Origin of the sequence: Myxococcus sp. AM011 (genome assembly GCF_013372595.1) — a bacterium.
In the GTDB taxonomy this organism is placed as follows: domain Bacteria; phylum Myxococcota; class Myxococcia; order Myxococcales; family Myxococcaceae; genus Myxococcus; species Myxococcus eversor.
Genome location: NZ_JABXEM010000041.1, coordinates 1 through 53494, shown reverse-complemented (window position 1 = coordinate 53494; position 53494 = coordinate 1). Strand labels below are relative to the sequence as shown.

The following is a 53494-nucleotide window of genomic DNA, read 5'->3' as shown; positions in this document are numbered from 1 at the left end:
CGCTGGGGGGCCTGGTGGGCATCCCCGTCGTCGCGGTGCCCACGTCGGTGGGCTACGGCGCCAACTTCAAGGGCCTGTCCGCGCTGTTGGCGATGGTGAACTCGTGCGCCTCCAACGTGGCGACGATGAACATCGACAACGGCTTCGGCGGAGGCTTCTACGCGGCGCTCGTCTCCCGCACCAAGGGGCGGCGGTGAGCGGCGTGCGACGCATCCTCTACCTGGAGCCGGTGGGCGGCATCGCCGGGGACATGTTCCTGGCGGCGGGCATCGACCTGGGGCTCAAGCCCGAGGCGATTGAAGCCGCGCTGCGCGGCCTGAGTGTCCCGGGGTGGAAGCTGGCGGTGAGTCGCGCCGTGCGCCACGCCATCAGCGGCACCCACCTGGATGTGGTGCTGGACACGCGCGAGGCGCACCCGCACCGCGCCTACGCGGACATCCGCCGCCTCATCGAGTCCGCGTCCACGCTGTCGCCTCGGGTGAAGGAGCGCGCGCTCGCGGTGTTTCGCGCCATCGGCGAGGCCGAGGCGAAGGTGCACGGCGTCTCCATCGACGACATCCACTTCCACGAGGTGGGCGCGGTGGACTCCATCGTCGACATCTGCGGCGCGGCGGTGGTGCTGGAGTTGTTGGGAGACCCGGAGGTCCACGCGGCGCCGCCCCCGCTGGGCAGCGGCTCCATCCGCGTGGCGCACGGCACCATGCCCATTCCGGTGCCGGCCACGCTGGAACTCTTGCGCGACGTGCCCGTGCGCTTCGAGGGCGTGGGCGAGCTGACGACGCCCACCGGCGCCGCGCTGCTCAAGGTGCTCGCGCACATTGGCCACCCACCCGACTTCATCGTGGAGAAGGTGGGCTACGGCGTGGGCACCAAGGACTTCAAGGACCGGCCCAACGTGCTGCGGGCGTCCCTGGGTCGCATGGAGGCTGCGCGCTCGGAGGGCCTGTGGGTGGTGGAGGCCAACCTGGACGACGCCACGCCGCAGTTGCTGGGGCACCTGGTGGAGCGGCTGCTCGCCGTTGACGCGCTGGATGCGTGGATTACGCCCGTGGTGATGAAGAAGAGCCGCCCCGGGCACCTGTTGAGCGCGCTGGTGGAAGGCGGCTTGCGCGACAAGGTGGTGGACACGCTGCTGCGCGAGTCCACCACGCTGGGCGTGCGCTACCACCGCGTGGAGCGACAGGCGCTGGAGCGCGACTGGGTGGAGGTGGAGACGCCGTGGGGCCGGGTGCGCGTGAAGCGCGGCCTGCGCGACGGCGCCGTGCTCAATGCCCACCCCGAGTTCGAGGACTGCCGCCGCATCGCCGAGGCCGCGGGTGTCCCCCTCAAGCAGGTGGTGGCCGCGGCCCTGGTGGCGCTCGGTTCTTCCTGAGCTGAAGCGCGCTGTCACCCGAGGCCGCGAAACCCTCGCGGCCCACTGTTCCTACGACCGAAGCCGCGTGGCCCCGAGGAGTCCAGGTCCGGGGTGCCGCCCTTCGCCAGCTCGGATGGAGCGGACACCCTGGCCCCTCATCGCCAGCGCCCGAGCCGTGTCCTCCACGGGGTGAACAGCAGGACGAGGAAGCACATCATTCCGAGGCCTATCCAGCGCGCGTCGCCTCGGCCGAAGCGCATCAGCATGAGCGCCCCCCCGACATAGGACACCATGACGAGACACCGCCCGAGCGTCGAGGGCATCAACGCCAGCAGTCCCGTGCCCAGGGTGGAGTGACGCGCGAGGATGCGCCACGCGCCGTGCTTCTGCTCCTCCTCGCGCAGCTTCTTCAGGAGGAACGCATAGCGCTCCCCATCCTCGCGGCGCTCCTGCTCCAGCCGCTGGAGCCCGTCCTCCCGCTCGATGCCGCGCTGCTTCGCGCGCTGCTCCTGATGCTCGCGCGCGAGCTGCTCCCTGTATTCGAGCTGCTCGGGCGTCCCCAGGTCGGCACCGCACTGCTGGCAGTGCTTCGCGAAGCGGCCGTTGTCCGACGCGCAGACGACGCAGCGGGGAAAGTCCGGCCCGTCGTCCTCCAACGTCTCCGGCCGGTGCTCCAGCACCATGGGAGGCTGGGCCTTGAAGCGCTCCAGGTGCGCCTCCGGGACATCACCCTGGGGCAGCGCGCCGCGCTCGGCGATGTCCTCGAAGCGGCGCCCTCCGTCTTGAAGCTGGGGCGGCGGCTCCTGCTTCCCTCTCTCGCCCCGGTCCTTCTCCAGGTGGAGGAAGCGCGACAGCTTGGAGCTCATGTCGCCCTCGGGGGCGGGGTTCTCGCGGACGAGGCCGGACGCGTGCGGCCTCTCGCCCAGTCGCGCGACCGGCGAATCTCGTCGTGCATCGTCACCGACAAGGGGAAGGTGTCCCGGATGGTGCGCACCAGGTGCCGCTGCGCCAGCTCGGTGTCCTCCGCGAAGGCCTCATAGAGGCCGGCCACCACCACCTGCTCGATTTCGGCGCCGCTGAAGCCCTCGGTGAGCGTGGCCAGCTCCTCCATCGAGAAGCCCTCCGGCGCCCGCTTCCGCCGTCGCAGGTGGATGCGGAAGATTTCCTCCCGCTCGGCCTGCTCGGGCAGGTCGATGAAGAAGATTTCGTCGAAGCGTCCCTTGCGCAGGACTTCGGGCGGAAGGCCGTCGATGCGGTTGGCGGTGGCCACCACGAACACCGGCGCCGTCTTCTCCTGGAGCCACGTCAACAGCGTGCCGAAGACGCGCGCCGACACGCCGGTGTCCCCCGCGCCGGAGGAGGCCACGCCGGACAGCCCCTTCTCGATTTCGTCCACCCACAACACCACCGGCGCCACGCTCTCCGCCACGCGGATGGCCTTGCGCAGGTTCTCCTCGGAGGAGCCAATCAGCCCGCTGAAGATGCGGCCCATGTCCAGCCGCAGGAGCGGCAGGTTCCAGTGCGCCGACACGGCCTTCGCGGTGAGGCTCTTGCCACAGCCCTGCACACCGAGGAGCAACAGTCCCCGGGGCTCGGGCAGGCCGAACTGGCGGGCCCGCTCTCCGAAGGCCGCGGTGCGCTGGCTGAGCCACCCCTTGAGGTTCTCCAGCCCGCCCACGTTCCCCAGCGTCTCCTCGGGCGGGTAGTACTCGAGCAACCCGCTCTTGCGAATCACCTGACGCTTCTCGTCCTGGATGCGCTTGATGTCCTCGGGGCCCAGCTTGCCGTCATGGGCAATGGCCTTGGCGAACGCGTTCTCCGCCTCCGCCATCGTCAACCCCAGCGCCGCCTTGATGAGCTGGTCGGCGTGGTCCCTCGACAGGTCGATGGTGGCTTTGTTCGTCCGCCGCACCACCGCGACAATCTCTTTCAAGAGCTGGAGCAGGTCGTTGTACCCGGGCATGGGCACATCGATGACCGAGATTTCCTTCTCCAGCTCGACGGGGATGAGCAGGGTGGGCGACAGGAGGATGACGGTGGTGAAGGTGCTCTTGAGGAAGTGCGCCAGCTCGCGCAGGGCGCGCACCACGACCCGGTCCTCCAGGTAGGGATGGAAGTCCTTGAACACCACCAGCGCGGGCTCGCCCAGCTTCTCGATGGCGGCCATCGCGTCGATGGGGTTGCGCGTGTCCTCGGGCAGGGGCGCGGTGCGCGAGGTGCCCACGCTGCGCAGGCCCCGGGTGATGGACCAGGTGAAGAGGGCCTTGCCGTGCGCGCGCGCCAGCTCCGCGAGGATGGCGTCCACGCGGTGCTCCTCCCACGACACCAGGTAGAGCAGCGGGTAGCGGGCCCGCACGAGGATGTCGAGCTCCTCGAGCCACGGCTCGGCGGGGCGGGGGACGCGGGCGCTGCCGGGGGAGAAGGACGACATTCGTCCGGTACTTTAGTGGGCCCCGCGCGGAAGCGAAAACGCGGGTGCCCACGCCATGGCTTGCGTCCGACAGGCCTCTACTGGGGCTGGTTCGGCGCGATGACGGTGAAGGCGGCCCCCACGGGGTCCGTCACCACGGAGAAGCGGCCATGGGGCGAGTCGGTGGGCTTCACGTGGACCTTGCCACCCGGCGCCACCTTGCCTGCCCCAACGGCCTGGAGCGAGGGGCCGCCGTCACGGTTCGTCTCTCACTCCGCCGAGGCGGAGTCCACGTGCACCCTCCGGCCCTTCTCGTGGGAGCGGAGCGCCGTCGCGATGACCTCCTGCACCATGGCGCCGTCGTCCAGGGTGGCGAGCCCGTCGCGCGGCGCGCCGTGCAGCAGGCCGAGGAACCGGCGCGCGCCTTCCTCGTGGGCGCGAGCCCAGGGCTCGGGCTCTCCGGAGCGGGGTTCGACGCCGGGGGCGATGTCCTTCCAGGCGCCGTGCTCGAAGGCTCGCACCGGAGAGATGCACCAGCCTTCGCGCGAGGGCACGTAGCCACCGGAGAAGCCCACCTCCCAGTCCTGGCCGAGCAGCGTCCAGCCCCCGTGAATGCCCGGCTCCGGACAGGCGACGTGCGTGAGCACCAGCACGGCACCAGAGGAGAGTCCCACGTGAAGCGCGGCGGTGTGCACGGGGCGGCCGGAGAGCGTGGCCTGCACCCAGACCGGGGACTGTCCCGTCAGCCACAAGGCCGCGTCGATGACGTGGGAGAGGCCGCCCCAGTCACCGGACTCACCCGTGCGAGGAGCGTCCGGGAGCTCGTCGGCGACGGGCATGAAGCCGTTGCGCAGCGTGAGGACCAGGTGGCGCACGGCGCGGCCTTCGAGCCAGTGCTTGAGCCTGCGAAGCGGCGGCAGCATGCGATAGGGGAAGTTGACGGCGCTGGGCGTCGAGACCTCGCGGGCTCGGCGAGCCAGGAGGCGCGCGTCCTCGACGGTGTGAGCCAGGGGCTTCTCGCACAGCACCGGGCGACCGGCGTCCAGGGCGGCGAGCACGTGTTCGGTGTGCACCGCGTCCGGGCTGGCGACGACCACCGCGTCCACGGCGGCGCACAGGTGCTTCACGTCCGTGGTGGCCAGGGGAATGTGCTCGTGCTCGGCGACGGCGCGGGTGGCCACCGGGTCGCGTCCGCACAGGGCCGCGATGTCCGCGCCCGCCGCGCGGAAGGCTCCCACGTGCATGCGCCCCCACTTCGTCCCGATGATTCCGATGCGCGTCATGGTGGTACAGCCTGCCAGAGACAGTGGGCTCGGCGTGCATCCGCGTCCGCCAGGGACATGCGATGCTATCCGCGCAGCCCGGTCTTCACGTCCGGGCGCGCCCGAGACGAGGCCCCTTGATGCAGCCCGTGGTTCCCCTGACCTCGACGCCCTCCGCCGACTTCATCGCTCCGTACTTCGCCCCTGTGCGAGGCACGCGCGGGGAGGCGCGCACGCCTTTGATTCTCGCGGCGGTGTTGGCACCCATCCTCATCGCCACGCTGTTCCTCAGCCCCGCGGGAAAGCTCAACTGGCTCCTGGAAGTGGGGCCCGGGCTCGTCGGCATGGCCGTGCTGGCCGCCACCTTCCGCCGCTTCCCCATGTCGCGCTGGGTCTACGTCTGCGTCTTCCTGCACGTGCTCGTGCTGACGTACGGCGGCTACTACACCTATGCGCTCACACCCCTGGGCGACTGGGCGAAAGACACCTTCCACCTGTCGCGCAACCCCTACGACAGGCTCGGCCACTTCGTGCAGGGCTTCTTCCCCGCGTTCATCATCCGCGAGGTGCTCCTGCGCGCCACCCCTCTGCGTCGCGGCGGCTGGCTGAACTTCCTCACCGGCTCCGTGGCGCTGGCCATCAGCGCCGTCTACGAACTGCTGGAGTGGTGGGCCGCGCTCGCGCTGGACCCCGCGGGCGGCGACGCGTTCCTCGGCACCCAGGGCGACATCTGGGACGCCCAGTGGGACATGTTCCTCGCCCTCTGCGGCGCCATCATCGCCATGGCCCTCTTCGGCCGCGCCCACCTTCGCAGCGTGGAGCGACTGGTGACCCGCGCGAAGCTCACATCCACTTGAGCGAGTAGCGCCGCACCGTGTTCCGAGGCGTCATCTTCGCCTCCGTCACAATCTTCCCGAAGCCCATCAGGAACCCCCGGAAGGTGCCCAGCAGCAACGGGGCCGGCAGGCGCGAGCCACTCTCCAGCTCCGCCGCCAGGGGCATGAAGGCCACCGTGCGCGTGGTGTCCGTCGCGGGCAAATCCTTCACCATCGCGCGCAGCACCGAGTCGAAGTCGCCGAACACCTTCTCCACCGAGTCGAACCCCCGCGCCCGCGCCAGCGGCAGCGTGCGCATCGCCGAGCGCTGGGCGATGGCCTCCACCGCCCGGTCTCCCAGCGCCACGTGCAGCTCCCCCGTCATGCGCACGTAGTCCTCCCACGCGTACCACGTGTCCTCACGCATGCTGTTGATGGTGCGCTGGTGCGCGGGAAAGCGCGAAGACGCCGCCGTCATCGCGCCGAGGATGGCCTTGAACCAGGCGCCCTGGATTTCGCCGGACATGAAGTACTCCCCCTGACTGGGAAGCACTCCACCCGCGTGGGCCCGCGCGAACCAGGGGGGAACCCACACGGGCGTGCACGGCACGACGCTCGCGAGCGTCGAGGACAGTCTTCCGTCTCCCGGTGGATGCTCCGCGCGTGCTGCGCAGGACACCCACCCCCGGAGCGCGCGCTACGCGGGCAGCCGCACCTGCACCCGCGTGTGTCCCGGCTCGGAGAGCACGCGCACGTCGCCGCCGTGCCGCTCGACGATGCGCCGGCTGATGTCCAACCCCAGCCCCGCCGCGTTCGGCTTCGTGCTGAAGAAGGGCTCGAAGATGCGCGGCATCAAGTCCCTGGGAATCCCAGGCCCGTCGTCCGCCACTTCCGCCACCACCTGCCCGGCCTCCGTCCAGGTGCGCAGCTTCAACGTCCCGCCGCGCTCACCCAGCGCCTCCAGCGCGTTGAGCACCAACTGCGTCCACACCTCGTCCAGCGCGGCACCCTCCGCGCGCAGCTTCGGTGCCTCCCGGTCGAACTGTCGCTCCACGGTGACGTGGCCGCCCTCCAGGCGGTGGCGCAGCGCGAGCAACGCGTTCTCCAGGCCGTCGTGCACGTCCACCTCCGTGGCCGGCCTCCGGTCGATGAAGCTGTACGCCTTCACGCCCTCGACGAGCGAGGAGACGCGGGCACTGCCGCGCTCGACCTCCGCCAGCAGCACGTCGCCGCTCACCGCGGCCACCAGCCAGGAGAGCGTGTCCCGCAGCAGCGCCTCGCCCACCCGGCGCGCCACCGAGTCCAGCCACTCCACGTCCAGCCCGGAGGCCACCAGCGCCGGCGCGACGTCCCACGCGTCCGACATGCCGCGAAGCTCCAGCCACGTACCCACTTCCTCCTCGCGCCGCGTCCGCGCGAGCGGCTCCAGCGCGGGAGTGGCCCGGCCCCGGTCGGCGGCCTCCCGAGGCAGCGCGAGCAACGCGCCGCGCTGCGCCGAGGACAGGCCGTGCTGCCCCAGCGCCATGGCCCGCGCGGACACCAGCCGCAGCGTCTCGCGCAGCCGCGTCGCGCTCCGGTTCGCCGCCGTCGCCGGATTGCCCAGCTCCGGCGCGAGTCCCGCCACCATCTGCCCCGGCGTCGCCGGACCGGGCTGCTGGGTGGACACCACCTCCTGCGGCTGGGTGCGCTGGGCGGCGACCTCCATGAGCCCCCGTCCCAACGAGGGCGCCAGGCGCAGCAGCTCCCAGAAGGCGGCGGGCTCCAACCTCAGCAAGCGCACGTCCGTCTGCGCGTGGCCGGTGGTGGGGTAGGGGGAGTTCAGGAAGAGGATCAACTCTCCGAAGATGTCGCCCGCGTCCAGCGCGCCCGTGGGGGCCACCTGGTCTCCCACGCGGCGGGACCACACCGTGCGCCCTTCGAGGATGACGGACAGGCCGTCGGCGGGGTCTCCCTGCGCGGCGACCCGAGTCCCGGCGGCGAAGTGAAGCTGGCGCCCATGACTGGCCACCCAGTGGAGCTGCTCGTCGCCCAGCCGGGAAAACAACGGTACCCGGCGCAGCGCTGTGACGATGTCCTCGCTTCCCATGTCCCTTCGGATGCTGCCTGGGTCCGAGGAAGGGTGTCCATCTCCGGATGACCCCGTGGCCCCGGAATCGACATGGACTCCGGGATGCAAGCGCTGTACGCGCCCGGCGCCTTCGGGCCCTTGGGGTGGCTTTCCGTGACAAAGGAGCAGGCGGCCACCGCCCGCCTGTCCGGCTCCCGGTCGCCGCATGTCAGGCAGGGTGGCGGACGACGGAGCGCGCGAGGAAGCGGGACTCGCCGACGGGACGCAATGTTGGGGGAACCCTCGCACGAAGGAGCTCCGCATGGACTCGCACGCCGCTCCCCCTCCGCGCATGGAGGACCCGGCGGCCCTCTTCCTGGCGGAGCTGCGCACCGTCTCCCTCTTCACCGACGTGGACCCCGAGGAGGCCGAGCGGCTGCGCGCCGAGGCCTCGTACCTGGAGCTCCAGCCCCAGGACTGGCTGGCCCACGAGGGAGAGGCCGCCGCCTTCTTCCTCATCCTGAAGGGAGAGCTGCGCATCACCCGGACGATGGGCGGCGTGGAGATGCTCGTCTCCGTGTTCCGGGCTGGAGAGTTCTTCGGAGAGGTGCCGCTGCTGCTCGGCCAGCGCTTCCTCGCCAGCAGCCGCGCCATCTCCGAGTGTCGGCTGGTGCGGCTCAGCCACCAGGCCTTCTGGCGGATGCTCGCGGATTGCCCCACGGCGAACCGGGAGATTCTCCGGACGATGGGCGAGCGCATGAAGACGCTCCAGTCCATCTCGCTCCAGCAGGAGAAGCTGGCGTCGCTCGGCACGCTGGCGGCGGGGCTGGCCCATGAGCTGAACAACCCCGCGTCGGCGGTGATGCGCGGCGTGCGCGAGCTGGGGGAGCGGTTGGGTGAGCTGCCCTCGCTGGCGCTCTCCCTGGACTGTCGCACGCTGTCCGAGCCCCAGGTGCGGGCGCTGGAGTCTCGCGCCTCGTTGGAGCCCGTCTCCCGCAGTCCCCTGGACCGGGGCGACGCGGAGGACGCGCTGGCGCGGTGGCTGGGCGCGCGCGGCGTGGAAGACGCGTGGGTGCTGGCACCGGAGCTGGTGGAGGCGGGGCTGTCGCTGGAGCGACTGGAGCACGAGCTGGAGTCGCTCCAGGGCGACGTGTTGAAGGGCACGCTGCGCTGGGTGGCCGCGACGCGGGGAATCGCGGTGCTGCTCGACGAGGTGGGGCAGGCGGGGGGACGCATCGCCGCGCTGGTGAACGCGGCCCGGGCGTACACGTACCTGGATGAAGCGCCGCTGCAACGCGTAGACGTGCACGAGGGGCTGGAGAGCACCCTGGCCGTGCTGGGCCACCGGCTGCGCGGGGTACGGGTGGAGCGGGACTACGACCGGAGCCTGCCGACCATCACCGCGTACGGCACGGAGTTGAACCAGGTGTGGACCAGCCTCATCGAGAACGCGGCAGATGCCATCAAGCAGAACGGCGGAGGGACGCTGCTCTTGCGCACGCGCGGCGATGGGGACCACGTGGTGGTGGAGGTGGTGGACGACGGGCCCGGCATCCCCGAGGAAATCCTGCCCCGCGTCTTCGACCCGTTCTTCACCACGAAAGGCGTGGGCGAGGGCACCGGCCTGGGGCTGAGCGTCACCCACCGCGTCGTGTCCACGTTGCACCGGGGCGAAGTGGTCGTCACCTCGCGGCCGGGCGAGACGCGCTTCCGGGTCCGCCTGCCCCTTGAGCTCGACGGGGCCTTCATCCCCGAGCCCGCGCGTCCACGCGCGTCCGAGTCCACGCCACGACGGCCCACGGAGCTGGAGGCGCTGCGCGGCGCGTAGCCTCTACGCGGACGGTGGCTGCTCCAGCGGCAGCCTCACCTGGAAGGACGTGCGCCCGGGCTTCGACTCCACGCGCACGTCGCCGTGGTGCCGGTCCACGACGATGCGGCGGGTGATGTCCAGGCCGAGTCCGGTGCCGTGCCCCATGGGCTTGGTGGTGAAGAAGGGCTCCCAGATGCGCGGCAGCAAATCGGGCGGGACGCCGGGCCCGTCGTCCACCACCTCCACGAGCAGGAAGCCGCCGTCCTTCGCGGTGCGCACGGTGAGGTGCCCCTTGCCGCCCATGGCGTCGATGGCGTTGTCGACGAGGTTGGTCCACACGTGGTTCAGCATGCCGGGCAGGGCCTGGACGCGCGGCAGCTCGCGGTCGTACTCGCGCTTCACCTCGACGCCGTGCTTCAGCTTGTAGTTGAGCAGGAGCAGCGTGTTCTCCAGGCCCTCGTGCACGTCCACGGGCTCGGGCTGCTCCTTGCCCGCGTGGGTGTAGGACTTCACGGCGCCGGCCAGCTCCGACAGGCGCGTGGTGCTCTGCTTCACCTCCGCGAGCAGCGCCCGCGTGCGCACCAGCGCCTCCAGCCACGCGAGCGAGTCCGGCAGCGCGTCGGCGGGGAGCGCCTGGGCAATCGCCTCCAGCTTCTCCTGGCCGATGGCCGCGTCCAGCAGCGTGGGGGCCAAATCCCACGCGTTCACCACGCCGCGCGCGTCCATCCACGTCGCCAGCGCGTCCTCCGCGTCACCGCGCGTCAGCGGGTCCATGTCCCGGGTGGCGCCCCGGCCCTGGCTCTGTCGGCAGGTGCGCAAGAGCAGCAGGCGCTGGGCCTCCGTCAGCTTCCAGCGCTCCAGCGCCAGCGACAAATCCTCCTGTGCGTCCATGGCCAGGGTGAGCTGCTCGGTGGCGCGGCGGCCCGCGGAGGCGGGGTTGTTCATCTCGTGCGCGAGTCCCGCCGCATGGCGCCCGAGCGCGGCCAGCTTCTCCTGGCGCAGCAGCGTGCCTTCCAGGCATCTCAGCCGTTCCTGAGGCTCCATCACGTCCGAGGACACGTCACACCTCACTCAGGTATTGGTGGATGAAGGAGATGGCGATGGAGCCCTCGCCCACGCCGGACGCCACGCGCTTGATGGAGGCATGGCGCACGTCGCCCGCGGCGAAGATGCCCGGCACGCTCGTCTCCAGGAGGAACGGCGGACGGTCCGGCTTCCAGCCCTTGGGGCGCTGGCCTCCGGGCATCAGGTCCGGTCCGGTGAGGACGTAGCCCCGTGTGTCCCGGGCCACCAGTCCGTCCAGCCACTCCGTCCGGGGCACGGCGCCAATCATCACGAACAGCGTGCTGGCGGGCACGGTGCGCTCGGGCTGTCCCCGCGTCGTCAGGGTGACGCGCTCCAGGTGGGTGCCGCCCTCCACGCGCGTCACCTCGGTGTCGAGCAGCACGGTGACGTTGGGCAGGGAGCGCACCTGCTCGACGAGGTAGTGGGACATGCCCCTGTCCAGCGAGTCACCGCGCACCACCAGCGTCACCTGGCGGGCGAACTGCGCGAAGTAGAGCGCGGCCTGTCCCGCCGAGTTGGCGCCGCCGATGATGAAGACGTCCTCTTCCTTGCAGGACACCGCCTCCGTGCGCGACGAGCCGTAGTAGACGCCCGCGCCGGTGAGCGCCTCCATGCCGGGCGTCTCCAGCTTCTTCCACTGCACACCCATGGCGAGCAGCAGCGCGTGACAGCTCAGCTCCGTCCCGTCCGCCAGGGTGACGATGCGGTACGGGTCCTCCACGCGCAGGCCGCTCACCTCCTGGGGCGTGAGGATTTCGACGCCGAAGCGCGCCGCCTGTGTCACCGCGCGCCGCGCCAGGTCCGCGCCGCTCAGGCCCGCGGGGAAGCCCAGGTAGTTTTCGATGCGCGAGCTGGTGCCCGCCTGTCCGCCCGGCGCGCTGCGCTCCACCATGACGGTGCTCAGTCCCTCGGAAGCGCCGTACACGGCGGCGGCGAGCCCCGCGGGGCCTCCGCCGATGATGACCAAATCGTAGAAGGGCTTGGTGGCGCGGACCTTCAGGCCGATGCGCTCGGCCACCTCCAGCGTGGACGGGCCCATCAGCCGCGTGCCATCCGGGAAGAGGACCAGGGGCAGCTTCTCCACGGCCGCGCCGCCGGCCTGGGCGAGCAGGAGCCGGCCCTCGTCGCTGCCCTCCACGTCGAGCCACTGGTAGGGCACCTGGTTGCTGCCCAGGAAGTCCCGCAGCGCGTGGGAGCGGGGCGCCCAGCGGTTGCCCAGCACGCGGATGCCCTCGAAGGTCGGCGGGTGGTGGGCCCACCACTCCTCCAGCAGGTCCGTCAGCACCGGATAGAGGCGCTCCTCGGGAGGCTCCCACGGCTTGAGCAGGTAGTGGTCCAGCCGCACCTCGTTGATGGCGTGGATGGCGGCCTGCGTGTCGGCGTAGGCGGTGAGCAGCACGCGCCGGGCCTCGTCGTAGAGCGTCTTGGCCTGCTCCAGGAACTCCACGCCGGACATGCCCGGCATGCGCTGGTCGACGAGGAAGAGCGCTATCGGGTCTCCGCGCAGCCGCAGTTGCCGCACCGTCTCCAGCGCGGACTCACCGCGGTCCGCGCTCAGCACGCGGTACTCGCGGCCGTACTGACGCCGCAAGTCGCGCTCCACCGCGCGCAGCACTTCCGTGTCGTCGTCCACCGCGAGGATGACGGGCTTGGCCATGCGGTTCGCTCCCCCTTGGGAGAGAACGCACCGGCGCGGTCAGGTTCTCCAGGCGAGGGGACGGGGCCTATGTGGACTGCTCGGAGCCCGGGCGTCAGCGAGCGCCCGTGAGGTGGACTACGGCGGGCACGCGGCCGCTTCGTCGTTGTTTTCGATGACGCGCTCGTCGAGGGCGCCCGTGTGGACGGCCTCCGCGAGCCGCCTGGCCCGACACGAGGGAAGCCACGTGTTGCCGGTGACCATGAAGCCGACGCGGACCTGGGCCAGCGAGTCGAGCCGAAGCTCCGTGAGGCTTGGATTGTCCCGGACCGTCAAGCCGTCCACCTCGCGCAGCCCCTTCAGCCCCGCCAGGGTCGGCAGGTTCGTGTTCCCATCCGCGTAGACGTAGCTGACGACGGTCAGTCGCTCCAGGCCCGACAGGTCCACCAGGGAGCGGTTGTTGGCGATGGCCAGCTCACCGCGGATGCTCTGCAGGGCGCTCAGCTCCGTGACTTGAAACAGCCTCGCGTTTCCGATGATGCGGAGGTGCGAACCCACGTCCCTCAAGGACCGCATGGGGCCGACGACCGACAGGTTGCTGTTGCCCTCGATGGTGAAGCCCCCCACCCGGGAGAGGTTGGGCAGCTCCAGGCGCTTGAGCTGAGGGTTTCCCGACACCTCGAAGTCGCTGCCGACGGTCTGCAGGTTCTCCAGCAGGGCGGAGTCCTCCAGCGCCTCGTTGCGGACGAGGGAGACGTTGGCTTGCGCGGTCCGCAGCTTGCGCAGCCCGGCCAGCGTCTGGAGCGAGGGGTTGTCGACGACGGAGAGTGACCCGACGAAGGTGACCTGCGGCAGTGGAAGGTCTCTCAGCGCCGGATTGCCCGAGATGAGCACCGTGCCCGTGATGCTCTGGACGAAGGTGAAGCTCCCCGCGCTGTCGAGGAGGGCGTTGTCCGTGATTTCAAGGCCCTGCCGAGGGGCGAGGGCGCTCGTCCCGGCCAGGGAGAACAACTGGGCGTTCCGCTCCACCTTCAGGGTCCGGCCCACCGGGACCTCGCGACTCGGAGGGAAGGCGGCGGGGCCGAACGTCAACGAGGTCAGTTGAGGGTTGCGGGCGATGAGCAGGTCATCCCGGACGAAGCGAAGCCCGGGGATGGCCACGCGCACGAGCAGCGGGTTGTCGTGGATGTCCACGGAGCCCTCCACGAACTCCAGCCTGGGAAGCACCACCTCCGTGGCCACCTGCGAGGAGATGATGAGACCTCCCCGGATGTGGGAGATGTTCTGGAGCGCGGCGACGTCCGTGGCGTCGAGCAGTTCGTAGGGGCCGTCATGGGTGGCGGCGGACCGACACACGTAATGCCGGGCCAGGACCTCCAGTTCCTCCAGCACCCCGTTCTTGTCCTCGTCTCCGCCGTAGGCCACGGCCATGCCGCCAGCGGGGCAGTTCACACCGGGCGCCTCCGCATGCTGGCGTGTCAGGATGGGCACCCGCGGGTTGCAGATGTGGCTCGCGGCGCGAAGCTCGTCGTCGTCAAGGGTGCCGTCCCGGTCCAGGTCCGGTCCCGACTCCACGGCATGGATGTCCGTGGAGCCGCACTCACTGCCTCCTCGCGTCCCGAGCAACACCACTCGCGTGAGCACCGTCTCGGGCTCCAGGCAACCGTAGACCTCGCGGGTGATTTCGTCGTCGGACAGGATGCCGTCCTGGTTCGTGTCGTTGCCCGCGTGCGTCAGTTGTCCGCCCAGTGGACACGCCGCGCCCGGAAGCACGGCCCTGGTGCGCACCAGCACGCCGGGGAAGGTCGTGGCGCAGACGTACTCGGTGGCCGTCACCTCGGCGTCGTCGAGCACGCCATCCCAATCCGAGTCGATGCCCGTCTCCACCGCGTGCCCGCCGTGCTCGCACCGCGTGCCCACCGGCTCCTCCCGCGTGCGCTGCGCGACGCGCGGGGGGCGCTTGTCGCAGAAGTACTGGATGCTGGCCGCCTCGTCGTCGGACAGGCGCCCGTCGTCATTCGCATCCGGCCCCGCGAGCAGCGCCTCCCCTCCATGCTCACAGTGCTCGCCGGGCGGCTCCGGCTCCTTGCGGGTGAGCGTCGCGTGAGGCGCGAGGAAGTCGTCGATGCGAATCGCATCACAGCCTCCGAGCAGGAGCAGCGGTACGGCCCAGGTCCATCGCATCGAAGGTGCTCCTCGTCGCTTCTCATCGCGCATGCTGCTCCCGTCGCGCGGACTCATGGACAGGGAGCCTGGTCGTCGTTGCCTTCCACGAAGAGCAGGTCCGGGCGGCCCGTGTAGACCCGTCCGGCGAACGCCTGAATCTGGCAGGTGGGAAGCCGCGGGTTGTTCCGGGCGGCCAGATAGCCGGACACCTGTCGCACCGGGTCCAAGCCCAGTTGGGTCAGGTGGGCGTTGTCCTCCACCATCAGCGTGTCGATGGTGCGCAGCTTCGTCAGCTCGTTCAGCGTGGTGAGCGAGTCGCAGTCGTTGACCGAGAAGCCTCGCAGTTGCTCCAGGTTCCCCAGCCCATGCAGCGCGGTCAGCCTGGGATTGCCGTAGAGCGCGAGCCACGGCCCGTTCACGAGTGAGGTCATGGAGCCGATGGTCTCCAGCTTCGCGTTGGCGTCCACCGAGATGCCCGTCTCCACGCTCCGGAGGGTGGTCATTCCTCCCCACACCGTCATCGCGTTGTTGCGAGCGAAGAAGATGCTCCCGGCATGCCAGAGAGAGGACAGGCCGTAGGAGGTGACCATCCCCGCGTTCTCCCTCACCTGCAGCTTGCCGGAGACGACCTGGAGTGACGACAGGCCCGCGAGGTTCAGCAGCATGGGGTTGCCCTGTACCAGCAGGCCTCCGCCAATGGACTCCAGCCGCGTCCCCACGAGTGTCGCCAGGCTGGCGTTGTCCTCGATGACCACGTCTTCGTTCACTCGCGCCAGGGTGGCCAGGGGCAGCCTCTCCAGCGCGCCATTGGAGGAGATGCTCAGCGACCCTTCAAGGAACTCGATGGACTGGAGTCCCAGGCCATTGAGCGGATGGGTGAGGGCGGCGTTCCCCTTCACCTGGACATTGCGGCGAGGAACGACGGACCGCAGTCCGTCCAGGCTCTTCAGCCGGGCGTTGTTTTCGACGGTCAGGTCCCGGGACACCCACAGCCATCCGGCTCCGCCTCCGCCGACGGTCAGCGTCTCCAGCGCATCGTTGCCTCGAATCGTCAGCCCCTCGCCGACGAAGCGCAACCCGGGCGCCTCCATCCGCGTGAGGAAGGGATTGCTCTCGATGACAACGGCGCCGTCGACGACCTCCAGCGAGGGCAGCTTCGCCTGCGCCAGGGTCGGACTTCCGTTGAAGAAGAGGAGGTTGCCTCGGATGCGGCTGATGCCCTGGAGCACGGCGAGGTCCGTGTCGCGCTGGACCAGGAAGTCGCCATCGAAGGTGCGCCCGTCCTCGCAGAGGACGTTGGAGATGAGGACCTCCAGGGCGTCCAGTTGCCTGTCGGCGTTCTGGTCCATGCCCGCGAGGACGCGAGTACCTCCCACCGCGCAGCGGGCACCGGGAGGCTCCCAGTCCAGCTCCACCCGCAGCAGCGGCTCCTGGGCGCAGGTGCTGAGGGTAAGCCTCACCTCGTCATCGTCGAGGTTCTTGTCGCCGTTCTCGTCGGGTCCCGCGTCGACGAGGATGTGCGTGGTGGGCTCGGGACAGGCGACGAGGGACGGCGAGGGGACGCGCACGCGCGAGAGGATGGGCGCGTCGGTGACCTTCCAGCAGGAGTACACCTCGCGGTCAGTCTCCTCCGCGTCCAGGACGCCGTTGCCGTCCGTGTCTCGACCGGCGCGGGTGACCTGCCCGCCTCCCGGGCAGCGTGTCCCGAAGGGCACCGGCTCCATGATGACCACCAGCTCGGGCGGGGTGGAGCAGTGGACCTGGGTGCTCGTCACCTCGTCGTCGTCGAGCGCGTCGTTCGTGTTGGTGTCCATGCCCACGAACACCACCTGTCCTCCCAGGGGACAGCGCTCACCCGGAGGCTCCACGACGGTGCGCGAGAGCGGGGGGAACTGCTTCAGCAGCTCTCTCAAGCGGAGCGCTTCACAGCCCGTGACCCAGGGCAGCAGGGCCAGCAGCCAGAACACTCTCATCGAAGGCGTCCTTCAACGGGCGACGCGTCCAATCCTGTCAGCCCATCGGGAGGGGGCGCGCAGGTGGGAGTGTCGTCGTTGCCCTCGATGGTTCTCGTTATCCCGTTGAACACCCGGTTCGCGAAGAGGTTGGCCATGCAGGTGGGCAGCGCCGGGTTCCCGATGATTTCCAGCGTCTCGTTCACTCGCTGGAGGCCGTCCAATGAGAGCCGCTCGAGCGCGGGATTGGAGTCCACCTTGAGCTTCGCCAGCGTCCTGAGGTGGTTGAGCCCGTCCATGTTCCTGAGCGACGCGTTCCCCGTCACCTCGAGTTCTTCCATGCTGGAGAGACGGTCCAACCCCGACGGGTCGTTCAGCGAGTCGTTCTGCGCGAGCGTCAGTCGCGGCAGGTAGACCAGGGACGGGAACCTCCCCAGGCGCGCCAGCGCCTTGTTGCGCATCAGGTCAAATCGGCCAGGGATGGTCATCAGCCGAGGGAAGTCGCAGGCCGCCAGGACGTCGTTGTCGGCGACGTGCAGCCAGCTCACGGTGGTGAGTTCGCCCAGCCCCGCCGTGGAGACCAGGGAGTCGTTGTCCGTCACGTACAGACCCTCTTGAATCGTCCGGAGCACGGGCAGGCCCGTCAGGTCGGTCAGCGAGCCGTTCCGGTGGATGGTGACGGTGTTGCCCACCGTCTCCAGGCGAGTCAACTCCAGCCCCACGAGCGCGGGGTTCTCGTTGATGGCGATGGAGCCTCCCACGCGCAGCAGGGCCCGGAAGGGCAGCCGGGTCAGCTGCTCGTTGCCGATGACGTCGAGCGAGCCGGGCAGCTGCGTCAGGTGCCACGAGCCCGGGTCCGTGAGCGAGTCGTTGTCGAACAAGGACAGGTTGCCCCGGGGCTGCACGGATTTCATTCCGTCCAGACTCGCGAGCTTGGGGTTCTGCTGCAGTTCGAAGTCCCCCTCCACCCACAGGATGTCCTGCTCCGTCGGGCCTCCGAGCGTCAGCGTCACCAGCTCTGGATTTGTGTAGAGGCTGACGCCGCCGCCCACGAAGCTCAGCCCTTCCAGCTCCAGGCGCGTCAGGGCCGTGTTGCCCCCCACGAACAGCGGGCCCTCCACCGCGACGAGCGAGGGCAGGACGATTTCAGGCAGCGCGGTGTCCTGGATGTTCAGCGTGCCCTCGATTCGGGAGAACGCGCGCAGCACCTCCAGGTCCACCGCGTCGCGCAGGAAGTAGTCGCCGGTGAACGTGTTCGTCGAGAGGCACACGTAGGTGCGCGTGGCCACCTCGGAGTCCTCGAGCGTCCCGTTGCCGTTCGCGTCGGTGCCCACGTTGAGGCGCGTGCCGCCGGAGGCGCAGCGGGCCCCGGGGGGCTCGATTTGCAGGCGCACGCGGACGGTCGACGCGGGCGCGCAGACGGCGGTCTGTGCGCGGCGCTCCGAGTCGTCGAGCGCTCCGTCGGCATCCAGGTCGGGCCCCGCCTCCACGAGGGAGGTCCCCTCGTCACAGGCCAGGGGATACGAGTCCACGTCACTCACCCGGTACACCACCGTCGAGGACTCCCGACAGGTGATGGCGCTCTGGGAGACCTCCTCCGCCTCCAGCTCCCCGTCGCCATTCACGTCCAGGCCCGCCTCGACGAGCTCTCCGCCCAGCGGGCACGTGGTTCCCGGGAGGAGCGTCCGCGTGACGACCAGCACCTCGGGCGGCGCCCGGTTGCAGTCGTAGTCGGTGGTGCGGACCTCGGTGTCGTCCAGGACGCCGTCGTTGTTCGTGTCCAGGCCCGTGAGCACGCGACGTCCACCGTGCTCACAGATGTCACCGGGGGGCTCTGCCTCGAAGCGGGACAGGGGCTTGTGCTGGAAGAGCTCCAGGTCGATGGCGTCACAGCCCGAGGCCAGCACCAGCAGCGTCATCCAGAGACATCGCATCACGAGCGCTCTTCCCCTGGTCCGGACGCCGTCAGCGCCTCAGCCCCAGCTCGATGCCGAACATCCGGTCCCACTGGTCGTCACCGTCCAGCGTGACGCGGTCCGCGGCGACCGTGGCCGCCAGTCTCAGCTTCAGTCCGAAGAGCCGCCCCGCCACCCCCGCCGCCGCGTGCGTCGTCAGCAGCGTCGGATCTCCCATGCGCCTGGCCTTCGACGTCACGCCCAGCACGCCCCAGCCGAGCCCCGCCTCCAGGAACAGCGGCGTGCGCACCCCATCCCGCAGGCCCAAGAGCCCCTGCACCGTGGCGCGGTGGGTGCGGATGCCCTCGAACGCCACCGGCATCAGCGAGTAGGAGGCGCGCGCGCCGTAGTACAGGTGAGGCCAGGTGTCGCTGCGCCAGGAGAGGCTCGGGCCGGTGGAGAACGAGCCCAGCCCCAGCGGGGCCTGGTGACCCAGGAGGCCCACCTCCCACGACGACCAGGGGGAGGGGCTGGATATCGCGAACCGCCGGGACACGAAGTCGCCGCCCGCGGCCGGAGGAAACGCGCGGGAGAAATCCACCGGCACCAGCCCCGCGGCCGCCACGTACTGGTCATAGAAGTCCTTGTCGAGCGGCATGGCGAACAGGCCGCGGCGCAGGGCTTCCTCGGCGGGACCGCGCTCCTGCAGCTCGCGCGGCTTGAGCTCCGGCAGCACGTCCTGGGACAGCTCCGCCAGCGTGACGCGGGCCTCGCTGGTGGGCGTGCGCAGCCAGTACACCTCGCGCTCCGGCAGCCGCAGCATCACGTACTGGTCCTCGGAGCGCCGCACGTCCGCCAGGCGCCGCCCGTCCGCGTCCTCCACGGAGAGGCGCGAGTGCCCGAAGCCGGTGGACAGCGCGAGGCTGGGGCCGCTGGGGGCCTGTCCGACGAGGGGACGGCGGGGCGCGCCGGTGGGCGCGAAGGCGTGGATGCTCAGCCGCGCGGGCAGGCCCTTCACGCCCTGCAGCGACGCGGAGACGAACGCGCCCAGCTCGCTGTACTCCACCTGTCCGTCGCCGTTGATGTCCGCGGCGCCCAGGAGCCCCGAGCGCGCCACGTGGCTGAAGACGCCCGCGCGGATGCGGGACCACTCGTGCGTCTCCCCGTCCTCGCTCTCCGCGAAGAGAGCGCCCACGGTGGGCCGGGTGGCCAGTTGCTCGCGCGCGAGCATGCCGCGCAGCTCCGCCAGCACCGCCGTGTCCGTCTGCCCGCCCCGGCTCCCCACGACGCCGGAGGCGCGGCAGGCGTCGACGATGAGGTGCACGTAGTCGGCGCCCAGCGGGTCCACCACGTCGGCGTAGAGGCTCGCCTTGTCCAGCCGGCCTCCGGCCAGGGTGAAGTAGGCGCGGCCGGCTTCATCCGTGTTGCCGTGGCCCACGTACACCACGAGCACGTCCGTCTCGCGGCCGGCTTCGTCGTCGGCCAGGCTGGCGGCGCGCAGGCGGGCCACCTCGCGCTTCACCTCGTCGGGCGTGGGAGGGCGCGCGCCCGCGAGCACCGGCCGCGCGCCCGCGAGCGTGGCGGCATCCGGGTCCACCAGCAGCGTCGTCTCCACGCCCAACCGCTGGAGGGTCTCCGCCCACAGCACGCCGTCATCGTCCGCGAAACGCAGCGCGGGCAACGACGGGTCGTCGCTGCCGTTGTGGGCAATCACGAGCGCTCGGCGGACCAGGGCTTCCGCCGAGGCGTCGCGAGCGGCGAAAAGCGCGGCGGCCCCGAGGAGCACTCCCAGTTTGTTCATGGTCCTTCCTCTACCCTCAGCGCCTGCTTGAGCACCACTGCCCCCCCCGTCTCCTCCCCACGCAAGGCCGCCAGGGCCGCGGACGGGCTGTCGGCGAACGCCGCGGTCACCTCCGCCTCACCCACCGTCTCCGGAAGCGGCACCGTCAACTCCAGGGGCGCTTCCTTGCCTGGCGCACCGGACAACACGAAGGGACCGGCGGTGAGCTCCGCGCGCTGCGTGCCTCTCACCTGGACGGCGATATGCGTGTACGGCGCCTGTCCGCCCGCGGCGAAGGCCAGCATGGCGCCAGCCGGGCAGGCTTCACCCGAGTGCAGCTCCCGCAGCGGCTGGCCCGGGGTGGCGCAGAAGATGCGCAGCGCCACGCCAGGGGGTGGGGTGCCCAGGCCCCGGGCACGGAACTCGTCGGTCAGGGCGGGCGTCAGCACCATGGCGGCGACGACCGCGGTCAGCGCGCCCGCGAGCGCCACCATCGACGGCCACCGCGAGGGCACGGACAGGGGCTCCGCCGCCGCGAGCGCCGCTTCCAATCCACCTTCCGTCAGCGCGAGCCGCTCCATGGAGGAGGGCGCGTCCAGCGAGTCCTCCAGGGCGCGATGGGCCTGGGCCCAGCGTTCATAGAGCGGGCCGCACCGGTGACAGACATGGGCGTGGCGCAGCAGGCGGGCGGCCTGGGGCGCGGGCAGCTCTCCCTGGGCCCAGCGCGGCAGGCTGGCGTCGATGTGTCGCTCGTACCACCTCATGATGGGATGCTCCCTATTGCGCACAGGGCCAGGGTGGCCAGGATGACGCCCAGCTCCATGCGCCCAGGCTCGGCCGCCGTGTCCAGCCAGCCCGAGGACTTCAGGTGTTCGGTGAACTGCGTGCGCAGTCGTCGCTCGCGCACGCGAACCTCGCCTCGGGTGAGTCGGAGCTTCTCGGCGGCGGCTTCCTGGGACAGCCCGTCCACGAACCGGAGCTGCGCCAGGGCACGACCTTCCTCGGACTGCGTCTCCAGGAAGCGGCGCACCAGCGTCCGGACCTCGGTGCCGAGCGCCTCTTCCTCCGGGCTGCGCCCCTCGTTGGGCAACTGGCTCAGCTCCGGCGCTTCGTCCAGCGACACGGCTTCCCGCGACACCCGTCCCGACGCGCGCATCAGGTCGATGGCCGTGGAGCGCGCCACCGTCAGCAGGAATCCCAGGTACGGCCTCACGCCGTCATAGGCCTGCCGCATGTTGGGACGAAACGCGCGCACGAAGGTCTCCTGATGGGCCGCGTCCAAATCCAGCGCGGACAGGGACACGGTGCGCGTGGCCCCTCCGTCCGCGCCCACGGAGAAGCGCCGCGAGAGGTAGCGCAGCACCTCCGGCGAATAGACGCGGTACACCTGCGTGAGGACGGACGAGTCCCCACGGCGGAAGGACTCCAGGACGGAACGGTCATTGCCTGGCAGCACGGTCTCTCCGACCCCACGCGAACCGGCTCGGGCCCGATGCCCGGCCAGCCGTCACCCTTGAAAGGGATACGGAGCCTGCGCGCGAAATGGGTTGTGCACCTCAACGAAGAGGCGCCGAATTCCTTGCGGCGCGTCCCGGAAATAGTTGTCGGGACGCGCTTTTATGGGCCCGAACTATTTTCTACGGCTCCACCTTGGGAGTGGGGCCGGGGACACCCGGAAGCCCGCCTGGTCTACCCGGAGCAGGCTCCAGGGAACCCAGGGGTGAGGGGGGCCCCTGGTAGTCCGGGCCGTACCAGCTCTCGATGAAGCGGATGGGGCCGACGAGGTGGGCGTTGAAGTCCTCCAGCTCCTCGGCGGGCACCCACAGCTCCTGGTGCTGCCGGGCGCCCACCGTCTTGACGGGGTAGCGGGCGAGCCACGCGGCCTCCACGTCGAAGGCGGTGACGAAGCCCACGTGGCCGGAGCCCGGGTCTGGAGCGTTCCAGTCCCGGGCAATCTGCCGCGCGGAGTCCACGTTCATCACCGGGTAGAAGATGGGCTGGTCCGGCAGCCGGGGCGGGAAGCCACGACAGTCGCGGGCCAGGACGAGCTGCGCCTCCTTGAGACCCACCGGGCGATACAGCGTGAGCGTCTCCACCATGCCGTGTCTCCTTGCCGGCGGCTCAGAACGCCGAGCCGTTCACGCGGGTGCCGGGAGACGCGCCCGAGGAGGACAGCGTGTTGTGGAGCACCCAGCTCCCCGCGGCTGAGCCGTCCGGGCTGCGGTTGTGGGAGATGCCCTGGGTGGCGTCGTCGTACCTGCTCTTGTCCTGCTCGGAGCCGTCCGGACGCAGGAGGAAGGCGGTGTCGCCGGAGCTGCCGGTGTTTTTGCCCCGGTTGAAGCGCAGTCCATCGCCGCCATTGGCGTAGGCGACGTTGGGCACGCCCGAGGGCACCGCCGACGCGCCGGAGTAGACGGTGTAGACCTTGCCCGGTTGGAGCATCGTGCCCCCCGGGAAGACGTGGCGCGCGGGCTTGTCGCCCCGCCGCGACTCCTCGTCGTGGATGGAGTAGCCGCCCAGGTTCACGGCGGTGGTGCCGGTGTTTCGGACCTCCACGAACATTTTGTCGAAGTCCACCGTTTCGGTCCCCGAGACGTTGTTCGGGTGGGGCAGGTACTCGTTGATGAACAGCGTGGGCACCGGCCGGTTCACGACGAACACGCCGTCGCTCCCATCGGTGAAGGTGGCGTCCTGTGCGTCGCTGATGCGCACCCGCGCCGTGGCGGACTCCACCGAGGGCACCGTCCAGGTGTACGTGGCGGGCGTCGCGGGCACGGACGCGGCGATGTCAGTCCACGTGAGCCCGTCATCCAGGGAGTACTGCAACCGCACCGTGCTCACCCCGGCCGACGTCCAGGTGATGCCGACCGTGTCGCCCGCGCCGAACGACTCGCCGCCGTTGGGCGCGGTGAGCTTCAGGCCGCGCGCCACCACCTGACCGAAGTTGTAGCGGCTGATGATGGGGTAGTGGTCCGACGTGGTGGAGCCGTAGCTGGGGAGGGTCGGCCGAATCACGGCCGCCGAGTTGGAGACGTAGTTCGCCAGCATCTCGTTGCTGACGAGCTGGTGGTCGATGAACGTCCTGAAGCTCACCGTGGAGGCGACGCCCTGCAGCGACATGGCCTGGGTGACGAAGGTGTAGCGCTCCGTGTCGTTCACGAAGTTGCGGTAGGGCGTGTCGAACTTCTGTCCCCCCGTGCCGGGGTTCGTGGTGGTGGACTCGTCCACGTCGTCGTTCCAGTCACCCACCACCATCACCCGCTGCGTGGGCAGGTTGACGTCGAGGTACCCCTTGAGATGCTGGCCCGCCGCGAGCCGCCGCGCGTAGTCATCCGCGGTGGCGCTGGCCTTCATGTGCAGCACCAGCATGGTCAGGTCCACGCTGGAGCCGCCCCGGGTCACGCGCAGGTCCACGCGCAACGGCGGCCGGCCGGCGAAGTCGTAGTCGTACTCGCCCAGGACGATTTGAGCCTGGCGCACCTCCACCAGCCCCGTCCTGTAGAGCAGGCCCACCTTCTGCTCGTTGAACGAGTAGGAGTCGGAGCCGAACGTCACCACGGGGTCATTGGCCAGGAACCCCGAGTAGCCGGGCAACTGGGTCTTCAGCGTTTCGAACTGCGCCGTGTTGACCATCTCCCCCAGGCCCCACACGTCCACGCCCGCGTCGCTGAGCACGGTCCGCACGTTGGCCAACTGGAGCGCGTCGTCCGCCGGGTCCTCCGTGGGCGAGCCGAACCACTCGATGTTCCAGTTGCCCACCGACAGGGGGAAGCTCGTCGGCGGTCCTCCGTCCGGGATGACCGTGCTCGGCTTCACCTCCACGGAGAAGCGGCCCTCCACCCTCACGCCGCTGGCGTCCTCCACCCGCAGGGTGAAGGTCTGCGTGCCCGTCAGCTCCGCCACGCCCGTCACCTCTCCGTCCTGCGTCAGCGACAGGCCCGAGGGCAGCGAGCCCTCCACCACGGAGAACTTCAGCGGCAGCCGCCCGCCCGTCACGCCGAAGGTGTGCGTGTAGCCGTTGCCGGTGAACGCGGCGAGCGGCGCGGTGTTGGAGAGCAGCGGCGCCGGCCACACCTTCAAGCTGTACGTGTGCGAATCCTGGCTCTTCTCCACATCCCGCACGCTCACCCGGAGGGAGAACTCACCGGAGGCGCTCGCGGGGCCGGTGAGCTTCGCGTCGGCCGAATAGAAGGAGAAGCCCGGGGGCGGCTCCGTCTCCAGCGTGTAGTTCAGGGGCGCCGTCCCTCCGGTGGCCGTCAGGCGCGCCTCGTACGTGGCGCCCACCGTGGTGTCGGCCAGCTCGGTGGTGGGGAACTTGGGCCCCCCGCCGGGGTCCTCGTGATTGCTCCCCGGACAGGCGCTCAAGAAGGCCAGGACGACGAGTGCCCCGGCGGCGCGGACGAAAGACATGGGTGTGGCTCCAACAGGTCGGGCCCTCGGCCGGGCCCCGCATTTGAAACGAGACACTCTAGCCAAATCCTTGTTGCGCGACGATGACGGCCTCGAACAGGGACAGAGCCGGCGGACGTCGCGCCGCGTTGGAACGGCAATGGCCGCCAGCGTCGTCCGTGACATATTCAAGAGAGTCGCGGGAACCATGGGGGGCTCTGCCGCCGCCCGACGAGAGGACACGCTCAATGGCCGAGAAGTGGGACAAGCAGTTGATGGAGTTCCTCAAGCGCACCGGTGACGAACTCAAGCGCACGACCGACGACCTTCGCGGCGAGGCGCAGCGCCTCCTCAAGGAGGTGAAGGACCCGGACAAGCAGGCCAAGGTGAAGGAAGGCCTGGAGCAGCTGCGCACCTGGGCGGCCAGCAGCACCAAGGTGGCGGCGGAGAAGATTGAAACGGCCGTGCGCCAGGTCGAGGGCGCCGTGGAGCGCGCCTTCCACCAGGAGGGCGAGGCCACGGCCAGTCCCCCCGCCAGCAAGAAGGCCAAGGGGGCCAAGGGCGCCTCCTCCCGCGCGAGCCCCGTCGAGCCCGCTCCCACGGAAAGCCCGGCTCCGAAGGCCGAGCCCCGCGCCGCGAAGAAGGCCGCGGGCACCAAGTCCATCGGTCGCGCCAAGGCCAAGAAGGCGGGCGGGCAAGCAGCGAAGAAGGCCGCTCCGGCTTCCAAGAAGACGATGGGCCGCGCCAAGAAGCCCACCGCCTGAGCGTGAAGTTCCACTCCGCCTGAAGCGGGCCCGCACAATCGTGAGGCCCGGATTCCGTGAGTCGTTCCCGGCTGTTGGAACGGTGTGCGGCGCGTGAGATAGTGCGCGCCGTGGCCGGCTCCAGCGAAAAGGACAGCATCCAGGCGGAAATCGGGCAGGACGTCATCGACGCGGCGGTCCGCAGCGTCGAGCGTCGAATGGAGGATGACGAGGTGACCGTCATCGAGGTGGAGGCCCCCCAGGCCGCCGCCTCCGACGAGGACCTCGCCGCTTCCCCCGAGCTTTCCGTGACTTCCGATGACCTCGTGGCGACTCCGGCGACAGCCGAAGAGGTCGCCGCCCTGCGCGCGGAGGTGGAATCGCTCAAGGCGCAAGTCGAGTTCAGCCAGGCCAAGGGCCGCGAAACCATGGACCGGCTGCGCGAGGCGCACGAGCGCGCGAAGGAAGCGCAGGACCGCATGGTCCGCGCCGCCGCGGACCTGGAGAACTACCGCAAGCGCGCGCAGAAGGAGAAGGAGGAGGTCCAGCGCTTCGGCTCGGAGAAGCTGCTCAAGGACCTGCTCCCGGTGTTGGACAACCTGGACCGCGCGCTCGAGGCGGCGGCCAAGTCCACCGACATCGACAGCTTCCAGAAGGGCGTGGCCATGACGCGCAAGTCCTTCGAGGACACGCTCGGCCGCCACGGCGTGAAGTCCTTCAGCGCCAAGGGGCAGCCGTTCGACCCGCGCATGCACGAGGCCATCCAGCAGGTGGAGACGGCGGACGTGCCCGTGGGCCACGTGGCCTTCGAGGTGGTGCGCGGCTTCTTCCTCAACGAGCGGCTGGTGCGTCCGGCCCTCGTCGTCGTCGCGCGAGCACCCGAAGTCGCGCCCGTCGTCGAAGCCGCGTCCGCGGTGGAGACTCCATCAACCACGCCGCCCGAGGCCGTGGAGGCGCCGTCCTCGCGGGACGGTGAGCCGCGCGCCGAGGCACACGTGCCGCAGTCGGACAGCACTTCCGGGGGGAGTCAGTAAGCATCATGGGCAAGGTGATTGGAATCGACCTCGGGACGACCAACTCGTGCGTCGCCGTCATGGAAGGCGGCGAGCCGGTGGTCATTCCCAACAGCGAGGGCAGCCGCACCACGCCTTCGATGGTGGGCTTCACGGACTCCGGTGAGCGGCTGGTGGGCCAGATTGCCAAGCGGCAGGCCATCACCAACCCGGAGAACACCGTCTTCGCGGTGAAGCGGCTCATCGGCCGCAAGTTCGACTCGCCGGAGGCGAAGAAGGCCATCAGCGTCAGCTCGTTCCGGGTGGCCACCAGCCCCAACGGCGACGCGTGGGTGGAGATTCGCGGCAAGGGCCACAGCCCGCCGGAGGTCTCCGCCATCATCCTGATGAAGATGAAGCAGACGGCGGAGGACTACCTCGGCGAGCCCGTCACCGAGGCGGTCATCACCGTCCCCGCCTACTTCAACGACAGCCAGCGCCAGGCCACCAAGGACGCCGGCCGCATCGCCGGCCTCAACGTCCTGCGCATCATCAACGAGCCCACCGCGGCGGCGCTCGCCTACGGCCTGGACAAGGTGAAGGACGGCGGCACCGAGCGCGTCGCCGTCTATGACCTGGGCGGCGGCACGTTCGATATCTCCATCCTGGAGCTGACCGCCGGCGTCTTCGAGGTGAAGAGCACCAACGGCGACACGTTCCTGGGCGGCGAGGACTTCGACCAGCGGCTCATCGACTACCTGGCCAAGCGCTTCGCCGAGCAGAACAACGGGCTCGACTTGCGCAAGGACCGCATGGCGCTGCAGCGGCTCAAGGAAGCCGCCGAGCGCGCCAAGCACGAGCTGTCCAGCGCGCCGGAGACGGAGGTGAACCTGCCGTTCATCACCGCGGATGCGTCCGGCCCCAAGCACCTCACGGAGACGGTGGACCGCTCCACGTTCGAGGCGCTCGTCGCGGACCTCATCGACCGCACGATTGAACCCTGCAAGATTGCCCTGAAGGACGCGGGCCTGAGCGCGCAGCACGTCAATCAGGTGCTCCTCGTGGGTGGCATGACGCGCATGCCCCGCGTGCAGCAGAAGGTGCGCGAGTTCTTCGGCAAGGAGCCGCACAAGGGCATCAACCCGGATGAAGTCGTCGCCGTGGGCGCGGCCATCCAGGGTGGCGTGCTCAAGGGCGAGGTGAAGGACGTCCTCCTGCTGGACGTCACGCCGCTGTCCCTGGGCGTGGAGACGGCGGGCGGCGTCTTCACCAAAATCATCGACAAGAACACCACCATCCCCTGCAAGAAGAGCCAGGTGTTCTCCACCGCGGTGGACAACCAGCCGCTGGTGAGCGTGCACGTCCTCCAGGGCGAGCGCGAGATGGCGGCGGACAACAAGACGCTGGCGCGCTTCGAGCTGGTGGGCATCCCCCCGGCGCCGCGCGGCGTGCCGCAGATTGAAGTGTCCTTCGACATCGACGCGAACGGCATCGTCCACGTCAGCGCCAAGGATTTGGGCACCGGCAAGGTCCAGCAGGTGCGCGTGGTGAGCAACTCCGGTCTGTCGGAGGCGGAAATCCAGGGGATGATTTCCGACGCGCAGGCGCACGCGACCGACGACAAGAAGAAGAAGGAGCTGGCGGAGCTGCGCAACAACGCCGACGGCCTCATCTACACGACGGAGAAGAGCCTGGAGGAGTACGCCAGCCTCCTGTCGGAGAAGGACCGCGAGGAGATTCGCACGGACCTGGAGCGGCTCAAGGGCATGCTCAACACCTCCGACGCGGTGGCCCTCAAGGAGTCCTTCCAGCGGTTGGAGGGCAGCGCCTACCGCATCGCCGACGCCATCTACACCGGCCAGGCGAGCTGAACGAGCACCCCCGGATTCCGGACGGGGGGCGTGCAATCATCTCCACGCTCCTTTCGTAGCGTGAAGCACCCCCTGTCCGTTCCGAGGTCGTGAGTCATGGATCCAGTCGAAGCCGTGGTGATTACGTCGGTGGTGGCGATGACGGTCGGCATCCCCTTTCTCGGGTTGACGCTGCGCTTCTCGCTCAAGCCGGTGCTGGAGGCGTTCATCCGGCTGCGCGAGGCCCAGCTCGGCCAGCACCCGGACACGGCGATGCTGAAGGCGCGCGTGGCCCACCTGGAGCACATGCTGGAGATCCACGGCCTCATCGACGACCGCCGCGCCCTGCCGCTGTCCTCGGCCTCCTCCGAGCGGGTGTCCAGTAGCGTGTCCTTGAAGGACCGCGAGCGCGTCTAGCGGCAACCCCAGACTTTCCGGGGAAGCGCGTGCGGGTGTGTAATGGGCCCGTGGAATTCCCTTCGTTGGAGACAGAGGTCGCGTTCCTGCGCGGCCTGGTGGCGGTTCATCGGATGTCGGACGACATCCTGGAGGACTGCCTCCAGCGCGGCCTGACGCTGGACGCGGGGCTGGATGTCTTCCTCACGCAGTGCGCGCGCATGGTGCACGCGCCCGCGGGCTTCGTGTCCCTGCGAGGCACTCGTGGGCCGGTGCTGACGCGGGTGCTGGGCGATTTGGGCGCGGACGTCTTCGAAGCCGCCAACTGGCGGGGGCCGCACCGGCTGAAGAACGGGCGGATGCTGTTCTGCACCCGGCTGAAGCTCGGCAAGCTGGAGCTGGGCGGCCTGGGGCTGGCGGTGGACGGCGCCTTCGAGGACGGCGGCGGGCTGGTGATGAAGCTGGTGGAGGCCATCGGCGAGCAGCTCGACACGGCCGTGCTGGCCTTCCTGGCCCTGACGGACGGGCAGGGGCCCCTGGAGCGGCTGGACGAGCTGTCGCTGGACGACACGCCGGTGCCGCGCGGGCGCATTGGCAAGTACGAGGTGCTGACGCCCCTGGGCACGGGCGGCATGGCCCAGGTGCTGGTGGCGCGGGCGCGGGGCCCGGAGGGGCTGGGGCGGCTGGTGGCCCTCAAGCGCATCCTCCCGCACCTGACGGCGGACCCGGCCATCGTCCAGCAGTTCCTGGACGAGGCGCGCATCGGCCTGCGGCTGTCGCACCCCAACCTCGTCCACGTCTACGACTTCGGCGAGGCGCAGGGCGCGTACTTCATCGCCATGGAGCTGGTGCGCGGCGTGGACCTGGACCGGCTCCTGCGCGCGCACAAGGGAGCGCTGACGCCCGAGCAGACGGCGGCGGTGGTGGTGCAGGCGCTGCACGGGTTGCACGCGGCGCACCTGCTCAAGGGCGAGGACGGCAAACCGTTGCACCTGGTGCACCGGGACTTGTCCCCGCACAACCTGATGGTGGGCTTCGACGGTCAGGTGAAGGTGCTGGACTTCGGCGTGGCGAAGGTCCGCGCGCAGCGGACGATGACGCTGCCGGGAATCGTCAAGGGCAAGCCGCTGTACATGTCGCCGGAGCAGGCCCGGGGGCAGCGGCTGGATGCGCGCAGCGACTTGTTCGCCATGGGCCTCATCCTCTACGAGGCGCTCACCGGGCGGCGCGCGTTCGACCGGGGCGACGAGCTGGTCTCCATGCAGGCCATCTGCGACGAGCGCCTGACGCGGCCCGACACCATCTCCCGCCCGCTGTGGGAGGTGCTGGAGGTGGCGCTGGCCAAGTCTCCCGCGGCGCGCTTCGCGAGCGCGCAGGAGATGGCGGAGCGGCTCGTGGACGTCGTCACGCCCGCCAAGGACACGGAGCTGTCGCGGTTGATGGCCCGGCACTTCCCGGACCGGCTCCGGGAGCTGAACCGGCTGGACCGCACGGAGGCGGGCGGCCGGCCGTTGATGGCGGCGGCGACCTCCGGAGCGATGCCCCCGCAGGAGGACATCGACACGGAGCCTCGCCCCGCGCCCCAGAAGAAGGCGGCGCGCTGATGGGGGCGGACGCCCGGCCCCACTCCGGAAGGAGCGGAGCCCGGGCGGCCTGACCCGGGCGTCGCCTCAGGAGCGGCGCAGCGACGGGTCGTCGTCGGGGGCGTTGAGCGTGCGGGGGGCGTCGACCTCGCCCTCGGTGCGGATGTCCACGTTCTCGTGGCGCACCCGCTCGGTGATGCGGCGCTCCTCCTCGACGACGTCCTTGTGGATGACGACCTCCTCATCCAGGACCGAGCGCTTGGTGATGTCCACCTCTTCCGCATGGAGCGGGACGACGATGGTCTCCTCCTTGAACGTCGCGCCCACCGCGGGCCTCTCCGTCGTCACCGCCCGGCGCTCCACGCGGACCCGCTCGTGGCGCAGGGGGACCTTGACGACTTCCTCCTCCTCCACCACGTCCTTGTGCACGCGCAGCTCACCCGCCTGGGTGTCGCGCTTCTCCACGGACAGCTTCTCCCGATGGACGGGGATGGAGATGTCGTCGTCCCGCCGCAGCTCCTTGTCCAGGCGCGAGTCGGTCCTCTTGAGGTCGGTGTCCGCCCTCATGTTGGCCGAGTAGCTGGCGTCCGTGCCCAGGCTGGCGCTCGGCAGCGGCGTGACGGTGCCCCGGGAGATGTCCGGGTCCCCGTTGCGTACACGGGTCTCCGTCTTCGTGGTGCGCTCGGAGGCCAGGCCCATGGCCCCGGCCGCCATGCCCGCGCCGGCGGTGCCCTTGGCGCGCTCGGCGTCGGAGACCTGTTGGAGGGCGTCCTTGCCCCGGTTCAGAATCACCTCCCCGTCGCGAATCTCGCTCACCTCCGAGAAGGCGACCCGGTAGTCCTTGGGGAAGAACAGACCCCTCTCGATGTGGAATGCGTCGTCGCCGATGGCGAAGACCTTGCCGAGCTTCTCGTTGTCGATGCTGCGTACGGCCATTCCTTCCCTGACATCCTTGCGCTGGAACATGGCTGGCTCTCCTCCTGCTGGCTGGATGGAGGGCGCGGTCCACCTCTCCATCAACCGGAAGGTGGGAACAGGTCCGGGGATGAACAGTGCCATGGCGACATGCGCGCGAGGGGCTCGGTCCCGTGGTTGCCCCCAACGGGGCTGCTTGCCCCCGCCCGGCGTGTGGCGGCCGCTCCGCCGCCGAAAAGCCTTCCTCGCGGGGCGCGGCTCGTGGCGCCCCCGGCGGGCGCGTCATGCGCGGTGTGGGACGGGTGTACCGGACGCCCGCTCTCCCCCTGCTCTCCCACGGTGAGTGGGGTCTTTGTGGCCCGTGACGCGCCGCACGGAGGGTACGTGAGCGGAGGGCCTGACTGGCAGCGCGCTTGACCCATGGAGAGGGCTCCCCTAGAAAACCGGGGCTTTGACTCGCAGCACCCCCTGTTGAGGAGGATTGCTCCCCATGCGACGCCTTGCCCCGATGCTGCTCGCCGCGCTCGCCGTCATGGCGGCGGCCTGCGAGAAGAAGACGCAGCCCACTCCTTCCGGCGAGGCTGGCACGCAGGCCGCGCAGGGTCAGTCCGGGAGCACGGCGACCGGGACTCCCGCCGCGGGCTCCGACACCATCCTGCTGGGCCAGGTGGGCGCGCTCACCGGTGGCCAGGCGACCTTCGGCATCTCCACGCGCAACGGCATCGAGCTGGCGCTGAAGGAGGCCAACGCCGCGGGCGGCGTGAATGGCAAGAAGCTGGCCGTCCGCGTCTACGACAATCAGAGCAAGCCGGAGGAGGCCGCGCAGGCCGCCACCCGCCTGATTACGCAGGACAAGGTGGTGCTCATCCTGGGCGACGTGGCCTCGTCCAACTCGCTGGCCATGGCGGAGAAGGCGCAGGCGGCGGGCGTGCCCATGATTACGCCCTCGTCCACCAACACCACGGTGACGCAGAAGGGCGACTACATCTTCCGCGTGTGCTTCATCGACCCGTTCCAGGGTTTTGTCATGGCGAAGTTCGCCCGCGAGGACCTGAAGCTGGGCAAGGTGGCGGTGCTCCAGGACAACAAGAGCGCCTACTCCATCGACCTGTCGGACGTCTTCACGCGCAAGTTCACGGAGATGGGCGGCAAGGTCGCCACCACGGAGAGCTACAGCCAGGGCGACACCGACTACCGCGCGCAGCTGACCGCCATCAAGAAGACGCAGCCGGACGGCATCTACGTGCCGGGCTACTACAGCGAGGTCGGCGTCATCGCGCGCCAGGCCCGCGAGGTGGGCCTCAAGGTCCCGCTGATGGGCGGCGATGGCTGGGACTCCGAGAAGCTCTTCGAGCTGGGCGGCAGCGCGATTGAAGGCAGCTACTTCTCCAACCACTACTCGCCGGACAACCCGGACCCCCGCGTGCAGAAGTTCATCGCCGACTACAAGGCGGCGTACGGCGGCGTGCCGGACGCGCTGGCGGCGCTGGGCTACGACGCGGCCCGCGTGGCGGTGGAGGCGCTCAAGCGCGCCAAGGATTTGAGTGGCCCCTCGGTGCGGGATGCCATCGCGAAGACGAAGGACTTCCCAGGCGTGGCGGGCACCGTCACCCTGGATGACAATCGCAATGCCGTGAAGTCCGCCGTCGTCCTCAAGGTCGGGGACGGCAAGACGCAGTATGTGACGACCATCTCTCCCTAAATGGCGCAGCTTCTCCAGCACCTCATCAACGGATTGGCCGCCGGAACCATCTACGCGCTCGTCGCGCTCGGCTACACGATGGTCTACGGCGTCCTCAAGCTCATCAACTTCGCCCACGGCGACGTCATGATGGTCGGCGTCTACATGGGCTACGCCACCGCCTTCGCGATTGGACGCGAGGCGCGCGGCTCGTTCCTGGGCATCGCCGCCGTCTTCGCGGTGGCCATGCTCGGGTGCGCGCTGTTCGGCTTCCTGATTGAACGCTTCGCCTACCGCCCCCTGCGCGAGAAGCCCCGACTGACGGCGCTCATCACCGCCATCGGCATCTCCTTCGCGCTCTCCTACGGCTTCCAACTGGACATCGGCTTCCTGCCGGGCGCCAGCCCCCGCGCCTTCCCGGAAATCATCGAGCCCAAGGAGTGGATCATCATCGGCGACCGGGACGTCGTCGTCTGGAACTGGCAGGTCATCAGCTTCCTCATTGCCGTAGGGCTGATGGTGGGCCTGCAGTACCTCGTCTTCGGCACGCGCTTTGGCCGGGCGATGCGCGCCGTGTCCTGGGACCACCGGGTGGCGGCGCTGATGGGCATCCCCACCGACCGCGTGATTGCCCTGACGTTCATGCTCAGCAGCGGCCTGGCCGCGGGCGCGGGGCTGCTCTACGCCATCAAGGACACGTCGGTGAGCCCGCTCATGGGGCTGTACGTGGGCCTCAAGGCCTTCGTCGCCGCGGTGATTGGCGGCATCGGCCACGTGCCGGGCGCGGTGGTGGGTGCGCTGGTGTTGGGGCTGGTGGAGGAGTTCGTGGTGGGCTACGCGGCCAGCACCTGGCGTGACGCGGTGGCCTTCGGCTTCCTCATCCTGGTGCTGCTGGTGAAGCCAGGAGGCCTGTTCGGCCGGGTCGCCGCGGAGAAGGTGTGACGATGCAATCCCCCGCGCTTCCCGTCCCCGAGGCACCGTCCCTCGTCCCTCCCGCGCTGCGCGGCATCCTCCCGCTGCTCATCGCGATTCCCACGCTCGCGCTGTTCCACTGGTCGCTCACCGGCTCCGACTTCGCCACGTATCTGTTGTCCGTCGTCGGGGTGAACATCATCCTCGCGGTGAGCCTCAACATCGTGAACGGGATGACGGGCCAGTTCTCCATCGGCCACGCGGGCTTCATGGCCGTGGGCGCGTACATCGCGGGCTACACCTCCCTGCAGCTCAAGGAGGTGGCGCTGTCCTTCCTGCCGGTGTCGGCCAGCGACCAGGTCCTCTTCATGCTGGCCTTGCTCGTCGGGGGCGTCGCCGCCGCGCTGTGCGGCTTTTTGGTGGGCCTGCCCTCGCTGCGCCTTCGCGGCGACTACCTGGCCATCGTCACGCTGGGCTTCGGCGAAATCATCCGCGTCTTCGTGCAGAACACGGACGCGTTCGGCCGCGCGCTGGGCCTGTCGGGCATCCCCCAGTACTCCAGCCCGGGCATGGTGTTCTTCTGGGTGTTCCTCGTCGTGCTGGCGGCGCGGCGGCTCGCCGGCTCCAGCCACGGGCGCAGCCTGTGGGCCATCCGCGAGGATGAAGTGGCCGCCGAGGCCATGGGCGTGGACACCACCGGCTACAAGGTCCGCTCCTTCGTCTTCTCCTCGTTCTTCGCGGGCATCGCCGGCGGCCTGTTCGCCCACTTCGTGCCCATCATCAACCCCGGCTCCTTCACCTTCGTGCGCTCGATGGAAATCGTCGTCATGGTGGTGCTGGGCGGCCTGGGCTCCACCACCGGCGCTGTCGTGGCGGCCATCTTCCTCACGCTCTTGCCCGAAGGCATGCGCTCGCTGTTCGGCGCGCTGGGCACCGAGGGCAGCCTGGCGCAGCGGGTGGACCAGATTCGCATGCCCATCTACGGCCTGCTGCTCGTCGTGCTGATGCTGTCGCGTCCCCAGGGCCTGTTCGGCACGAAGGAGATCTGGGACGTCCTGCCGCGGTGGCTGCCTCGCAAGCGCAGGGGGCTCGCGTGAGCGCGAACGCACAGCCGGTGGCCCCCGCCTCGCCAGACACGAAGTCTCCTCCCGCGCTCCTGCGGGCGGATGGGGTGAGCATCCAGTTCGGCGGCCTCAAGGCGCTGACGGACTTCCACCTCTCCATCCAGCAGGGCGACCTCCTGGGGCTCATCGGCCCCAACGGCGCGGGCAAGTCCACCGCGTTCAACGTGCTGACCGGCGTGTACCAGCCCTCCCAGGGTCAGGTGCTGGTCCGGGACACGAAGGTGAACGGACGCAAGCCGCACCAAATCAACCTGCTGGGCGTGGCGCGCACCTTCCAGAACATCCGCCTGTTTCGCGCGCTCACCGCGCTGGACAACGTGAAGGTGGCCTGCCGCGCGCAGACGGCGCTGCACCAGTCCCGGCTGGGGCTGGGCGCGAAGCTGGTGAACGCGGGCCACAACTACGCGGACTGGTGGAAGGCGCTCCTGCTCACCCCGTCCTTCCAGCGCGAGGAGCGGCGGCTGACGGCGCAGGCCGAGCACCTCCTGGAGGTCATGGGCCTGTCGCACCGCCGCGACGAGGAGGCGCGCAACCTCCCCTACGGCGAGCAGCGCCGGCTGGAAATCGCGCGTGCGCTGGGCAGCCAGCCCCGCGTGCTGCTGTTGGACGAGCCCGCCGCCGGCATGAACACGCGCGAGAAGGCGGACCTGATGGTCCTCATCCGCAAGCTGCGCGACGACTTCAAGCTGGGCGTGCTGGTGATTGAGCACGACATGAAGCTGGTGATGGGCATCTGCGAGCAAATCACCGTGCTGGACCACGGCGAGACGATTGCCCGAGGCGCTCCGGCCGAGGTGCGAAGCGACCGGAAGGTCATCGAGGCGTATCTGGGTGACAGCTACCTGGAGAGCCACGGAGGAGCGGCGTGAGCGACGCGCAGGTGAAGATTCTGGGCGAGCGCCAGGCCTTTGCTCCCCTGCTGACGGTGGAGGGCATCAAGGTCCACTACGGCGCCATCCAAGCCCTCAGGGGTGTGTCGTTGTCGGTGGGCAAGGGTGAAGTCGTCGCCCTCATCGGCGCCAACGGCGCGGGCAAGACGAGCACCCTGCGCGCGGTGAGCGGCATGCTCAAGGCGAGCGCGGGCCGCATCCACTTCAGCGGGCAGGAGACCACGTCCCTCAAGGCGCACCAGTTGGTGCCCCGGGGCATGGCGCACGCGCCGGAAGGGCGCGGCATCTTCCCCAACCTCACCGTGCTGGAGAACCTGGAGCTGGGCGCGTACCTGCGCCGGGACACCGCGGACATCCGCGCGGACATGGAGAAGAACTTCACGCTCTTCCCCGTGCTCAAGGAGCGGCGCAACCAGATGGCCGGGACGCTGTCCGGCGGAGAGCAGCAGATGCTGGCCATCGCCCGCGCGCTGCTCAGCCGTCCCCAGCTGCTGCTCCTGGACGAGCCCTCGCTGGGCCTCGCGCCCCAGGTGACGGAGACCATCTTCCGCACCCTTCGCGACGTGAACAAGGCGGGCGTCAGCGTGCTCCTCGTGGAGCAGAACGCCCACCTGGCCCTCAACTCCGCCCACTACGGCTACGTGCTGGAGACGGGCGAGGTGGTGATGGCCGGCCCTGGCAAGGCGCTCCTGGAGAGCGCGGAGGTGCGTCGCGCCTATCTGGGCGAGTAGTCTCCCGGAAGGCCGATTTTCCGCCTCCGGGCGCACTGTGTCCGTCCTGCCGCCGACGGTTCCGGGGTCCTGGTGACACCTGGAAACTGGCGGGAGATGGAATCTCGGGTAGTCAGAAGTCGAGCAGTTCGTCTAGCGTCGTCCGACGCACCGCGTTCAAACCCTCCCAAAACTCATTTCAGGAAGCGCGCCCATGCCTTCGTTGTCCCGCCTCCTTGCCTCCATTGCCACCCTCGCGCTGATTTCCCTCGCGTGCGTCAGTCAGCAGAAGACCGACAGCAGCGCCAACTCCGGTGAGGCGTCGTCCACGATTGAGGAGCTGCCCAACGAGGGTGGAGAGACGGGCGGAGACCCGGCGGCCTCCGCGGCCCCGCAGCTCACCGACGTGAGCGCCGAGGAAGGCTTCAACGTCAAGATGCCGGGCCAGCCCCAGGTCCAGCGCCAGAAGGTCAACATCCCCGCGGGCGAGGTGTCCACGGCGGCCTACTCGCTGCAGACGCCCGAGGGCGTCATCTACTCGGTCAGCATCGCGGACTACCCGGAGAAGGTCGTCGCCAGCCGGCCGCCCGAGGCGTTCCTGAACGAGGGCCGCGACGGCCTCACCAACCAGCTCAAGGGCACCGTCAGCAACGAGCAGGAGCTGACGCTCGACGGCTACCCCGGCAAGTCCTACACGGTGTCCTCGCCCAACGGCGAGGTGCGCGCGCGCAACTATCTGGTGGGCCCGCGCCTCTACACCATGCTGGTGCTCTTCAACCCGAGCATCGGCGCTCCGGCGGCGGACGGCTTCCTCGGCTCGCTCCAGCTCATCAACCCGCCTCCGGCCGTTCAGCGCGCGGGTGCCGCGGGCGCCGACGCGGGCGTGGGTGACGCGGGCGTGGGCGCGGAGGGCGCCGCGGTCGAGGCGACCGCTCCCGATGCGGGTCCGGTGGACGCGGGCGTGGCCGCTCCGGCGAAGAAGCGCCGCACGAAGTAGTCTCGCGGGCTTCGAGGGTGCACGGCCGCGCTCGCGTGAGCGTGCACCCGCTGACAGGCGCCCCGTTCACTTGAGAAGGAATGGGGCGCCCCGTGGGTGCGGGGCGGCTTCCTTCTTCGCACTGTCGCCCACATTGTCCCCCCTGGGCTTTCAGGGAGGGATTCATGACAGGGCTGGCTGGGGCCTTGCTCGCCGCGGTATTGGCGGCGGGCGGCTCGGCGCTGGTTCCGGTGAGCGGGGGCAATGCCCTGACGCTCCCGGCGCAGCGCCACATCGTTCACGTCGACACGGGTGGAAGTCGTCCTCCCAGCCTCCTGGTGGCCATCCAGCACGGTGGCTCGGAGGGCAGGGGGCTGGTCCTCTATCGCTCCGAGGACGGGCTGCGCACCGTGCGGCGGGTGGGGGACATCCAGCCGGACTCCACGCACACGGACCGGGCGGAGCTCGTCGCGGTGGGGCGGGACGTGGCGCTCGTCTATTCGTACGAGGGCCCGCAGCTGGCGCCCTCGCGGCGGCATGACGTCTGGTTCCAGTGGTGGCGCTACCAGTCCTCGGCGGACACGTGGCAGCCGGAGCCGGCGGTGCGCGTGCTGGACGCGGCGGATGACAGCACGGGCTACTCGCGGGCGCTGTTGACGCGCGACTCGAAGGGGCGCTTCTGGGTGCAGGCCTTCCGGGTGGAGGTGGATGGCGGCTCCACCGCGGTGGTGGCGGTGTCCACCAACGGCGGGCAGGGCTTTGGGGCGCCCCAGGTGCTGGACAGGGTCAACCGGCGCGGCGGCGGTCGCTTGCTGAGCGTGGGGACGAAGCTCGTCTTCGTCTACGCCATGCATGACGGCTTCGTGCCCACGCGCATGCGCATCCGCTCCGACGCGGACCCGGTGGACACGTGGGGGCCGGTGCGCGAGGCCTTCTCCGAGGGCATCTACCATGGCGCGGCGCTGAGCGCGGTGGCGGACGGCAAGGGTGGCATGCACCTGGTCTACAAGGACGAGACGGAGCGGCTGTATTACCGGCGCTTCGACGGGACGTCCTTCGGGCCACGCAAGCTGGTGGAGGGCACGGGCGACTGGGCGCTCCAGGCGGCCACCACCCGCGTCGGCGACACGCTGTACATCTTCTACAACCGCATGCGGGTGCTCAATCAACACACCGAGCTGCGCGTGCGCGTCCTCGGGGCGGACGGCGGCCTGGGCGACGCGGTGACGCTCGCCGGAAACGTGACGTTCAAGGGTTATCCCAACGCGGTGGACGTGCTGCCGGAGGGCAGCGCCGAGGCGCCGTGTCTGTACGGCGAGGCGGTGGACGCGAGCTCGCGAGGCACCGTGTCGCGGGTGGCGATGGCGCTGGACGAGCAGCCCTCTGGAGCCCCCTTCACGCTGGAGCTGGTGCGCGCGGGCGCGAGCCACGAGCTGCTCGCGGTGGATGGCGCGGGCACGCTGTATGGACTCGCGGCCGGCGGCGACCGCTCGCGGTTGATGGCGAGCACGGATGGCGGGGTGAGCTGGGCCGCGCGCGGACAGGGTGGGGGAAATCTATGGACGCTGGCGGCGATGACGAACGGGACGCTGGTGGCGGTGGCCAGCCACGGCGGCGCGTACTCCCTCCAGCGCTCCACGGATGGCGGGCTGACGTGGAAGGACGAGGTGAGCCTGGGCAGCTACCGGGCGATGGGGCCGCGCAGCTTCGCGGAGCTGGGCGGCGCGTGGTTCTTCCTCGAGTACCAGACCTTCACCTCGGCCTCCGCGCCGGTGCGGGTGTGGGCGAGCACGAATGGCGGAGCCACCTGGTCCGTGCGCTCCACGCTCACCGCGCACCGGCATGGCTATGCGCTCGTCGCGGACCCGGTGACGGGGGCGCTGTGGGCGATGATGGGCAGCAACAAGACGCAGGCGGCGGTGCTGCGCTCCACGGACGGGGGACGGACGTGGACGACGGTGCTCCAGGGCTACGGGGCGAACGCGGTGGCGGGCGTGGCGATGGCGGATGGCTCGTTGCTGCTCGGGCAGTCCACGTTGTTCGAGCCCGAGCATCCGAAGCTGCTGCGTCTGTATGCGGATGGCCGGGTGAGTACGGTGCGGGAGCTGCCGGGGCCCGCGTACTCGCTGGTCGCCGCGCCCGGTGGTGGCTGGGTGCTGGGGACGGCCTGGTTCAGCGCGGGGGACGTGCAGGCGCCGGGTGACGTCTCCGCCCGACTCTTCACCAGCGGAGATGCGCGGACATGGCAGGAGGCGCGGCGCCACGAGCGGATGAGCGGGGCCGACCTGGCGCGCGCGGACGTGTGGGGCGTGTTGCCCTCCGGGGAGCTGGTGGTGCGGATGGAGAACGTGAGCGGCTTTGGAAGCGCGGGGAATGGTTTCCAGGTGCTGCGCATCAAGCGCTGAGCGGGTGGGTGGGTTAGACCTTCCGGTGCGCGGCGCGAGCACGCCGCCGGGAGGCTGGCATGTGGGATCCGTCGCAGTACACGCGCTTCCGGGATGAGCGGAAGCGGCCCTTCTTCGAGCTGTTGTCGCGGGTGGACGCCGACGCGCCGACGCACGTCGCCGACCTGGGGTGCGGGACGGGGGATTTGACGCGCGTGCTGGCCGAGCGATGGCCCGGCGCGACGGTGTACGGCGTGGACTCCTCGGTGGAGATGGTGGAGGAGGCGCGCCGCCGTCCCGCGCCGGGCACCGTGCGCTTCGAGGTGGGAGACCTCGCGGGGTGGACGCCTCCCGTGCCGCTGGACGTACTGGTGTCGAACGCGGCGCTGCACTGGGTGCCGGACCATGTGGCGCTGATGGGGCGACTGGTGGAGAAGCTGGCGCCGGGAGCCGTGCTGGCCTTCCAGGTGCCGGCCAACTTCGACGCGCCCTCGCACCGCCTCGTCGATGAGGTGAAGGCGCTGCCGCGCTTCGCCCGGACGCCTGCGCCGGTGAGGAAGCGGCCCGTGGAGACGCTGGAGACGTACGAGTCGCTGCTGGCGGGGCAGGGGATGACGGTGGATGCGTGGGAGACCACGTACCTGCACCTGCTGCCGGGCGAGGACGCGGTGTTGCAGTGGCTGTTGGGGACGACGCTGCGGCCGGTGCTGGCGGCGCTCGGCACGGAGGAGGGAAAGGCGTTCCTGGACGAGCTGGGGCCGCGCTTGCGCGGTGCGTACCCCGCTCATGCGCGGGGGACTCCGTTCCTGTTCACCCGCCGCTTCGTGGTGGCACGGCGCGGCGGGTGAGTCCGCTGTCAGCTCACTGCGGCCAGGCAGGCCAGCGGTAGATGCGCCCGTTGTTGCCCACGACCCAGAGGTCGTCAGGCCCCGTGCCCGTGATGTCGTTGAGTTGCGTGATGGGATTGGTCGAGTGGATCTGCGTCCACGTCGTGCCGGTGGCCCGGTAGATGTGGCCGGCGGCGCAGGTGGCGTAGGCAGACCCAGCCCCGAAGGCGATGACCGAGGTCAGGTTGTGGGTGCTGGGGAAATCCTGTTTGACCCAGGCGTTGTCGCCGAGCTTCCTCAGGACGGTCCCTGAATCACCCACCGCGAAGGCGACCTTGTCGTTCACCACCCAGACGCCTCGGAGGATGCGTGCGCCCGATGTGTTGTTCTCCGCGTTCTCGGAGACCCACTCGTTGTTGCTGGGGTTGAAGCGGTAGACGCGCGGCGTCCGCGAACTGGCGGGGTTGCCCGTGGAGCTTCCGACCAGGAACAGGCGGTCGCGGCTGACGCCGTGGATGTCATAGACGAAGCCGAGGTCGTTGGTGGTCGGGTTGTAGGTCACCGTGCCGCCCCCGTCCCACCGGAAGGCCGCGCCCTCGTTGGCCGCGGAGCTGTCGGCGGCCCCGTAGAGGGTGACGACGTTGTCGGTCTTCAGTCCCACCAAGCCGTATATCCAGAGGTCGTCGTCCTGAACCTGCGTGCATCCCGTGGCGCTGGTGCTCTGATGCGCCTTCTTGCCGCCCTCGGAGCCAAGCCACGCACGGCCGTTGTCGTAGGGGTCGGCCCAGACGCTGCGCCATTGGGTGTCGGGGGCTCCACAGGAGTTATCGTTGATGACCGTGAAGTTCGTGCCGGAGGGCAGCAGCCGCGCGCGACGGTTGTCGTCGCCGCCCGCCCAGACTCCCCCACGGGTCCAGGTGGAGACCGAGTACCAGTCCCGGGCGCCCCCCGTGCTCACATCCTTGCTGGTCCATGCGGGAGCCACTCCACCCGGGCAGACGCTCTGGGCCTCCTTCTGGCCATCGCAGTCGTTGTCCAGGTCGTCGCACAGCTCGGGCGCGCCGGGATAGGTCCGCGGGTTGCCGTCGTTGCAGTCCGTGTTGTTCGCGACGTAGGGGCCCTCGGGCTTCACGCAGGACTGCACGGCGCCAGTGGTGCTCCCGAAGCCGTCACCGTCCTCGTCCAGGGACCAGAACGTGGCCACCGAGGACGTCACGCACTCCACCGCCGTCTGGATGCCGTTGCACTGGTTCGTCCCAGGGCACTGGAACGAATCCGAGCACGACATGTTGAGCGTGGGGAAGCCCTCGTTCAGTTCCCCGTCGCAGTTGTTGTCCACGGTGTCGCAGAGGTCGGTGAGCCCCGGACGGATGTTGGGGTTCGTGTCGTTGCAGTCATCTGGAGTGCCGTTGACGTAGCCGGTGGGCGTGTTGCCGCAGACGACCAGGGGCACGGAGTCCTTCTTCCCGTGGCCGTCCGCGTCTTCGTCCCGATACACGTTCCTGCTGGGCGGGGTGTCGCAGTACTGGACGCGGTCCGTCAGGTTGCAGCGGAACACACCCACGCAGTCCACCGACGCCGTGCAGGCCTGACCCAACTGGAAGTAGTCCGTGTCGCTGACGCCATCGCAGTTGTCGTCCATGTCGTTGCACAGCTCCGTCACTCCGGGATTGATGCCAGGCACATCATCCCGACAGTCGGTGCCGCCGCTGCTGACCGAGACGTAGCCATCCTGGTCCTTGTCCTCGGCCTGAAGGGACAGCGTGACGGACGGCACGGTGTCGACCGCTACCGTGACGAGTTCGCTGTCGAAGACCACCGCCTTCCCATCGCAGGACTTCTCGAAGGCGGTGGCCCGCACCTCCACGGACGCTCCCCAGTCCAGGGGCGGCACCAGCGCCACCGTCATGCTGCCACCGTCGGCGCGAGTCCCTTTCACCTCCGCGTCCACGACGTCCTTGACGCGCCTCTTGTCGCTGGCCACATCGAGCGCTTCCACTCGGAGGCATCCCGGCAGGAAGCGGTCGTAGGTCACCGTGATTTTCACGGCGCCCTGGGTGACCTCCTTCTTGCAACCGGCGAAGAGGATGAGGGGGACGGCGAGCAGGAGTCGTCGCATGCTCCGAATTGTACCCGTGCTTCCGGGCCCGGCTCATCTTCTCCGCGTCGGGGTTGAATACACCCGTGGATATTCAGGGCCCCGGGTCGCGCTCGCTCGGGAAATCCGAGTGAATCACCATCAACCGAGAATCACGCGCGAGGCTGGCGGGCGTTATCAGTTCCTGCTCCAGCGGAACCTGGGTGCCGTAGCGCTGTCGCATCTGCTGCTCCAGCCCCGCGACGTCGAGCGAGCCCAGCTTCTCCAGGGTGCCGTACTCCACCCCGGCGCCCCGCGCGTACGCCTTGCGCACCAGCTCCGAGCAGTACATCGCCTCGTCGCCCCAGCCGAAGAGCCAGTCATACGGCTTGCCCAGGTGGGCCTTCGCGGCATCGAGCGCGCGCTGGCGTTGCTCGACAGTCAGTCCCTTGGGGCGCAGCACGAGGATGTGGCCCTTCACGCCGCGCGCCTTCCACTTCGCGAACGGGACGCGCTGCACCGGCTGCACGGCCTCCACCACGAAGATGCCTTGCTTCGTCACCTCCACCAGCCCGACGTGGGACAGCGGGCTGTGCGTGGCCGCCTGGATGGCCTTCGACTGCCGCGAGCGCGACGTGTGCAGGACGACGTCCCCCGTCATGAGATTGGCCTCCAGTCCCTCCCGAGGCGCGGCGACCGCGCCGAGTCCCCACAGCCACACCCCCCACAGCACGAGCCACCGCATGGACCCTGTCCTTTCCAGCGCTTGTCGCGCCAGCGCACGCTGAGTGCAGTCCCGATGCCAGTGTTATGCGGAACGCGTCAGCGGCACTTCGGCCACGCGGTGGTACTCCGGGCCACGGCTCTCGAAGAGGACGAGCCGGTCCACGCGTCCCTCACCGAGGTCCGTACCGGACAGCGCCTTCACGCACTGGAGCAGCGCCGGGTCTCCAGAGGACGCGGAGCTCCGGGCCAGCGTCAGGTGGGGCGCGTAGTCGCGGTACTCCGACTCGAAGCCGAGCGGCAGCAACTGCTCCGCAGTGTCCGCCTGGAGCGCCTTGAGCGCGTCGGTCTCTCCGTGCACGTCCGCCCAGAGCACGCGCGGATGCGTGGGTGTCCCGAAGGTGCCGCCTTCGCCCACCGACAGTGTGAACGGTGCATGCCGGGGACCCACCGACGCGAGCGCCTCACGGATGGCGGGCAGTCGCGAGGACTCCACTTCGCCCAGGAACACGAGCGTGAGGTGCACGCCTTCGACTCGCACGAAGCGGGCGTGGTTGGCGAGCTGTCGCAGCCGCTTCATCTCGGAGGCGACCCGGGCCTCGATGGTGGCCCCCAGCGTGACGGCGGTGAACAGGCGCATGACTCAGGACTTTCTCGCGGACCGGCGCGGCCAGAGCGCGTAGGCCCAGAAGGGGATGAAGGCGAGCAGCTCCGCGCCGACGACGTACAGGCCGCGCGACGACAGCATGCCCGCGCCGATGGGTGACACCGGCAGGGGACGCACGGGGGCGAACAGCCGCGCGTTCGAGAAGGGCCACAGCAGCGCCGCGCCCAGGCCGCCATCCGTCAGCGAGTCCAACAGCCCGTGGCTCGCCACCGCGAGGAACGCGAGCCCACCCCAGCGTCCCACAGGCGCTTTCGCCCACTTCGCCACCGCGGCCACCATGAGTGCCACCGCCGCCGCGAACACGAACGAGTGTGACGCGCCCCGGTGTCCCCACGGCGCCGCATAGGGAATGCGGAACACGAAGGCCACCACGTCCGCGTCCGGGAGCAGGGCCAGCATTGAAAAGAGAGCCATGGAGGCGAGCAGTCGACGGGTCGACCCGCCGTTCGCCTCGTACCGCCCCAGGGCCATGCCCACCGCCACGTGACCGATGCTCGCCATGAATGACCTGGGGCGGAAGATACCGCAGGCGGGCCTGGAGGCTCGCATGGCGGTGCGTCCCTGGAGGGTGGTGGTGGGGTGGGCTAGCGTAGCGGGTTGATGCGGATGCTTTCCCATGTCGAGGAGACGCTCCAGCGACGCTTGGAGGGCTGGCGCGCGCAGGTGGGCGAGTGGCTCAACCGGGTCCGCGCGGCGGGCGCGGCGAGCTGGCTGGTGATGTCGTGGCTGTTCGACTGGCGCACGCCGATTGGAGTGCTCGCCGCGTACCTGGCGCTGGCGGTGCTGCTGTGGGCCGGCGCGCGGCGCTTCCCCCGGCTGGGACGGCGTCCGGCGCTCGGGCTCGTCTTCCTGGACATGCCCGCTGTCTTCGCCCTCCAGTCATTGGCCATCGGCACGGCGGGCAACGACAACGCGGTGCCCACCGCGCTCTTGACGCTGGGCGTGTACATCGTGCTCGTGGTGTTGGTGTCGCTGGTGACGCTGTCGCGAGTCATCGTCGTGCTCGCCACGGTGGTGGCCATCGGTTTGGAGAAGATGCTGGTGTTCCAGGCCCAGGTGGAGTGGCAGTCGTTCCTGCCGGGCATGGTGCTGGTGCTGACGCTGGGCGCGCTCGCGGCGGCCTTCATCAGCCGGCAGGTGCTGGGGCTGGTGACGCAGGTGGCGCAAGAGGAGGTGCGGCTGGAGCGGCTGGGGCGCTACTTCTCTCCGGAGGTCGCCCGTCAGATTGCCCAGCACGGCACCGAGGCTGGACGCGGCGAGCACCGCGAGGTGACGCTGTTGTTCTCCGACATCCGAGGCTTCACCTCCATGTCCGAGCGCCTGGACAGCCCTCAAGTCGTGGCCCTGCTCAACGAGTACCTGTCGCGCATGGTGGACGTGGTGTTCCGCCATGGAGGCACGCTCGACAAGTTCATCGGCGACGGCATCCTCGCGTACTTCGGCGCGCCGTTGGATTTGCCGGGGCACCCGAAGGCCGCGGTGGCGTGTGGGCTGGCGATGCTGGAGGCGCTGGAGACGCTCAACGCGGAGCGCGTGGCGCGCGGTGAGGAGCCGCTGCGCATCGGCGTCGGCATCCACACGGGGCGCGTCGTCGTGGGGGACGTGGGCAGCTCGCAGCGGCGCGAGTACACGGTGATTGGCGACGCGGTGAACCTGGCCAGCCGGATTGAAGGGCTCACGAAGAAGGTGGGCGTGCCCATGCTGGTGTCGGAGGCCACGCGCCGCTTCTGCCAGGACGACGCGTCCCTGCGCTTCGAGCCCGCCGAACTCCTGCCCGTCGCGGGCAAGGCCGAGCCCGTGGCCACCTTCGTCCCCGGCAAGCAGGCGCTGCGCGAGGTGGGCTGAGCGGACGCGGGCCGAGCGGGGAGGCTCGATGTCCCCGTGCTCACACCTGGATGTCCCGCGCTCCCTCCGGTGACAGGAGGAGTGTCACTCATGGCTCAGGGATATTCGTTGAACATCGGTTTGAACTCGGTGGACCCGGCGCACTACGCGGGCTGGGATGGAACGCTCACCGCCTGCGAGGCGGACGCGGAGGACATGGAGTCCATCGCGAAGGAGCGGAAGTTCTCCACGGTGCGCAAGGTGCTCACCCGGGACGCGACGCGGGGCCGCATCCTGAAGGAGCTGGACGAGGCATCCCGCGTGCTCCAACCCGGGGACTTGTTCCTGCTCTCGTACTCCGGACACGGCGGGCAGCTCCCGGACCGCAACAGCGACGAGTCGGACGCGCAGGACGAGACGTGGGTGCTCTTCGACGGAGAGCTCATCGACGACGAACTCCACTTCGCGCTGTCCAAGCTGAAGCAGGGCGTGCGCGTGTTGATGTTCTCCGACAGTTGTCACAGCGGCACGGTGAGCCGGGTGGCGTACTCGGCGCTGAGGAGCAGCGGCAGCCTGGAGATGCTGGCGGACACGCTGCATGACCCGTCGCCGGGGGAGCGGCGCTTCAAGGACCTGCCCACGGCGATTGCCCTGCGCACGTACCGGGACAACAAGGCCTTCTACGACGACGTCATGGCGGGCCTGCCGAAGGAGGACCCCATCGCCAGGACGAAGGCGACGGTGCTGCTCATCTCCGGGTGCCAGGACAACCAGCTCTCCAGCGACGGAGCCTTCAACGGCCTGTTCACCGCGAACCTGCTGCGCGTCTACAACAGCGGGAAGTTCCGGGGCAGCCACCGCACGTTCCACCGCCGCATCGTCCGGCGCATGCCGCCGATACAGTCGCCCAACTACTCCATCGTTGGAGTCCCCAGCCGCGAGTTCGAGCGGGAGACGCCCTTCGAGGTGTGACAGAGGGCCGAGGGGGGACTGATGGAGTCCCTCCACGGCCCTCGTCGTGAATCAGTGCTCGCGCGAAAGGCTCAGTACGCCTTGGAGAACACGATGCGGCCCGGCGAGTCCTCACCGGTGACGACGCACTTGCCCGGCTCCTGCTTGAGCGCGAAGGGGCGGTTGCGCGTGGTGAGGCCCGTCTCCTCCTTGATGCGCGCCTCCACCTTGGCGTCCAGGTTCCAGTGGGCGAGCAGGAAGCCCGCGTCCGCCTTCTCCTTCATCTCCTCGTAGGAGTTGACCTCGAAGGTGTGCTCGTCGCGGAACGTCTTGGCCTTCTGGAAGAGGTCCTTCTGCATCTGGTCCAGCATGGACTGGGCCTTGGCGGCGGCCTCGCCCAGCGGGATGAACTCCTTCACCTTCAAGTCGCGGCGCACCATGACGCAGGTGCCCTTGGCCAGGTCCTTGGGGCCAATCTCGATGCGCACGCAGGTGCCCACCAGCTCGTGCTCGAAGTACTTGAAGCCGGGGCCCTTGCTGTCGTCGTCGTCCACCACCACGCCCAGGCCGGACTTGCGCAGGTCGGCGGCGAGCGCGTGGCTCTTCTCCAGGACCTGGGCCTTCTCCGTGTCGGACGCCTTGCCGAAGATGGGGATGATGACCACGTGGGTGGCGGCGAGCTTCGGCGGGACGATGAGCCCCGAGTCATCCGAGTGGGTCATGATGAGACCGCCGATGAGGCGCGTGGAGACGCCCCAGGACGTCTGCCAGACGAAGTGCTCGCGGCCGTCGCGACCCTGGAACTTGGTGTCGAAGGCCTTGGCGAAGTTCTGGCCCAGGTTGTGGCTGGTGCCGGCCTGCAGGGCCTTCTTGTCCTGCATCATGGCTTCGATGCTGTAGGTGCGCAGGGCGCCGGCGAACCGCTCCGACTCCGACTTGCGGCCCGTCATGACGGGCATGGCCATGTAGTCCTCGGAGAACGTGCGGTAGACCTCCAGCATCTGGAGCGTCTCCTTCTCCGCGTCCTCTTCCGTCTCGTGACAGGTGTGGCCTTCCTGCCAGAGGAACTCGGTGGTGCGCAGGAACAGGCGGGTGCGCATCTCCCAGCGCATCACGTTGGCCCACTGGTTGATGAGCAGGGGCAAGTCCCGGTAGCTCTGCACCCACTTGGCGAAGCTGCGGTTGATGATGGTCTCCGACGTGGGTCGGATGACGTAGGGCTCCTCGAGCTTGGCGCCGCCCGCGTGGGTGACGACGGCGAGCTGGGGGTTGAAGCCCTCGACGTGCTCGGCTTCCTTCTTGAGGTAGCTCTCGGGGATGAGCAGCGGGAAGTAGGCGTTCTTGTGGCCCAGGTCCTTGAACATCTTGTCCAGGACGCGCTGCATGTTCTCCCACAGCGCGTAGCCGTTGGGACGGATGACCATGCAGCCCTTCACGTCCGAGTAGTCGGCGAGCTTCGCCTTCTGGACCAGGTCGACGTACCACTCGGAAAAGCCCTTCTCTCGGGGCGTGAGCTTATCGGCCATGTGCTGAGCACCTTTTCAAAGTCGTTGAAAGAGGACGGTTGCCTACGCTGGGGCCACCCGGAAATCAACGCTCCCGTCGACCCAGGACGTCCCTCGGCTCGTCCCCGGACAGGTCGTTCACGCTGTGGGGGCCTCGCATGGGACACGAAGCAGGTGGTGGTGTGTCACGGAGACGCTCGGGAGCAGGGCGCGAGGCACTGCGCGATTCGTTCCGCCGGCTCTCGGGCCGAGCGCCTGTCCCGTTTCCATTCTCCGAGCGCGAGCAGGGTGAAGCGGGGTGGCAGGTAAGCCTACCTGTGCTTGTTCGGGGTGGCGCCTCGGGTGTGAGGGGGGCCGTGTGCCGGGTAGGTTCTCACTCCATGGCCGCCAGGAAGTCCGCCAGTCTTGCCGCGCTTGCCGCTGTGCTCTCCTTGCACTTGCAGCACAGACAGCGAGACGTGTTGTCTCCAGTCGAATGCCAGAAGACTTGAACTGGGACGACGTTCGGAGCCTCGCGCGCCGTACTTCCGAAGGACAGCCGTTCACGCTTACCGACGAGACGCGGGCAATCCTCCGGCGCGCCGCTCCGCAGGTCGCCATTCCACCAGGTGAAGCAGAGAGGGCACTACAACAGGTGCCGAGCGCCGTTGCGTTGCTGGACGAGGTTGCCAGCCGCATCCGCGTCGGGTCGCGGCGCTTGTCGCGCGCCATCGTCGATTCGGCCAACCGCCAGGACGCCGGCGACATGGATGGCGCACGCCAGCCGTTCTTGGATGTCCTCGCGGTTGAGGTTGTGCCCCACTATCGTGCAATCGCGCAGACACACCTGGACGCGCTGGACGATCCGTAGTTGGCCTGGGGCCGGACGCTCTTGAGGAACTACAGCGCCTCGTCCTCCCTGGTAGGGGCGCCTCTCGTATGCACGCCGCGTCCGTAGAAGGTGCGCCATGCCCAATCCGCAGCTCGTCATCCTGTTCGTCTCGCTGCTGGCGGATGGTGGCGCGCTCCCTCCTCGCGCGGATGCCGGGGAGCTGGACGCGGGAGTTCGTGTCGTCGCGCCAGGACCTGCGCGGGCCGACGCGGGGACGACGGATGCCGGGTTCGGAGCCAGGTCAGCCATCCCCTGGCCCGAGGAAGAGCTTCAGCCGTTGGCCACCCTGGATGGGTCCGCGGTCCTCGCCGCGCATTCCGTGCTGACGCAGGTGCTGAAGCACTTTCCCAAGGAGGCCGGGCGCTCGTGTGCGTTCTCACCCCGCGCCTTGGAGGTGCTCGTCGCGCGCAAGGACGATTGGCACTTCGTTCGCGTCAACCGACGCGTGGACCTGTGCCCGGGATTTGGCCCCGGCGTCCAACTCGAGACCGACTGGTTCGAGCTGTACGCGGTCTCTCCTGATGGACGCGTGGAGCGGTATCCGTATCACCCGTGAGCAGGCAGGCATCACGGGTCGCCGCGGACCCTTTGTACCGGGAATCTGGAGTCGTCTCGCGGGGATGCAACGCGAGCGTCACACCCTGGGGGATGCTGGGAAGCGTTGGCGCGTCGCGCTATGTAGTGCTCTCCATTTTTCCACGGGTGTTCCCACCTGGAGGCTTCATGCGGTCGATTCTTCCGTCTCTCGGAGTGGCTGGTGCGCTGACGGCGTGCCTCGTCTCCGGCTCCGCCTTCGCCTACGCCACTGGCCAGACGGGCTACAGCGGCAAGGACAGCTCGCTGACGTGCGCGAGCTCGATGTGCCACTCCATCGGTGGCGCCGTGCCCACCGTGTCCATCGAGGGCCCCGCGACCCTGGAGCCCGGCCAGACGGGCACCTACGCCTTCGTCATCACCGGCGGCCCCGCGGTTCGCGGCGGCTTCGACGTGTCCCTGGATGGCGCGGGCACCCTCAACCCCGGCACCGGCTCGAAGAAGGTCTCCGGCGAGATCACCCACACCCAGCCCAAGCCCTTCACCAGCGGCACCGTGCGCTTCGACTTCACCCTCGTCGCCCCGTCCACCGGCACCACGCTCACCCTGTTCGGCGCGGGCAACTCGACCAACGGCAACGGCGAGGACACCGGTGACGCCTCCGCCGTCACCACGCTCAAGGTGAAGGTCGGCGACGGTGGCGGTGGTGGTGAAGAGGACGACGGCGGTGGCTGCGCCGCGGCCGGTGGCGCGCCCCTGCTGGGCGCCGTGCTGATGCTGCTCGGCGCGCGTCTGCGTCGCCGCGACGCGTAAGCGGTCGGCTGCTCCTCAATCAGGCACCGAGGGGGCGGGGAGACAGGGGGCGACGGAGCGGCCTAACATCCCGCCCTCGCTCTCCATGCACCTCCGCCTCCTCTCCCTGCTGCTCGTGCTGGGGCCGTTCGCGTGTGCGACAGGCCCCGGTCTCCTGCCCCCGGAAGTCCCGCTCGCCGCCGTGCACCGCGAGCCGGGGACGCTGCGGGTGATGACCTTCAACATCCAGTCCGGTGCCCGAGGCCTGGACGGCGTGGCCCGCGTCATCCGCGCCTCCGTGCCGGACCTCGTCGCGCTCCAGGAGGTCGACGTCGGCTCCACGCGCGCCGGTGGCATCGACCAGGTGGAGGCCCTCTCGCGCCTCACCGGCCTGCCTCACCACGCCCACTTCCGCACCACGGACCTGCACGGCGGCGCCTACGGGCTCGCCATCCTCTCGCGCTTCCCGCTGGAGACCCTCGCGCAATACCCGCTGCCCGTGCCCTCGGGCTCGGAGCCGCGCACGCTCGCGCACGCCGTGGTGTCCGTGGATGGCCGCGAGGTGAGCGTCTACCTCACGCACCTCATCCGCCGCCCCTTCAACAACGCCACGCGCCTGCGCCAGAGCGCCTACGTGGCCCGACTGCTCGCCCAGGACTCCCGGCCACGCCTGCTCCTGGGAGACCTCAACGACGACCCGGACTCGCACTCGGTGCGCCTGCTCCGCCGGGACATGCGCGACGTCGTCGCCGCCACCGGTGGAGCCAGGGGCACCTACCCGATGCCCCTGTTCCTTCCCACGCTGCGCATCGACTACGTGCTGGCCTGCGAGGCCTTCACGCCCGTGGCCAGCCGCGTGCTGAAGGTCTCCGCGTCGGACCACTACCCCGTTGTCGCGGACCTGCGGCTGGACGTGCTGCCTCCCGCCGCCGCGGAAGGTCAGCTCACGTTGAAGCGATAGAGCACATCCGGGTCTCCCCGGGTGTAGCCCTTGAGGACCTCGTGCTTGAGGTCCTTCGCGCCGAGCACCGTCAGGCCGCCCCACGCGAAGCCCATCACCGACAGCTCGAAGTACACGTGCGGCTTGGGCACCTTGATGATGTGCAGGTCCGTGTGGCCCTGGCCCGGCAGCACCTCCAGTTCGCCCTCGGTGAAGTAGCCCTTCCAGATGCCGGGCGTGAAGAAGAGGAAGCGGCGGAAGTCCCCGGGGCTGAACATCGCCTTGAGCTGACCCTGGCCCAGCGCGTACTCGGCGGACTTGATTCCGAACTGCCACCACGCGTTGGGGTCTCCTGAGTAGAAGCGCTGGAGCAGCTCCTCGTTGAATCGCAGGAACGCGTCCACCGGGATTCGCGTGACGGGGAGGATGGGCAGGGTGAAGACGGGCTCGCGCTTCTTGATGTCCGCGATGAAGTCCTTCCACGCCTGCTCACCGTGGGACTGCACCGTCATCTGCTGCCGAGCCAGGAACGCCACGCCTTTGACTTCCATCCGTGTCCTCCACTGCCAGACCCCGCGCGGGGCCGCGCTCGGGGGATTCCGTCCCGGCTTCCCCGGGAAGGATAGGGTGCGACAGCGTCGCTCGCAGACGACGCCCGCCTGCTATTCGAGCTGAAGACCGCAGTCGGCGCAGGCGCCCGCGACCAGGGGCGCCACGGTGCCGCAGGCGGGGCAGGGAGGCTCACCGTCTTCCGTCGCGGGCAGCACGAAGGGCGAGGCGCCGTCCGCCAGCACGCCTTCGCGCTGGATGCTGTCCATCCAACGTTGCTGGAGCAGCGTCGCCACACGCACGCCGTCCTCGGGACGCACCAGCACCTGGAACTTCGGGCTGCACCCGGGCTTCGCGCACGCCTCGCGGTGTACCAGCGCGGGGACGTCCGCCTCCAGACATGCATCGACCAGCCGCCGGGCGTCCGCCAGCGCCATCTCCGCGCACGGCACCAACTCCGCCTCGGCCAGCACCTTCGTCACTTCGTCCTGGGTCATCACCCGGGGGATTGGAGCCCACGCATGGGCTCGCCGTCCAGCGGCGTGCCATCTTCTCGGACCTGAGGGCACCTCGCGCTCGTCCTGTCGCATCCCCACCCTGCCGTCGCTTCCTCGAGTTTCCATGAGGCGGGTGGGGGCACGACGCGATGTCTCATGGCGCACGGGGCTGGGGAGCCTGCTGGGCGTGGGTGTTGCTGGCCGTGGCCTGCGAGCGGCCCGAGCAACTGGCGGCTCCGAGCCCCTCCGTGGAGGCGCCGCCCGCCGCCGCGAGCTCCTTGAAGGCGAAGCCGCTGACGGGAAGAACGCGCTGGCTGCGCTCGCTGACCGGCGCGGGACGGGAGAGCGCCGCGGGGCTCGCGCACGATTCGCGTGGCAACGTGGTGCTGGCGCTGAACTCGGAGGCTGCGGTGGCGGACCTCTTCGGGCCGCTGCTGGTGCCAGGCTCTGGTACTCCCGCGTCGCAGCGGTTCGGGGTGGCGAAGTACGGCACGGGCGGCGAGCGGATGTGGTCCGCCTCCCTGCCAGGCTTCGCGGAGGCTGTCACCGTCAGCTCACGCGGGCATGTCCTCGTCGCGGGTCGCAATCCGGAGGGCGCGGACCTGGGCGGCGGGCCGCTGCCGGCGGGGCGCTTCCTGCTCAAGCTGGGGCGGGACGGAGACTTCCTCTGGGCCCGGAGCCTGGGGGCGCTCGGCGTCTCACCCGACTTCGTCCTCCGGCGCGTGGAGACGGACCTGCTGGGCAACGTGGTGCTGGCGGGCACGCTGCCCGACGCGAAGCTCGGCGGAGTCCCCGCGCTGGTGAAGGTGGACGCGAAGGGCGGCTACCTGTGGACGTATGCGCACGAGGAGCCGGGGGAGGCCTCGGGCGTGGCGGCGGACCCGGAGGGACACCTCTACGTCACGGGGTTGCTGCACCCGCCGCGCTCGCCGGTGGCGCTCGACTCGCAGCCGTTCCTCGTCAAACTGGACGCTCGCGGGCGGGCGCAGTGGGAGCAGCG

General features: G+C 69.6%; 45 protein-coding genes and 2 pseudogenes. 24 read left to right on the top strand and 23 right to left on the bottom strand.

Annotated features, from left to right (window positions below; all coding sequences use genetic code 11):
• Positions 1-197, top strand: a pseudogene (locus HUW62_RS11440) (1-(5-phosphoribosyl)-5-amino-4-imidazole-carboxylate carboxylase); the annotation flags it as partial.
• Positions 198-202: 5 nt separating this feature from the next.
• Complete coding sequence (larC, locus tag HUW62_RS11435; RefSeq protein ID WP_176434440.1) at positions 203-1372, top strand: nickel pincer cofactor biosynthesis protein LarC; 1170 nt, start codon at positions 203-205, stop codon at positions 1370-1372.
• A 137-nt stretch (positions 1373-1509) separates the two neighbouring features.
• Here larC and HUW62_RS11430 read toward each other — a convergent pair whose 3' ends face one another.
• The 3 genes from HUW62_RS11430 to HUW62_RS11420 all read right to left on the bottom strand — a co-directional run bounded on the left by HUW62_RS11430 (position 1510) and on the right by HUW62_RS11420 (position 5047).
• Positions 1510-2220 carry a hypothetical protein gene (locus tag HUW62_RS11430; RefSeq protein ID WP_176434438.1) on the bottom strand — a complete coding sequence of 237 codons (711 nt, stop codon included), beginning with the start codon at positions 2218-2220 and terminating at the stop codon, positions 1510-1512.
• The gene (locus tag HUW62_RS11425) at positions 2217-3785 is read right to left on the bottom strand and encodes an AAA family ATPase (RefSeq protein WP_176434437.1); all 1569 of its coding nucleotides are present in this window, start codon (positions 3783-3785) and stop codon (positions 2217-2219) included. Before HUW62_RS11425 ends, HUW62_RS11430 begins: the two co-directional genes overlap by 4 nt.
• 248 nt (positions 3786-4033) lie before the next feature.
• Complete coding sequence (locus tag HUW62_RS11420; RefSeq protein ID WP_176434436.1) at positions 4034-5047, bottom strand: Gfo/Idh/MocA family protein; 1014 nt, start codon at positions 5045-5047, stop codon at positions 4034-4036.
• A 119-nt stretch (positions 5048-5166) separates the two neighbouring features.
• Between HUW62_RS11420 and HUW62_RS11415 the strand changes: the two genes are divergently transcribed.
• A complete protein-coding gene (locus HUW62_RS11415; RefSeq protein WP_176434435.1) occupies positions 5167-5883 on the top strand; it encodes a DUF2238 domain-containing protein in 717 nt (238 codons plus the stop codon).
• On the opposite strand, the gene HUW62_RS11410 is transcribed toward HUW62_RS11415, so the two are convergent.
• Together HUW62_RS11410 and HUW62_RS11405 are read right to left on the bottom strand one after the other, a co-directional pair.
• The gene (locus HUW62_RS11410; RefSeq protein ID WP_163864084.1) at positions 5870-6367 is read right to left on the bottom strand and encodes a hypothetical protein; all 498 of its coding nucleotides are present in this window, start codon (positions 6365-6367) and stop codon (positions 5870-5872) included. The genes HUW62_RS11415 and HUW62_RS11410 overlap by 14 nt on opposite strands.
• A 171-nt stretch (positions 6368-6538) precedes the next feature.
• Entirely contained in the window at positions 6539-7927 is a 1389-nt protein-coding gene (locus HUW62_RS11405; protein ID WP_163864083.1) for a cyclic nucleotide-binding domain-containing protein, read from the bottom strand.
• A gap of 283 nt (positions 7928-8210) precedes the next feature.
• On the opposite strand from HUW62_RS11405, the gene HUW62_RS49635 reads away from it, so the two are divergent.
• Positions 8211-9716: a sensor histidine kinase gene (locus HUW62_RS49635; RefSeq protein WP_163864082.1), complete on the top strand. Its 1506-nt coding sequence runs from the start codon at positions 8211-8213 to the stop codon at positions 9714-9716.
• 3 nt (positions 9717-9719) lie between these two features.
• Here HUW62_RS49635 and HUW62_RS49940 read toward each other — a convergent pair whose 3' ends face one another.
• The 10 genes from HUW62_RS49940 to HUW62_RS11350 form a co-directional block, all read right to left on the bottom strand.
• A complete protein-coding gene (locus tag HUW62_RS49940) occupies positions 9720-10757 on the bottom strand; it encodes an ATP-binding protein (RefSeq protein WP_176434434.1) in 1038 nt (345 codons plus the stop codon).
• Between the two features lies 1 nt (position 10758).
• On the bottom strand, positions 10759-12420 hold the full coding sequence (locus HUW62_RS11390) for an FAD-dependent oxidoreductase (protein WP_163864080.1): 1662 nt from the start codon (positions 12418-12420) through the stop codon (positions 10759-10761).
• Between the two features lie 117 nt (positions 12421-12537).
• Positions 12538-14583, bottom strand: a complete 2046-nt coding sequence (locus HUW62_RS11385) for a hypothetical protein (RefSeq protein ID WP_176434433.1) — start codon at positions 14581-14583, stop codon at positions 12538-12540.
• 53 nt (positions 14584-14636) lie between these two features.
• A complete protein-coding gene (locus HUW62_RS11380; RefSeq protein ID WP_176434432.1) occupies positions 14637-16538 on the bottom strand; it encodes a hypothetical protein in 1902 nt (633 codons plus the stop codon).
• On the bottom strand, positions 16535-18451 hold the full coding sequence (locus tag HUW62_RS11375) for a hypothetical protein (RefSeq protein WP_176434431.1): 1917 nt from the start codon (positions 18449-18451) through the stop codon (positions 16535-16537). The genes HUW62_RS11380 and HUW62_RS11375 overlap by 4 nt, the downstream gene beginning before the upstream one ends.
• 31 nt (positions 18452-18482) lie before the next feature.
• Complete coding sequence (locus HUW62_RS11370; protein ID WP_176434430.1) at positions 18483-20213, bottom strand: caspase family protein; 1731 nt, start codon at positions 20211-20213, stop codon at positions 18483-18485.
• Positions 20210-20956 carry a hypothetical protein gene (locus tag HUW62_RS11365; protein ID WP_176434429.1) on the bottom strand — a complete coding sequence of 249 codons (747 nt, stop codon included), beginning with the start codon at positions 20954-20956 and terminating at the stop codon, positions 20210-20212. The genes HUW62_RS11370 and HUW62_RS11365 overlap by 4 nt, the downstream gene beginning before the upstream one ends.
• On the bottom strand, positions 20953-21648 hold the full coding sequence (locus HUW62_RS11360; RefSeq protein WP_163864074.1) for an RNA polymerase sigma factor: 696 nt from the start codon (positions 21646-21648) through the stop codon (positions 20953-20955). The genes HUW62_RS11365 and HUW62_RS11360 overlap by 4 nt, the downstream gene beginning before the upstream one ends.
• Before the next feature lie 181 nt (positions 21649-21829).
• The gene (locus tag HUW62_RS11355; RefSeq protein ID WP_176434428.1) at positions 21830-22291 is read right to left on the bottom strand and encodes an ADP-ribosylation/crystallin J1; all 462 of its coding nucleotides are present in this window, start codon (positions 22289-22291) and stop codon (positions 21830-21832) included.
• A gap of 22 nt (positions 22292-22313) precedes the next feature.
• Positions 22314-24602, bottom strand: a complete 2289-nt coding sequence (locus HUW62_RS11350; protein ID WP_255203372.1) for a lamin tail domain-containing protein — start codon at positions 24600-24602, stop codon at positions 22314-22316.
• A gap of 227 nt (positions 24603-24829) precedes the next feature.
• Between HUW62_RS11350 and HUW62_RS11345 the strand changes: the two genes are divergently transcribed.
• The 5 genes from HUW62_RS11345 to HUW62_RS11325 all read left to right on the top strand — a co-directional run bounded on the left by HUW62_RS11345 (position 24830) and on the right by HUW62_RS11325 (position 30166).
• Positions 24830-25345 carry a transcriptional regulator gene (locus HUW62_RS11345; RefSeq protein ID WP_163864073.1) on the top strand — a complete coding sequence of 172 codons (516 nt, stop codon included), beginning with the start codon at positions 24830-24832 and terminating at the stop codon, positions 25343-25345.
• A gap of 101 nt (positions 25346-25446) precedes the next feature.
• Entirely contained in the window at positions 25447-26358 is a 912-nt protein-coding gene (gene grpE / locus HUW62_RS11340; RefSeq protein ID WP_163864358.1) for a nucleotide exchange factor GrpE, read from the top strand.
• 5 nt (positions 26359-26363) lie between these two features.
• Positions 26364-28187 (top strand): molecular chaperone DnaK, encoded by a 1824-nt coding sequence (gene dnaK, locus HUW62_RS11335; RefSeq protein WP_163864072.1) that lies wholly within the window; start codon positions 26364-26366, stop codon positions 28185-28187.
• A 96-nt stretch (positions 28188-28283) separates the two neighbouring features.
• Entirely contained in the window at positions 28284-28583 is a 300-nt protein-coding gene (locus HUW62_RS11330) for a hypothetical protein (RefSeq protein ID WP_163864071.1), read from the top strand.
• A gap of 50 nt (positions 28584-28633) precedes the next feature.
• On the top strand, positions 28634-30166 hold the full coding sequence (locus tag HUW62_RS11325) for a serine/threonine-protein kinase (RefSeq protein ID WP_176434427.1): 1533 nt from the start codon (positions 28634-28636) through the stop codon (positions 30164-30166).
• 66 nt (positions 30167-30232) lie between these two features.
• Here the strand turns inward: HUW62_RS11325 and HUW62_RS11320 are convergent, their stop codons facing one another.
• Positions 30233-31111, bottom strand: coding sequence for a YsnF/AvaK domain-containing protein (locus HUW62_RS11320; protein ID WP_176434426.1), 879 nt, complete (start codon positions 31109-31111; stop codon positions 30233-30235).
• A 439-nt stretch (positions 31112-31550) separates the two neighbouring features.
• Here HUW62_RS11320 and HUW62_RS11315 point away from each other — a divergent pair, with 439 nt between their 5' ends.
• From HUW62_RS11315 to HUW62_RS11280, 8 genes are all read left to right on the top strand, one after another.
• Complete coding sequence (locus HUW62_RS11315; protein WP_163864068.1) at positions 31551-32762, top strand: ABC transporter substrate-binding protein; 1212 nt, start codon at positions 31551-31553, stop codon at positions 32760-32762.
• Positions 32763-33683 carry a branched-chain amino acid ABC transporter permease gene (locus HUW62_RS11310; protein WP_163864067.1) on the top strand — a complete coding sequence of 307 codons (921 nt, stop codon included), beginning with the start codon at positions 32763-32765 and terminating at the stop codon, positions 33681-33683. It abuts the gene before it with no gap.
• A 2-nt stretch (positions 33684-33685) separates the two neighbouring features.
• Positions 33686-34750 carry a branched-chain amino acid ABC transporter permease gene (locus HUW62_RS11305; RefSeq protein WP_163864066.1) on the top strand — a complete coding sequence of 355 codons (1065 nt, stop codon included), beginning with the start codon at positions 33686-33688 and terminating at the stop codon, positions 34748-34750.
• Between the two features lie 17 nt (positions 34751-34767).
• Positions 34768-35646: an ABC transporter ATP-binding protein gene (locus HUW62_RS11300; RefSeq protein ID WP_163864357.1), complete on the top strand. Its 879-nt coding sequence runs from the start codon at positions 34768-34770 to the stop codon at positions 35644-35646.
• A gap of 47 nt (positions 35647-35693) precedes the next feature.
• The gene (locus HUW62_RS11295; RefSeq protein WP_368670387.1) at positions 35694-36398 is read left to right on the top strand and encodes an ABC transporter ATP-binding protein; all 705 of its coding nucleotides are present in this window, start codon (positions 35694-35696) and stop codon (positions 36396-36398) included.
• A 193-nt stretch (positions 36399-36591) separates the two neighbouring features.
• Positions 36592-37374, top strand: coding sequence for a hypothetical protein (locus HUW62_RS11290; protein WP_163864064.1), 783 nt, complete (start codon positions 36592-36594; stop codon positions 37372-37374).
• Between the two features lie 164 nt (positions 37375-37538).
• Complete coding sequence (locus HUW62_RS11285; RefSeq protein ID WP_176434424.1) at positions 37539-39758, top strand: sialidase family protein; 2220 nt, start codon at positions 37539-37541, stop codon at positions 39756-39758.
• A 59-nt stretch (positions 39759-39817) separates the two neighbouring features.
• On the top strand, positions 39818-40585 hold the full coding sequence (locus tag HUW62_RS11280) for a methyltransferase domain-containing protein (RefSeq protein ID WP_176434423.1): 768 nt from the start codon (positions 39818-39820) through the stop codon (positions 40583-40585).
• Positions 40586-40598: 13 nt separating this feature from the next.
• On the opposite strand, the gene HUW62_RS11275 is transcribed toward HUW62_RS11280, so the two are convergent.
• From HUW62_RS11275 to HUW62_RS11260, 4 genes are all read right to left on the bottom strand, one after another.
• Positions 40599-42683: a MopE-related protein gene (locus HUW62_RS11275; RefSeq protein WP_176434422.1), complete on the bottom strand. Its 2085-nt coding sequence runs from the start codon at positions 42681-42683 to the stop codon at positions 40599-40601.
• Positions 42684-42756: 73 nt separating this feature from the next.
• Positions 42757-43386, bottom strand: coding sequence for a YiiX family permuted papain-like enzyme (locus HUW62_RS11270; RefSeq protein ID WP_176434421.1), 630 nt, complete (start codon positions 43384-43386; stop codon positions 42757-42759).
• 63 nt (positions 43387-43449) lie between these two features.
• A complete protein-coding gene (thpR, locus tag HUW62_RS11265) occupies positions 43450-44004 on the bottom strand; it encodes an RNA 2',3'-cyclic phosphodiesterase (protein ID WP_163864059.1) in 555 nt (184 codons plus the stop codon).
• 3 nt (positions 44005-44007) lie between these two features.
• Positions 44008-44532 (bottom strand): metal-dependent hydrolase, encoded by a 525-nt coding sequence (locus HUW62_RS11260; RefSeq protein ID WP_163864058.1) that lies wholly within the window; start codon positions 44530-44532, stop codon positions 44008-44010.
• 99 nt (positions 44533-44631) lie between these two features.
• Between HUW62_RS11260 and HUW62_RS11255 the strand changes: the two genes are divergently transcribed.
• Both HUW62_RS11255 and HUW62_RS11250 read left to right on the top strand, forming a co-directional pair.
• A complete protein-coding gene (locus HUW62_RS11255; protein WP_163864057.1) occupies positions 44632-45876 on the top strand; it encodes an adenylate/guanylate cyclase domain-containing protein in 1245 nt (414 codons plus the stop codon).
• 90 nt (positions 45877-45966) lie between these two features.
• Positions 45967-46827, top strand: a complete 861-nt coding sequence (locus HUW62_RS11250; RefSeq protein ID WP_176434420.1) for a caspase family protein — start codon at positions 45967-45969, stop codon at positions 46825-46827.
• Between the two features lie 71 nt (positions 46828-46898).
• Here the strand turns inward: HUW62_RS11250 and proS are convergent, their stop codons facing one another.
• Positions 46899-48332, bottom strand: coding sequence for a proline--tRNA ligase (gene proS / locus HUW62_RS11245; RefSeq protein ID WP_163864055.1), 1434 nt, complete (start codon positions 48330-48332; stop codon positions 46899-46901).
• 466 nt (positions 48333-48798) lie between these two features.
• Between proS and HUW62_RS11240 the strand changes: the two genes are divergently transcribed.
• The 4 genes from HUW62_RS11240 (at position 48799) to HUW62_RS11225 (ending at position 51469) form a co-directional block, all read left to right on the top strand.
• Positions 48799-49161 carry a DUSAM domain-containing protein gene (locus HUW62_RS11240; protein ID WP_368670386.1) on the top strand — a complete coding sequence of 121 codons (363 nt, stop codon included), beginning with the start codon at positions 48799-48801 and terminating at the stop codon, positions 49159-49161.
• Between the two features lie 97 nt (positions 49162-49258).
• Positions 49259-49738, top strand: coding sequence for a hypothetical protein (locus HUW62_RS48650; RefSeq protein ID WP_240356203.1), 480 nt, complete (start codon positions 49259-49261; stop codon positions 49736-49738).
• Positions 49739-49905: 167 nt separating this feature from the next.
• Positions 49906-50529, top strand: a complete 624-nt coding sequence (locus HUW62_RS11230) for an MXAN_6652 family MXYO-CTERM-anchored protein (protein ID WP_163864054.1) — start codon at positions 49906-49908, stop codon at positions 50527-50529.
• An 85-nt stretch (positions 50530-50614) separates the two neighbouring features.
• On the top strand, positions 50615-51469 hold the full coding sequence (locus tag HUW62_RS11225) for an endonuclease/exonuclease/phosphatase family protein (protein ID WP_176434418.1): 855 nt from the start codon (positions 50615-50617) through the stop codon (positions 51467-51469).
• Here HUW62_RS11225 and HUW62_RS11220 read toward each other — a convergent pair.
• A complete protein-coding gene (locus tag HUW62_RS11220) occupies positions 51448-51999 on the bottom strand; it encodes a hypothetical protein (RefSeq protein ID WP_176434417.1) in 552 nt (183 codons plus the stop codon). The genes HUW62_RS11225 and HUW62_RS11220 overlap by 22 nt on opposite strands.
• Before the next feature lie 111 nt (positions 52000-52110).
• The gene (locus tag HUW62_RS11215) at positions 52111-52494 is read right to left on the bottom strand and encodes a hypothetical protein (RefSeq protein WP_176434416.1); all 384 of its coding nucleotides are present in this window, start codon (positions 52492-52494) and stop codon (positions 52111-52113) included.
• 149 nt (positions 52495-52643) lie between these two features.
• Here HUW62_RS11215 and HUW62_RS11210 point away from each other — a divergent pair.
• Positions 52644-53494: pseudogene (locus tag HUW62_RS11210) on the top strand (hypothetical protein); the annotation flags it as partial.

What these genes read in the sequence shown, in the direction of transcription:
- HUW62_RS11430 (WP_176434438.1), bottom strand. Translation starts at nt 2,220, where the DNA reads ATGAGCTCCAAGCTGTCGCGCTTCCTCCACCTGGAGAAGGACCGGGGC.
- HUW62_RS11425 (WP_176434437.1), bottom strand. Translation starts at nt 3,785, where the DNA reads ATGTCGTCCTTCTCCCCCGGCAGCGCCCGCGTCCCCCGCCCCGCCGAG.
- HUW62_RS11420 (WP_176434436.1), bottom strand. Translation starts at nt 5,047, where the DNA reads ATGACGCGCATCGGAATCATCGGGACGAAGTGGGGGCGCATGCACGTG.
- HUW62_RS11415 (WP_176434435.1), top strand. Translation starts at nt 5,167, where the DNA reads ATGCAGCCCGTGGTTCCCCTGACCTCGACGCCCTCCGCCGACTTCATC.
- HUW62_RS11410 (WP_163864084.1), bottom strand. Translation starts at nt 6,367, where the DNA reads ATGTCCGGCGAAATCCAGGGCGCCTGGTTCAAGGCCATCCTCGGCGCG.
- HUW62_RS11405 (WP_163864083.1), bottom strand. Translation starts at nt 7,927, where the DNA reads ATGGGAAGCGAGGACATCGTCACAGCGCTGCGCCGGGTACCGTTGTTT.
- HUW62_RS49635 (WP_163864082.1), top strand. Translation starts at nt 8,211, where the DNA reads ATGGACTCGCACGCCGCTCCCCCTCCGCGCATGGAGGACCCGGCGGCC.
- HUW62_RS11390 (WP_163864080.1), bottom strand. Translation starts at nt 12,420, where the DNA reads ATGGCCAAGCCCGTCATCCTCGCGGTGGACGACGACACGGAAGTGCTG.
- HUW62_RS11385 (WP_176434433.1), bottom strand. Translation starts at nt 14,583, where the DNA reads ATGCGATGGACCTGGGCCGTACCGCTGCTCCTGCTCGGAGGCTGTGAT.
- HUW62_RS11380 (WP_176434432.1), bottom strand. Translation starts at nt 16,538, where the DNA reads ATGAGAGTGTTCTGGCTGCTGGCCCTGCTGCCCTGGGTCACGGGCTGT.
- HUW62_RS11375 (WP_176434431.1), bottom strand. Translation starts at nt 18,451, where the DNA reads ATGCGATGTCTCTGGATGACGCTGCTGGTGCTGGCCTCGGGCTGTGAC.
- HUW62_RS11370 (WP_176434430.1), bottom strand. Translation starts at nt 20,213, where the DNA reads ATGAACAAACTGGGAGTGCTCCTCGGGGCCGCCGCGCTTTTCGCCGCT.
- HUW62_RS11365 (WP_176434429.1), bottom strand. Translation starts at nt 20,956, where the DNA reads ATGAGGTGGTACGAGCGACACATCGACGCCAGCCTGCCGCGCTGGGCC.
- HUW62_RS11355 (WP_176434428.1), bottom strand. Translation starts at nt 22,291, where the DNA reads ATGGTGGAGACGCTCACGCTGTATCGCCCGGTGGGTCTCAAGGAGGCG.
- HUW62_RS11350 (WP_255203372.1), bottom strand. Translation starts at nt 24,602, where the DNA reads ATGTCTTTCGTCCGCGCCGCCGGGGCACTCGTCGTCCTGGCCTTCTTG.
- HUW62_RS11345 (WP_163864073.1), top strand. Translation starts at nt 24,830, where the DNA reads ATGGCCGAGAAGTGGGACAAGCAGTTGATGGAGTTCCTCAAGCGCACC.
- dnaK (WP_163864072.1), top strand. Translation starts at nt 26,364, where the DNA reads ATGGGCAAGGTGATTGGAATCGACCTCGGGACGACCAACTCGTGCGTC.
- HUW62_RS11330 (WP_163864071.1), top strand. Translation starts at nt 28,284, where the DNA reads ATGGATCCAGTCGAAGCCGTGGTGATTACGTCGGTGGTGGCGATGACG.
- HUW62_RS11320 (WP_176434426.1), bottom strand. Translation starts at nt 31,111, where the DNA reads ATGTTCCAGCGCAAGGATGTCAGGGAAGGAATGGCCGTACGCAGCATC.
- HUW62_RS11315 (WP_163864068.1), top strand. Translation starts at nt 31,551, where the DNA reads ATGCGACGCCTTGCCCCGATGCTGCTCGCCGCGCTCGCCGTCATGGCG.
- HUW62_RS11310 (WP_163864067.1), top strand. Translation starts at nt 32,763, where the DNA reads ATGGCGCAGCTTCTCCAGCACCTCATCAACGGATTGGCCGCCGGAACC.
- HUW62_RS11305 (WP_163864066.1), top strand. Translation starts at nt 33,686, where the DNA reads ATGCAATCCCCCGCGCTTCCCGTCCCCGAGGCACCGTCCCTCGTCCCT.
- HUW62_RS11290 (WP_163864064.1), top strand. Translation starts at nt 36,592, where the DNA reads ATGCCTTCGTTGTCCCGCCTCCTTGCCTCCATTGCCACCCTCGCGCTG.
- HUW62_RS11285 (WP_176434424.1), top strand. Translation starts at nt 37,539, where the DNA reads ATGACAGGGCTGGCTGGGGCCTTGCTCGCCGCGGTATTGGCGGCGGGC.
- HUW62_RS11280 (WP_176434423.1), top strand. Translation starts at nt 39,818, where the DNA reads ATGTGGGATCCGTCGCAGTACACGCGCTTCCGGGATGAGCGGAAGCGG.
- HUW62_RS11275 (WP_176434422.1), bottom strand. Translation starts at nt 42,683, where the DNA reads ATGCGACGACTCCTGCTCGCCGTCCCCCTCATCCTCTTCGCCGGTTGC.
- HUW62_RS11270 (WP_176434421.1), bottom strand. Translation starts at nt 43,386, where the DNA reads ATGCGGTGGCTCGTGCTGTGGGGGGTGTGGCTGTGGGGACTCGGCGCG.
- thpR (WP_163864059.1), bottom strand. Translation starts at nt 44,004, where the DNA reads ATGCGCCTGTTCACCGCCGTCACGCTGGGGGCCACCATCGAGGCCCGG.
- HUW62_RS11260 (WP_163864058.1), bottom strand. Translation starts at nt 44,532, where the DNA reads ATGGCGAGCATCGGTCACGTGGCGGTGGGCATGGCCCTGGGGCGGTAC.
- HUW62_RS11255 (WP_163864057.1), top strand. Translation starts at nt 44,632, where the DNA reads ATGCGGATGCTTTCCCATGTCGAGGAGACGCTCCAGCGACGCTTGGAG.
- HUW62_RS11250 (WP_176434420.1), top strand. Translation starts at nt 45,967, where the DNA reads ATGGCTCAGGGATATTCGTTGAACATCGGTTTGAACTCGGTGGACCCG.
- proS (WP_163864055.1), bottom strand. Translation starts at nt 48,332, where the DNA reads ATGGCCGATAAGCTCACGCCCCGAGAGAAGGGCTTTTCCGAGTGGTAC.
- HUW62_RS48650 (WP_240356203.1), top strand. Translation starts at nt 49,259, where the DNA reads ATGCCCAATCCGCAGCTCGTCATCCTGTTCGTCTCGCTGCTGGCGGAT.
- HUW62_RS11230 (WP_163864054.1), top strand. Translation starts at nt 49,906, where the DNA reads ATGCGGTCGATTCTTCCGTCTCTCGGAGTGGCTGGTGCGCTGACGGCG.
- HUW62_RS11225 (WP_176434418.1), top strand. Translation starts at nt 50,615, where the DNA reads ATGCACCTCCGCCTCCTCTCCCTGCTGCTCGTGCTGGGGCCGTTCGCG.
- HUW62_RS11220 (WP_176434417.1), bottom strand. Translation starts at nt 51,999, where the DNA reads ATGGAAGTCAAAGGCGTGGCGTTCCTGGCTCGGCAGCAGATGACGGTG.
- HUW62_RS11215 (WP_176434416.1), bottom strand. Translation starts at nt 52,494, where the DNA reads ATGACCCAGGACGAAGTGACGAAGGTGCTGGCCGAGGCGGAGTTGGTG.